The 57671-nt window shown below is 61.2% G+C and carries 51 protein-coding genes and 2 pseudogenes (1 of these 53 running past the window's edge); 32 read left to right on the top strand and 21 right to left on the bottom strand.

Going from position 1 to position 57671, the window contains the following annotated elements; genetic code table 11:
* Positions 1 to 192 precede the first annotated feature (192 nt).
* The 13 genes and pseudogenes from DUPY_RS07470 to DUPY_RS27815 all read left to right on the top strand — a co-directional run bounded on the left by DUPY_RS07470 (position 193) and on the right by DUPY_RS27815 (position 15731).
* Entirely contained in the window at positions 193 to 4791 is a 4599-nt protein-coding gene (locus DUPY_RS07470) for a hemagglutinin repeat-containing protein (RefSeq protein ID WP_070247200.1), read from the top strand.
* Positions 4792 to 4793: 2 nt separating this feature from the next.
* Positions 4794 to 5267 carry a hypothetical protein gene (locus DUPY_RS27145; RefSeq protein ID WP_071651597.1) on the top strand — a complete coding sequence of 158 codons (474 nt, stop codon included), beginning with the start codon at positions 4794 to 4796 and terminating at the stop codon, positions 5265 to 5267.
* Between the two features lie 26 nt (positions 5268 to 5293).
* Entirely contained in the window at positions 5294 to 5701 is a 408-nt protein-coding gene (locus DUPY_RS27795) for a restriction endonuclease fold toxin-2 domain-containing protein (protein ID WP_141749451.1), read from the top strand.
* Positions 5698 to 6054 (top strand): hypothetical protein, encoded by a 357-nt coding sequence (locus tag DUPY_RS07475; protein ID WP_070247201.1) that lies wholly within the window; start codon positions 5698 to 5700, stop codon positions 6052 to 6054. Before DUPY_RS27795 ends, DUPY_RS07475 begins: the two co-directional genes overlap by 4 nt.
* Before the next feature lie 119 nt (positions 6055 to 6173).
* A complete protein-coding gene (locus DUPY_RS07480) occupies positions 6174 to 9038 on the top strand; it encodes a hemagglutinin repeat-containing protein (RefSeq protein ID WP_141749452.1) in 2865 nt (954 codons plus the stop codon).
* A gap of 340 nt (positions 9039 to 9378) precedes the next feature.
* The gene (locus tag DUPY_RS27800) at positions 9379 to 9786 is read left to right on the top strand and encodes a hypothetical protein (protein ID WP_141749453.1); all 408 of its coding nucleotides are present in this window, start codon (positions 9379 to 9381) and stop codon (positions 9784 to 9786) included.
* A 174-nt stretch (positions 9787 to 9960) separates the two neighbouring features.
* Positions 9961 to 10292 (top strand): annotated as a pseudogene (locus tag DUPY_RS27805) (hemagglutinin repeat-containing protein); the annotation flags it as partial.
* 1635 nt (positions 10293 to 11927) lie between these two features.
* A complete protein-coding gene (locus DUPY_RS29355) occupies positions 11928 to 12584 on the top strand; it encodes a scabin-related ADP-ribosyltransferase (RefSeq protein WP_229255285.1) in 657 nt (218 codons plus the stop codon).
* Between the two features lie 9 nt (positions 12585 to 12593).
* A complete protein-coding gene (locus DUPY_RS27495) occupies positions 12594 to 12995 on the top strand; it encodes a hypothetical protein (RefSeq protein WP_084640588.1) in 402 nt (133 codons plus the stop codon).
* Entirely contained in the window at positions 12992 to 13219 is a 228-nt protein-coding gene (locus tag DUPY_RS27150; RefSeq protein WP_071651598.1) for a hypothetical protein, read from the top strand. Before DUPY_RS27495 ends, DUPY_RS27150 begins: the two co-directional genes overlap by 4 nt.
* Positions 13220 to 13462: 243 nt before the next feature.
* Complete coding sequence (locus tag DUPY_RS07495) at positions 13463 to 14809, top strand: IS4 family transposase (protein ID WP_443093055.1); 1347 nt, start codon at positions 13463 to 13465, stop codon at positions 14807 to 14809.
* A 212-nt stretch (positions 14810 to 15021) separates the two neighbouring features.
* Positions 15022 to 15297, top strand: coding sequence for a CdiA C-terminal domain-containing protein (locus tag DUPY_RS27810; protein WP_141749455.1), 276 nt, complete (start codon positions 15022 to 15024; stop codon positions 15295 to 15297).
* An 11-nt stretch (positions 15298 to 15308) separates the two neighbouring features.
* Entirely contained in the window at positions 15309 to 15731 is a 423-nt protein-coding gene (locus tag DUPY_RS27815; RefSeq protein ID WP_141749456.1) for a hypothetical protein, read from the top strand.
* Between the two features lie 32 nt (positions 15732 to 15763).
* Here DUPY_RS27815 and DUPY_RS27155 read toward each other — a convergent pair.
* A pseudogene (locus DUPY_RS27155) lies at positions 15764 to 15964 on the bottom strand (transposase); the annotation flags it as partial.
* Positions 15965 to 15996: 32 nt separating this feature from the next.
* On the opposite strand from DUPY_RS27155, the gene DUPY_RS07500 reads away from it, so the two are divergent.
* On the top strand, positions 15997 to 16278 hold the full coding sequence (locus tag DUPY_RS07500) for a hypothetical protein (protein ID WP_229255274.1): 282 nt from the start codon (positions 15997 to 15999) through the stop codon (positions 16276 to 16278).
* Between the two features lie 66 nt (positions 16279 to 16344).
* Here the strand turns inward: DUPY_RS07500 and DUPY_RS27820 are convergent, their stop codons facing one another.
* Entirely contained in the window at positions 16345 to 17040 is a 696-nt protein-coding gene (locus tag DUPY_RS27820; RefSeq protein ID WP_141749457.1) for a hypothetical protein, read from the bottom strand.
* 266 nt (positions 17041 to 17306) lie between these two features.
* On the opposite strand from DUPY_RS27820, the gene DUPY_RS07510 reads away from it, so the two are divergent.
* From DUPY_RS07510 to DUPY_RS07520, 4 genes are all read left to right on the top strand, one after another.
* Positions 17307 to 18224 carry a glutaminase gene (locus tag DUPY_RS07510; RefSeq protein WP_070247207.1) on the top strand — a complete coding sequence of 306 codons (918 nt, stop codon included), beginning with the start codon at positions 17307 to 17309 and terminating at the stop codon, positions 18222 to 18224.
* Between the two features lie 221 nt (positions 18225 to 18445).
* The gene (locus DUPY_RS27825; RefSeq protein ID WP_141749458.1) at positions 18446 to 19135 is read left to right on the top strand and encodes a hypothetical protein; all 690 of its coding nucleotides are present in this window, start codon (positions 18446 to 18448) and stop codon (positions 19133 to 19135) included.
* Positions 19136 to 19317: 182 nt separating this feature from the next.
* Entirely contained in the window at positions 19318 to 19560 is a 243-nt protein-coding gene (locus DUPY_RS07515; RefSeq protein WP_070247208.1) for a hypothetical protein, read from the top strand.
* A 136-nt stretch (positions 19561 to 19696) separates the two neighbouring features.
* Positions 19697 to 19954: a hypothetical protein gene (locus DUPY_RS07520; protein ID WP_070247209.1), complete on the top strand. Its 258-nt coding sequence runs from the start codon at positions 19697 to 19699 to the stop codon at positions 19952 to 19954.
* On the opposite strand, the gene DUPY_RS07525 is transcribed toward DUPY_RS07520, so the two are convergent.
* Together DUPY_RS07525 and glf are read right to left on the bottom strand one after the other, a co-directional pair.
* On the bottom strand, positions 19941 to 22181 hold the full coding sequence (locus tag DUPY_RS07525; protein ID WP_070247210.1) for a sugar nucleotide-binding protein: 2241 nt from the start codon (positions 22179 to 22181) through the stop codon (positions 19941 to 19943). The two genes, DUPY_RS07520 and DUPY_RS07525, sit on opposite strands and share 14 nt — an antisense overlap.
* Positions 22182 to 22195: 14 nt before the next feature.
* The gene (gene glf / locus DUPY_RS07530) at positions 22196 to 23350 is read right to left on the bottom strand and encodes a UDP-galactopyranose mutase (protein WP_070247211.1); all 1155 of its coding nucleotides are present in this window, start codon (positions 23348 to 23350) and stop codon (positions 22196 to 22198) included.
* A 252-nt stretch (positions 23351 to 23602) separates the two neighbouring features.
* Between glf and DUPY_RS07535 the strand changes: the two genes are divergently transcribed.
* The 3 genes from DUPY_RS07535 (at position 23603) to DUPY_RS07545 (ending at position 28505) form a co-directional block, all read left to right on the top strand.
* Complete coding sequence (locus DUPY_RS07535) at positions 23603 to 25363, top strand: glycoside hydrolase family 2 protein (RefSeq protein ID WP_070247212.1); 1761 nt, start codon at positions 23603 to 23605, stop codon at positions 25361 to 25363.
* Positions 25364 to 25372: 9 nt separating this feature from the next.
* Positions 25373 to 27853 (top strand): glycosyltransferase, encoded by a 2481-nt coding sequence (locus DUPY_RS28830; protein ID WP_070247213.1) that lies wholly within the window; start codon positions 25373 to 25375, stop codon positions 27851 to 27853.
* Positions 27854 to 27974: 121 nt separating this feature from the next.
* On the top strand, positions 27975 to 28505 hold the full coding sequence (locus DUPY_RS07545) for a DUF4142 domain-containing protein (RefSeq protein WP_070247214.1): 531 nt from the start codon (positions 27975 to 27977) through the stop codon (positions 28503 to 28505).
* A gap of 94 nt (positions 28506 to 28599) precedes the next feature.
* On the opposite strand, the gene DUPY_RS28350 is transcribed toward DUPY_RS07545, so the two are convergent.
* A complete protein-coding gene (locus tag DUPY_RS28350; protein ID WP_167359046.1) occupies positions 28600 to 28770 on the bottom strand; it encodes a hypothetical protein in 171 nt (56 codons plus the stop codon).
* A gap of 284 nt (positions 28771 to 29054) precedes the next feature.
* Between DUPY_RS28350 and DUPY_RS07550 the strand changes: the two genes are divergently transcribed.
* On the top strand, positions 29055 to 30140 hold the full coding sequence (locus tag DUPY_RS07550) for a GGDEF domain-containing protein (protein WP_084640604.1): 1086 nt from the start codon (positions 29055 to 29057) through the stop codon (positions 30138 to 30140).
* A gap of 106 nt (positions 30141 to 30246) precedes the next feature.
* Here DUPY_RS07550 and DUPY_RS07555 read toward each other — a convergent pair whose 3' ends face one another.
* Positions 30247 to 30792 (bottom strand): TetR/AcrR family transcriptional regulator, encoded by a 546-nt coding sequence (locus DUPY_RS07555; RefSeq protein WP_070247216.1) that lies wholly within the window; start codon positions 30790 to 30792, stop codon positions 30247 to 30249.
* 121 nt (positions 30793 to 30913) lie between these two features.
* Between DUPY_RS07555 and DUPY_RS07560 the strand changes: the two genes are divergently transcribed.
* From DUPY_RS07560 to DUPY_RS07570, 3 genes are all read left to right on the top strand, one after another.
* Complete coding sequence (locus DUPY_RS07560; protein WP_070247217.1) at positions 30914 to 31252, top strand: DMT family transporter; 339 nt, start codon at positions 30914 to 30916, stop codon at positions 31250 to 31252.
* A 97-nt stretch (positions 31253 to 31349) separates the two neighbouring features.
* Entirely contained in the window at positions 31350 to 32423 is a 1074-nt protein-coding gene (locus DUPY_RS07565) for a catalase family peroxidase (protein ID WP_070247218.1), read from the top strand.
* A 17-nt stretch (positions 32424 to 32440) separates the two neighbouring features.
* A complete protein-coding gene (locus DUPY_RS07570) occupies positions 32441 to 33034 on the top strand; it encodes a cytochrome b (protein ID WP_070247279.1) in 594 nt (197 codons plus the stop codon).
* On the opposite strand, the gene DUPY_RS07575 is transcribed toward DUPY_RS07570, so the two are convergent.
* Positions 33031 to 33732, bottom strand: a complete 702-nt coding sequence (locus DUPY_RS07575) for a MarC family protein (protein ID WP_070247219.1) — start codon at positions 33730 to 33732, stop codon at positions 33031 to 33033. The genes DUPY_RS07570 and DUPY_RS07575 overlap by 4 nt on opposite strands.
* A 26-nt stretch (positions 33733 to 33758) precedes the next feature.
* A complete protein-coding gene (locus tag DUPY_RS07580) occupies positions 33759 to 35747 on the bottom strand; it encodes a BCCT family transporter (RefSeq protein ID WP_070247220.1) in 1989 nt (662 codons plus the stop codon).
* A 277-nt stretch (positions 35748 to 36024) separates the two neighbouring features.
* On the opposite strand from DUPY_RS07580, the gene DUPY_RS07585 reads away from it, so the two are divergent.
* Both DUPY_RS07585 and DUPY_RS07590 read left to right on the top strand, forming a co-directional pair.
* Complete coding sequence (locus DUPY_RS07585) at positions 36025 to 36729, top strand: response regulator (protein WP_070247221.1); 705 nt, start codon at positions 36025 to 36027, stop codon at positions 36727 to 36729.
* An 11-nt stretch (positions 36730 to 36740) separates the two neighbouring features.
* On the top strand, positions 36741 to 37916 hold the full coding sequence (locus DUPY_RS07590; protein WP_070247222.1) for a sensor histidine kinase: 1176 nt from the start codon (positions 36741 to 36743) through the stop codon (positions 37914 to 37916).
* Here the strand turns inward: DUPY_RS07590 and DUPY_RS07595 are convergent.
* The 4 genes from DUPY_RS07595 to DUPY_RS07610 are packed head-to-tail and all read right to left on the bottom strand — an operon-like array spanning position 37900 to position 44429.
* On the bottom strand, positions 37900 to 40944 hold the full coding sequence (locus DUPY_RS07595) for an efflux RND transporter permease subunit (protein WP_070247223.1): 3045 nt from the start codon (positions 40942 to 40944) through the stop codon (positions 37900 to 37902). The two genes, DUPY_RS07590 and DUPY_RS07595, sit on opposite strands and share 17 nt — an antisense overlap.
* A complete protein-coding gene (locus DUPY_RS07600) occupies positions 40941 to 42107 on the bottom strand; it encodes an efflux RND transporter periplasmic adaptor subunit (RefSeq protein WP_070247224.1) in 1167 nt (388 codons plus the stop codon). Before DUPY_RS07600 ends, DUPY_RS07595 begins: the two co-directional genes overlap by 4 nt.
* A gap of 20 nt (positions 42108 to 42127) precedes the next feature.
* Positions 42128 to 42946 (bottom strand): MipA/OmpV family protein, encoded by an 819-nt coding sequence (locus DUPY_RS07605; RefSeq protein WP_167359047.1) that lies wholly within the window; start codon positions 42944 to 42946, stop codon positions 42128 to 42130.
* A complete protein-coding gene (locus DUPY_RS07610) occupies positions 42939 to 44429 on the bottom strand; it encodes an efflux transporter outer membrane subunit (protein ID WP_070247281.1) in 1491 nt (496 codons plus the stop codon). The genes DUPY_RS07605 and DUPY_RS07610 overlap by 8 nt, the downstream gene beginning before the upstream one ends.
* Before the next feature lie 203 nt (positions 44430 to 44632).
* Here DUPY_RS07610 and DUPY_RS07615 point away from each other — a divergent pair, with 203 nt between their 5' ends.
* Entirely contained in the window at positions 44633 to 45541 is a 909-nt protein-coding gene (locus DUPY_RS07615) for a DUF535 family protein (protein ID WP_084640593.1), read from the top strand.
* A gap of 22 nt (positions 45542 to 45563) precedes the next feature.
* Here DUPY_RS07615 and DUPY_RS07620 read toward each other — a convergent pair whose 3' ends face one another.
* Positions 45564 to 46616, bottom strand: a complete 1053-nt coding sequence (locus DUPY_RS07620) for a GntR family transcriptional regulator (protein ID WP_307188191.1) — start codon at positions 46614 to 46616, stop codon at positions 45564 to 45566.
* Here DUPY_RS07620 and DUPY_RS07625 point away from each other — a divergent pair.
* Genes DUPY_RS07625 through DUPY_RS07635 form a run of 3 tightly spaced genes read left to right on the top strand, consistent with a single transcriptional unit; the run spans position 46560 to position 49510 of the window.
* Positions 46560 to 47930 carry an NAD-dependent succinate-semialdehyde dehydrogenase gene (locus tag DUPY_RS07625; RefSeq protein ID WP_070247227.1) on the top strand — a complete coding sequence of 457 codons (1371 nt, stop codon included), beginning with the start codon at positions 46560 to 46562 and terminating at the stop codon, positions 47928 to 47930. The two genes, DUPY_RS07620 and DUPY_RS07625, sit on opposite strands and share 57 nt — an antisense overlap.
* Positions 47931 to 47970: 40 nt before the next feature.
* Entirely contained in the window at positions 47971 to 48393 is a 423-nt protein-coding gene (locus tag DUPY_RS07630) for a cupin domain-containing protein (protein ID WP_070247228.1), read from the top strand.
* Positions 48394 to 48418: 25 nt separating this feature from the next.
* Positions 48419 to 49510, top strand: a complete 1092-nt coding sequence (locus DUPY_RS07635; protein ID WP_070247229.1) for an isocitrate/isopropylmalate dehydrogenase family protein — start codon at positions 48419 to 48421, stop codon at positions 49508 to 49510.
* Positions 49511 to 49534: 24 nt separating this feature from the next.
* Here the strand turns inward: DUPY_RS07635 and DUPY_RS07640 are convergent, their stop codons facing one another.
* The 6 genes from DUPY_RS07640 to DUPY_RS27830 all read right to left on the bottom strand — a co-directional run bounded on the left by DUPY_RS07640 (position 49535) and on the right by DUPY_RS27830 (position 53355).
* Positions 49535 to 50038, bottom strand: coding sequence for an arsinothricin resistance N-acetyltransferase ArsN1 family B (locus DUPY_RS07640; protein ID WP_070247230.1), 504 nt, complete (start codon positions 50036 to 50038; stop codon positions 49535 to 49537).
* A gap of 18 nt (positions 50039 to 50056) precedes the next feature.
* Complete coding sequence (gene arsH, locus DUPY_RS07645; protein WP_070247231.1) at positions 50057 to 50788, bottom strand: arsenical resistance protein ArsH; 732 nt, start codon at positions 50786 to 50788, stop codon at positions 50057 to 50059.
* Positions 50789 to 50801: 13 nt separating this feature from the next.
* Positions 50802 to 52082 (bottom strand): arsenic transporter, encoded by a 1281-nt coding sequence (locus DUPY_RS07650; RefSeq protein WP_070247232.1) that lies wholly within the window; start codon positions 52080 to 52082, stop codon positions 50802 to 50804.
* A gap of 77 nt (positions 52083 to 52159) precedes the next feature.
* Positions 52160 to 52654 carry an arsenate reductase ArsC gene (locus DUPY_RS07655; RefSeq protein WP_070247233.1) on the bottom strand — a complete coding sequence of 165 codons (495 nt, stop codon included), beginning with the start codon at positions 52652 to 52654 and terminating at the stop codon, positions 52160 to 52162.
* Positions 52655 to 52668: 14 nt separating this feature from the next.
* The gene (locus DUPY_RS07660; RefSeq protein WP_070247234.1) at positions 52669 to 52995 is read right to left on the bottom strand and encodes an ArsR/SmtB family transcription factor; all 327 of its coding nucleotides are present in this window, start codon (positions 52993 to 52995) and stop codon (positions 52669 to 52671) included.
* A gap of 60 nt (positions 52996 to 53055) precedes the next feature.
* Positions 53056 to 53355: a hypothetical protein gene (locus DUPY_RS27830; RefSeq protein WP_141749460.1), complete on the bottom strand. Its 300-nt coding sequence runs from the start codon at positions 53353 to 53355 to the stop codon at positions 53056 to 53058.
* Positions 53356 to 53451: 96 nt separating this feature from the next.
* Here DUPY_RS27830 and DUPY_RS07665 point away from each other — a divergent pair, with 96 nt between their 5' ends.
* Positions 53452 to 54933, top strand: a complete 1482-nt coding sequence (locus DUPY_RS07665) for a SulP family inorganic anion transporter (RefSeq protein ID WP_070247235.1) — start codon at positions 53452 to 53454, stop codon at positions 54931 to 54933.
* Between the two features lie 51 nt (positions 54934 to 54984).
* Here the strand turns inward: DUPY_RS07665 and DUPY_RS07670 are convergent, their stop codons facing one another.
* Positions 54985 to 56706 carry an ABC transporter ATP-binding protein/permease gene (locus DUPY_RS07670; protein WP_141749461.1) on the bottom strand — a complete coding sequence of 574 codons (1722 nt, stop codon included), beginning with the start codon at positions 56704 to 56706 and terminating at the stop codon, positions 54985 to 54987.
* A 106-nt stretch (positions 56707 to 56812) separates the two neighbouring features.
* Positions 56813 to 57671 carry the 3' end of a TonB-dependent siderophore receptor gene (locus DUPY_RS07675; RefSeq protein WP_070247237.1) on the bottom strand. 1583 nt of this gene lie beyond the right edge of the window, so 859 of the gene's 2442 nt are visible here — the last part of the coding sequence; its start codon lies beyond the right edge, outside the window; the stop codon is at positions 56813 to 56815.

Here is a 57671-nt window from a genome sequence, read left to right on the forward strand (position 1 = left end):
GGCCCTCGCCGCATAGCCTCTACTTCTGGTGCGCATCATTAAGGGGGGGATTACCCCAGATTACCGGCCTCGGAAAACGAACTAAAAGTGATTTCTGCGAGGGGCCAAGGGTAAGGTACGCCTTTTGAAGCTGAAATGGATGTATTCCAGAGATATTTCAGCAGCGTGCTGAGTCAGTCTGGCTAACGTCGCTTGCTGAGCTTCTTCATCAGCTTTGCCCAGCAATACAATCTGCGTCCCGGCGTCGCCCTCAGCGCCGAGCAGATCAGCCATCTGACCAGCGACATCGTCTGGATGGAAACCCAGACCGTCAGCCTGCCCGATGGGCGGGTGGAGCAGGTGCTGGTGCCCAAGGTGTATCTGACCCATGCCGGCGGGGTTACCGTGCAGGCCAGCGGCGCGCTGGTGACTGGCGATGGCGTGCAGATCAACGTTACCGAGAACCTCGTCAACAGCGGCGGCGTGATCGATGGCGGCAATGGCCGCACGGTGCTGGTGGCCGGGGCCGATATTGTCAACAAGGGCGGCATGATCGGCGGCGGCGCGGTGGGCCTGCTGGCCGGCGGCGACGTGCGCAACGAGTCGTTGACGGTCAGGCAGGACTACGCCAGCGGCAATGCCGTCGGCAGTTACACGGTGCTGTCGAACCAGGCCGGCATCGTCGCCAGGGAAGGCCTGACGGTGGTGGCCGGGCGCGACATCGTCGATACGGGCGGCACCATCGGTGGCGCCAGCGTGGGCCTGCAGGCCGGGCGCGACATCACTTTTGCCGCCCTGCAAACCGGCAGCACCTACCGGGCGCAGTCGGCCGACTATACCGACAACAGCAGCACGGTCGGCCACAAGATCGGGCAGGTGGCCAGCACTGGCGACCTGACCATGATCGCCGGCCAGAACCTCGCCCTGCAAGGCACGCAGGTGGCGGTCGGCGCCAGCGGCAACGCCGTGCTTGCCGCTGGCGGCAACGTCACCATCGCTGCCGTAGTCGATGAACTGAACGTCAGCCAGGACAGTTCGCGCGGTAAAAACTACGACAAGAACGTCCAGCAGCACCAGTCCGTGACGGGTGCGGTTATCACCGCCGGCAACGACGTGGTGATTCAGGCGGGCACCGCCAGCGTGGGCAACCTGGCCATCGCCGGCAGCAGCGTGAGCGCCGGCGGCGCCGTGCAACTGGCGGCAACGGGCGACGTGCGCATCACCAACGTGATGGCAGAGCAGGTGTCCGACACCGCCAGCCACAGCGAGCACAAGAGCACGTTCAAGAAGCGCAGCGAGACCCAGACCGACTACATCGCCAGTTCCAGCGTGGTGGGCAGCGCCATTGCGGGCGAAGCGATTTCGATCAGGGCCGGCCAGGATGTCGTGGTGGCGGGTAGCCAGGTCGCTGCCGACAACGCGCTGACGCTGGCCGCCGGGCGCGATGTGCTCGTGTCCAGTGCCGGGCAGACCAACGTCGAGCAGCACACGTCCGAGAAGAAAAAAAGCGGCTTCTCGCTGGACGCCAGGCAGGGCATCGGCTACAGCAAGGGGCAGGACAATACCGCCGGCAACAGCGAGACGGTGACGCAAGTGGGCAGCGTGCTCAGCGGCGGCAGCGTGAGCGCGGTCGCCGGTCGCGACATCACGCTCACCGCCAGCACTGCAGTGGCCGACCACGACATCGCCATCACGGCGGGCCGTAACCTGGCCGTCCTGAGCGGTCAGGACACCAGCGCTGGCGCTTCGTCGAGCAGCAGCAAGAAGTCGGGCTCGATCGGCTCCGGCTTCCAGCCGGCGATCGGCTCGGTCAGGAATGCGCAGGATGGCACGTACGACACGGTGAAGCAGGTGGGCAGCCAGATTGCCAGCTTGGGTGGCGATGTGGCGCTCAGGGCCGGTGAGAAGTACACGCAGAGCTCGAGCGAAGTGAAGTCGCCTGCGGGGGACATCAGCATCGTGGCAAAAGACGTGTTGATCACGGCTGCCACCAACCTCAGCAACAACACCGACCATACGAGCTACAGCAAGACAGCCATCGGCGGCACCATCAGCTCGCCGATGCTCGATGCTGCCAGGAGCGTGGGCAGCATGGTCAGCAATGCCGGCAAGACCAGCGATCCGCGCATGCAGGCATTGGCGGCGCTCAACGTGGCGGGTTCGCTGAGCAGCATGCCGACTTCGGTCGCTGCGGTGACCGGTGCCGGCCTGCGCGTGAGCGTCAGCCTTGGCAACTCCAAAAGCGAGAGCAACGTCAAGAGTGTCAGCGAGACCGTCGCCGGCTCAACTATCTCCGCTGGCGGCGACATCAGCATCGTTGCCACCGGCGCCGGTGCGAACAGCAACCTGACCGCGCTTGGCAGTGCGATTTCTGCCGGGGGCAATGTATTGCTTGCCGCCGACAACGACGTCAGCCTGCTGGCTGGCAGGAATACCGTCAGCCAGCACAGCACCAACAAATCGAGCGGCACGAGCATCGGCATCGGCTTTGGCATCGGCGGCACGTCGAACGGCTTTACCGTCGACCTGGCGGTCAGCCAGGCACGGGGCAAGTCCGACGGCGATGACATCGGTTACACCAACACCCAGGTCGGTGCGACCGACAAGGTGACCGTGATCAGCGGGCGCGACACCACGCTCAAGGGCGGCGTGATTGCCGGCGCAAGCGTGGTCGCGAACATCGGTGGCGACGTCAACATCGAGAGCCTGCAGGACAGCAGCAAGTTCGACAGCAAGCAAAGCAGCTCGGGCGTAAACGCCAGCATGTGTATCCCGCCATTCTGCTATGGGGCCAGCACCGTCGGTGGCAGCGTCAGCAAATCGAAGGTCAATGGCGATTTCCTGTCGGTGCTCGAGCAGAGCGGCATCAAGGCCGGCGACGGCGGCTTCCAGGTCACGGTCGGCGGCAACACCGGCTTGATCGGCGGTTTGCTCAGCAGCAGCCAGGGAGCCGTGGATGGCGGCCGCAACGCACTGACGACGGGCAGTCTGACGGCCAGCGAACTGCAGAACCGCGACAATTTCAGTGCTACCGGATATGCATTCTCGGGATCGGTGAGCGGCAAAGGCAGCAAAGAGTCGGATATTCCGGACGACAAAAAGAAGGGCATGACGGATGAGCAAATCAAGGCTGCCGGTGTGGATGGCAAGCCGGGCGCGAGTGCGGGATTCGGGTCGGTTAGCGGTAGCCAGAGTAGTACGACGTATAGCGGGATCAGTGGCGGTGCTGTGGTGGTCACCGATACCGCAAAACAGCTCGCAACCGGTAACGATGTTATCTCCTTATTGGCGTCGGTCGACCGCACTGTGACCACAGAAAGCGCGGCAGCTAGTGGCAACGCGCTGACGAAAGACTGGGATGGGAAGGCGCTGCAGAAAGAGGTTGATGCGCGGGTTGCTATTACGCAGGAGTTCAGCAAGCAGGCGCCGAAGATGATTGGCGATTATGCTGATAAGCAGATGAAAAATCTGATCGATGCGGGTGCCAGTCAGGAAGAAATTGAAAAATGGAATGAAGGAGGTATTTACCGGGTAGCCTTACATGCAGCCAGCGGCGGTTTGTCAGGAGGGCTTGGCGGCGCGATTAGTTCTGGCGCGGTTTCCGGGTCGGCTGACTACCTGCAAAAGCTTCAAATTGCGTCGTACAACTCTTTAGTAGAAAAAGGTTTAAGTGAGGACTCAGCGCAGGTAGCATCACAGGGATTTTTAGAAGGTGTATCGTTTGCAATCGGCACATTAGTCTCCGGTACGAACGGGGCCGGCACTGCACTGGCATCAGATACGAATAACCGGCAATTCCACTGGCAGAAATATTTGACCGAGTTGGACGCCTGCCACAAAAATCCCGGCGGTTCAGGTTGCAGTACGATACTGAAAATGGGAGGCGTGCAGAATCAGCTTATGCCATCCATGGCGACTTCTACTGCCAATGTGGTGGTCAACAAGGGTAGTGAGGGGCAGATCACCAGCTTTACTTTACTCGGCAAGGAGTCTAATCAACCTTTGGCGATTATGGAGCAGAAGGAATTTGATGCCTTCAGAAATGCACCCGCAGGATGGCAATCATTGACGCTTTATATGTCACCGCAGTACTCACTGGACATGGCTTCGGCGATGTTGAACATTGTTGACGGTAATCTTGGTCAAACGATTGATTCCGGCAAAGCAGTGGTGTCATCTCCGCAGTACTGGCTAGATGTCGCGCTGGGTGTCGTAGGAAACGGTATTTCCAGGAGCGTAAGCAGATCTTCTGGCGTCGTAAAACCGTCCAGCGTTGCTGCTGGCGTCGGTGTGGGTGATAATCTGGTTGCTGAGGCAAAGCTTGGCGGGAGCGCTAATGGAATTGTTGGGGCAAATAGCACAGCTGTAGATGCTGCTGCAAATACAGTAAGAGCGGGCAGTAGTAGGCCCGCATGGCTTGCGCGACTTGATGCCGGAAACGACTTTAATGCCGCACGTTCGTCGGCCTATCCATACAACGAAGTCTATATCGACAGCCCCAAGGGCTCGGGGTATACTCGTCTCGACTCTTACGACCCAGTCGCGGGCGAAATTGTTTCGCGGAAATTTACGCAGTTATCCAGTGTGCAGGAACAGACTGCGTTCAATTACATCAACGAACTTCCGGCTAAATATCCTGTCAATGGAAAAATTGCGAATGTGCCGACAAGTGGTTCATTGGCCGGGCAACCCCTATTAGGGCAGCACATTCTTGAAGTGCCAGTCCAAACCAATCCAATTCCACAATCAGTTCTCGATGCCGCTAATCGTGCAGGCGTATTGATTCGAGACTTTAACGGACATGTCCATTAAAAATGAAACGATCAATTTTCTATTGTAAGTCGTGGTTCAGGGCAAAAAAGCGACCAACCGAAGTTTGGACGGAAGAACAAGCCAAGTCTGCTCATGCAAAAAAGCAACCCTATGCGGTTCTTGTAGACTCTATTGAGCGACCTTTTTGCTTTCTTGATGTTGCGGACAAGGTGGTTGGTGTTGGCTTTCTTGATGAGCATTTGCGGGAATCTTTGACTTATGCCTTTCAGGAAGTCGAGCCTGGAAAGCTATTTCTAACGATGGCAACGCATCGTGAATTTGACGGTGAAACGGATAAGGTTACCAATGGTATTTCTTATATCTTTAAACAAGATGGAACGGTCCACCTGAGACGTGAGTTCTTCAATCCTCACCGGCTGGAGACCTCTTTTACATCATCTGACGTCACCACGAATTACTCTACGGTGCCAGAGTTCGGTGAGTATGATGACCTCATTCGAATAGAGAGAAGTTAGACTCCTATGTACCTGGATTGTATAAATTGGAAACACAGACCGGCAAAGCTAGCGGTAGGTTTGAGGTCGAGCAGACAGGGCCTTACAACTATCGCGTACCCGCAGGTAATACAACGATCGACATAGATGGCTATAAGGGCACAACAATGCTCGATGCAAAATTCGTTGAAAAGCCAGCCAACAGTCCTTACATTGAAAATCCAAACGTTCCATCATTCTTACGCGATAAAATTTTGAACGAGCAACGATGGGAATTTGAGCGGTATAAAGCGGCGATAGATGATCCGGCCGTTCCGTTCAATCGACTTGACGTGCTTACTAACGAACCCAGAGCCGTTCCTTATTTCCAATCGTTGATGGACCAATTTAAGGTGCCAGGAACGGTTAAGGTTGTACCAACGCAGATACCACAGAAAGTCCCGGGATCAAGATGAGCAAATTATCAATCTACATTGGTGAGGGGCAATGTTTCGACATGAGTCGTACTGCGGCAGCTATTGCAGCAATCGACGGTGTCTCCAACGTTCGCCAAGGCAATTTTATCGGTGCAGTATTTGAATGCCATTACTCATACGCTGGTAGGGCAACAGTTGTGCGACTCAGCAAAGACCTTGAGACAGTTACTGTCGAAGGGCTTGGTGAGGAGGCGACGGACTTTGCCATTAAACTGCAACGGTCTCAGCCAGAGCTACCGTTGCACGTTATTGATATGGATTACAGCTTTAATTTGGAACTGTCCAGATTCCAGTCCGGGGACGAATTAAGAGCCGCTATTGAGCAGGAATGATGGCGGCTGATTGCCAACGGACGAGGCTGCCCTGACGAACACACACGAACGGATCTGCACAACAAGTCGACCGCATCAGTGCGAATGCGCAGGATGGCACGTACGACACGGTGACGCAGGTGGGCAGCCAGATTGCCAGCTTGGGTGGCGATGTGGCGCTCAGGGCCGGTGAGAAGTACACGCAGAGCTCGAGCGAAGTCCTGGCGCCGGCAGGCGACATCAGCATTGTGGCCAAGTCGGTTTCCATCAATACGCTATCGAACATCAATAACGCCACGGATCGTTCCACTTACAGCAAGACTGCCATTGGCGGCTCGATTAATGTGCCAATCGTCGACGCGGTCAAGGGACTGGCCGGTGCCGCTGAATCTGCCGGCAAGACGAACGACCCGCGCATGCAGGCATTGGCCGCCGTTACGTTGGCCTCAAAGGCCCAAGACGTGGCAGCTGTCGCTACGCAGGGACTCAATGCCACCGGCATCAAGGTCAGTATCAGCCTGGGCAACAACAAAAGCGAAAGCGAGACCAGACAAACGAGCAGCCTGGCGGCCGGCAGCACAATCAAAGCCGGCGGGGATGTCAAAATCGTTGCCACGGGTGCCGGCGATGCAAGTGATCTGACCATGACCGGAACCAAGGTTGACGCTGGCGGCAACCTGACCTTGTTTGCCGATGACAAGATCAGCGTGCTTGCGGCACAAAACACGCAAACCCAGAACAGCAAAAACAGCAGCAGTGGCACCAGTGTTGGTATCGGCATCAATCTGGGTGGTTCGCAAAGCGGATTCAGCTTTGAGTTTGCCGCCAACAAGGCGCGCGGCAAGGCTGACGGCACGGATACCTTCTTCACTAACTCCTCCCTGTCTGCGGGCAGTACGGCAACCATCCTGAGCGGGGGCGACACGACGCTTCAAGGCGCCGTGGTCTCGGCGAACACCATCAAGGCGGCAATCGGGGGAGACTTGAATGTTGTCAGTCTTCAGGATTCCAGTGTCTACGCGAGCAAGAGCAGCAGTACCGGAGTCAACGCCAGTGTCTGCATTCCTCCATTTTGCTATGGCGTGAGCACTGTCGGAGGCAGTGCATCGAAGAACAAGGCCAATGGCGACTTTGTCAGCGTGGTTGAGCAAAGTGGTTTCAAGGCTGGAGACGGCGGTTTCCAGATTGAAGTGGCGGGTAACACCGGCCTGCAGGCGGGCTTGATCGCAAGCAGCGATAAGGCGGTCGAACTCGGCAAGAACTCACTTGTCACAAACACGCTGACCACCAGTGATCTTCAAAACAAGGATGAGCATTCCGCCAGCGGATTTAGCGTCAGTGCATCCGCAGGCACCAAGGCCAGCGGACAGAGCAAGGCAGACACGGCAGAAAAAGTCGCCGCAGCCAATACCAAAACCGGCAGCAGCGGTTCCATGGGATTTGGCAGCAGCTCTGGAAGTGATGCGAGTATCTCCAGTGCCGGCGTCAGCGGTGGAACCCTGGTGATCGGTGATGCGCTGAAGCAGGAGGCACTAACCGGCAAAACCTCGGCAGACATGATTGCCGGTCTTAACCGTGACGTCAGCAGCGACCAGGACAACAGTGGCGCGCTGAAGAAGGGGTGGGATGCGCGCAAGATGGAGCAGGACGTTGCGCATCAGGTCGCAATCACGCAAGCATTCAGCGTTGCCGCCGCCGCTGAAATCAGCAGGTACGCCGATGGAAAATTGGCACAATCAGAAAGTCTGCGTGAACGCGCGGACAAAGAGCGCGACCCGGAACAACGCGATGCATTGTTACTTCAAGCGGCGGCAATCGATCGCGACTGGAGCGAAGGCGGTAAGGCGCGCATGCTGGCTAACACTGCTGCGGGGGCGCTTGGCGGCGGCTTGATGGGCCTGGCAGGGGGCGCTGCGGGCAGCGCAGTTTCTGGCGCGCTCTATCACGCCGATGTCCCTTCTTCGATGGCTTCGCTTCCCCTGGAGCAGCAGGCACGCATCCAGAAAATGGCGAATGACGCGGGATTTAATGGACTCACTTCCGCTGCCGACTGGGAGGCCTTGAAGCTGGTTTCCGACCTGCGCTTCGATCCAGCGTCGCAAAACCTGCCGCAGGCAGAGGTGGACGGCAGGATTCGAAACTATCTGACCCGTCTCGGTGCCTCACCCCAGCAGGTCGACGAGGTTATCAAAACGTTTGCCGACGCCGGACTCGCTGCGGTGGGCACTCCTCGCACTGCCATTGTGGAGCAGATCCTGGTCGGTCCAACGTCGGCGCCAACGGACATCGGAGCAGTTGATTACACTACAACTGATAAGCAGGGCGTCTTCCTGGGCACCAAGGTTATCGATAAAGGTACTCAAGGGGTTGGAAAGGTTCTGACCGAAGTCGGTAAAGCGGTCGACAGCAGCCCAGTGGCAAAATTTACGCTTGAAGCGCTGGATTTTGCTTCGGGGCCGGTGATTTACGGCGTCAACCAGATACCTGTGGTGGAGGATCTGAAGAATCGTGCGACTGGCGCACTCACGGGATTCTTCGCGGACGGGTTCAAGGAAGCAGGATATGATCAGCCGGCTTCCAATGATGGTGGTGTAGGCGGCGGGGCCATTACGATGGTGGGGCTGGGTGGCTTTGCTGGGCTGATAAGAAATGCTGGTAAAAAACTTGAGCTCTTCGGTGGCGCCACGAACAGCCCGAAGGGCAGCAACGTTTTCATTTCGGAGGAGCCTAAGCATATAATTGTTGGGGACGAGCCATTTGCTGGAGTCTCTGGCCTTGAAAATGGAACGATTTCTCATCCTGTAAAGGATAGTCTTGCGGGGCGCGCTGAAGGGATTAGTGGGGCAAATAACGTAATAGCCACCGCTCGTTCCGGTCAGTTGGCAGAATTACTGCCGACTTCGTCGCTTTCGGCGCGGCAGGTCGCAATCCATGAACAATTGTCCAGCCAAGGCACCGTAGGCACGTTCGCGAAGAAGAATGTATCCATGGCAGACCTGAGGTAAATCGGTCAAGTCACGGGCGATGAATATAGTATGTTTACGTTGGGTGCTCAACGGACGGTCATTAGGGGATATGGAAATGAAATTTCAGTATCCCAAAATATGCTTGATGACCTCGTGGCGGGGAATTACGGGAAGTGGTCTGGACATACCCACCCACCAGGGTACTCGATTAATCCGGGGCCTGCGGATAGACCATTCCTTCAGCAGATGGGACAGCAGCGCAGCGCAATTTGGGGTAATGATGGCCAACATGTTTATGGCCGACTTCCGTCGGATGATGCAATGATTCAGTCTGAAATAATGCGCGCCCAATGGGCAAGGATTTATGGTGGAGATTAAGGTGGAAAAGAAAAATGTAGGTCGTGATTTTGAAGATGCCCTTCGATTATTCTTGGATGGTTTTATTGAGGCTCACCCAAAGAAAACATGGCCGAGTTGGTTTAAGACGTGCACGACGTATGGTGGGCATAAGGAAGCCGATCATCATTGGAGGTTTTCCTTTACCGCTATCCCAACCTCTGTCCTTGGACCAGGGGATTCATGGGAGGCGGCTAAAAATGGTGGTTACGTCCTTGTGCGAACCGATATGGAGACCGGGGAGAAACGGTACGTTATTTCGAATGCCCCAAGTGACGTTATAACTATTTTCGAAGCAATTGTTGATATTGCGATGAAAACTGTTCTGATCGTTTCTGATCGGGATCTAGGCACCATCAATGGAGACGACTTGCTACCTTTGCAGCGATAGGCGGCGTCTCGTATCCTGTTCGTAGCATGGCCGTATGCTATTCGTATCCCATCCGGGCTGCGAAAAAATCCGCTCTGGTACGAAAACCTCAGCAAGAAACGGTAATGGACAGGTGCGGGTTCTGTCGCATTGGAGGAGCCGCGGGCGGGCTCAGGCGATGCAAGTGATCTGACCATGACCGGAACCAAGGTTAACGCTGGCGGCAACCTGACCTTGTTTGCCGATGACAAGATCAGGGTGCTTGCGGCACAAAACACGCAGACCCGACCAGCAAAAACAGCAGCAGTGGCACCAGTGTTGGTATCGGCATCAATCTGGGTGGTTCGCAAAGCGGATTCAGCTTTGAGTTTGCCGCCAACAAGGCGCGCGGCAAGGCTGACGGTACGGATACCTTCTTCACTAATTCCTCCCTGTCTGCGGGCAGCACGGCAACCATCCTGAGCGGGGGCGACACGACGCTTCAAGGCGCCGTGGTCTCGGCGAACACCATCAAGGCGGCAATCGGGGGAGACTTGAATGTTGTCAGTCTTCAGGATTCCAGTGTCTACGCGAGCAAGAGCAGCAGTACCGGAGTCAACGCCAGTGTCTGCATTCCTCCATTTTGCTATGGCGTGAGCACTGTCGGAGGCAGTGCATCGAAGAACAAGGCCAATGGCGACTTTGTCAGCGTGGTTGAGCAAAGTGGTTTCAAGGCTGGAGACGGCGGTTTCCAGATTGAAGTGGCGGGTAACACCGGCCTGCAGGCGGGCTTGATCGCAAGCAGCGATAAGGCGGTCGAACTCGGCAAGAACTCACTTGTCACAAACACGCTGACCGCCAATGATCTTCAAAACAAGGATGAGCATTCCGCCAGCGGATTTAGCGTCAGTGCATCCGCAGGCACCAAGGCCAGCGGACAGAGCAAGGCAGACACGGCAGAAAAAGTCGCCCCAGCCAATACCAAAACCGGCAGCAGCGGTTCCATGGGATTTGGCAGCAGCTCTGGAAGTGATGCGAGTATCTCCAGCGCCGGCGTCAGCGGTGGAACCCTGGTGATCGGTGATGCGCTGAAGCAGGAGGCATTGACCGGCAAACCCTCGGCAGACATGATTGCCGGTCTTAACCGTGACGTCAGCAGCGACCAGGACAACAGTGGCGCGCTGAAGAAGGGGTGGGATGCGCGCAAGATGGAGCAGGACGTTGCGCATCAGGTCGCAATCACGCAAGCATTCAGCGTTGCCGCCGCCGCTGAAATCAGCAGGTACGCCGATGGAAAATTGGCACAATCAGAAAGTCTGCGTGAACGCGCGGACAAAGAGCGCGACCCGGAACAACGCGATGCATTGTTACTTCAAGCGGCGGCAATCGATCGCGACTGGAGCGAAGGCGGTAAGGCGCGCATGCTGGCTAACACTGCTGCGGGGGCGCTTGGCGGCGGCTTGATGGGCCTGGCAGGGGGCGCTGCGGGCAGCGCAGTTTCTGGCGCGCTCTATCACGCCGATGTCCCTTCTTCGATGGCTTCGCTTCCCCTGGAGCAGCAGGCACGCATCCAGAAAATGGCGAATGACGCGGGATTTAATGGACTCACTTCCGCTGCCGACTGGGAGGCCTTGAAGCTGGTTTCCGACCTGCGCTTCGATCCAGCGTCGCAAAACCTGCCGCAGGCAGAGGTGGACGGCAGGATTCGAAACTATCTGACCCGTCTCGGTGCCTCACCCCAGCAGGTCGACGAGGTTATCAAAACGTTTGCCGACGCCGGACTCGCTGCGGTGGGCACTCCTCGCACTGCCATTGCGGAGCAGATCCTGGTCGGTCCAACGTCGGCGCCAACGGACATCGGAGCAGTTGATTACACTACAACTGATAAGCAGGGCGTCTTCCTGGGCACCAAGGTTATCGATAAAGGTACTCAAGGGGTTGGAAAGGTTCTGACCGAAGTCGGTAAAGCGGTCGACAGCAGCCCAGTGGCAAAATTTACGCTTGAAGCGCTGGATTTTGCTTCGGGACCTGTGATTTACGGCGTCAACCAGATACCCGTCGTGGAGGATCTGAAGAATCATGCGACTGGCGCGTTTACGGGATTCTTCGCGGAGGGGTTCAAGGAAGCAGGATATGATCAGCCGGCTTCCAATGCTGGTGGCGTAGGCGGCGGGGCCATTACGATGGTGGGGCTGGGTGGCTTTGCTGCAATAATAGAAAATGCCGGTAAGAAACTTGAGCTCTTCGGTGGCGCCACGAACAGCCCGAAGGGCAGCAACGTTTTCATTTCGGAGGAGCCTAAGCATATAATTGTTGGGGACGAGCCATTTGCTGGAGTCTCTGGCCTTGAAAATGGAACGATTTCTCATCCTGTAAAGGATAGTCTTGCGGGGCGCGCTGAAGGGATTAGTGGGGCAAATAGCACTGCGGCAGTCAACAATGCGGCTGCAACCAGAAAATCAGGATTTATTTTCCGTGGTGATGATCGTGATCCTGCCGTGATTTTTAAGGAAGGATTCCAACCGCAGGGCACTAACCTGGATCTCTACAACCATGCCGCCTCCAACCGGAACAGCGCATATGTTTCAACTTCAAAGTCGCCGAATGTGGTACGTGCTGCTCCGGGGGTTGAAGAAGGTGGGTTCGTTTATACTATGAGAGGTCAGCCTAATGGGGTAGATGTAAATGCGACGTTGGGAACCCGTAGTCCATTCCGTAGCGAGCTTGAAATTGCTGTTCCAGGGGGTATCAACTCATCGGATATCATGGGAGCGCGGGCGATAAGTCCGAATGGAAAATTTATTGGGCCATTTATAAAGAATCCAGAATACCTGCCTTAAGAGGATTCGATGAATATCTATTACATAACAATTGCATCGCCGGGAGTGGCCGAGGAACGCTGCGAAATTGAGTTTACGCGAGATGTGTCAACTACCCTTACGGTTAAGAGCCAGCGGTTCGGGGTAATGTCGTTTGTAGATGATAATTGGTTTGGCGCTTTATTAAAATTTCGCCTGCGAATTGAGCCGGATGGTTATCTTTTGCTTTGCAACGCCGCTCGAAAGGACGCGTACCCATCCCGGATGATGCTGCAAATGGGCGGCGGTCGGAAGATCTACATATTAAGCTATGGACTTCAAGCCAGCGACGAAGATCTGGTAGATGTTCTTGGTATGGCAACTATTGATCAAGTAGGCACTGTGGAAGAGCAGCGGATTGGTTACGAGAATTGGCTTAGGAGTTTGAAATGAACAATAGCGAACTAGAGCATGAAATTACAGAGGACGTAGTGAAGGCCGCGCGTGAAATTCCTAACGGCTGGGTCTACAAGATTGGAGGCACATTTGGGCCGACGGAATATGTTCCTCCGGAAGCCGTTGTCGGGGCGTGGAAAGTTGATGAGGGTGGGAATTTGACAGGAGAATTTGTACCTAACCACGATTGCAAACCAAGTCTGTCCAAGTCAGAAAAATAAGTTTCCGTCCAGCGCTAAATTCAAAAGCGGTTTGGCATGGCGCGAATCTAGCCAGCGGCGGGCTGGCAGCACGACCGCGTAATGCGCCAACGGCGGGCTAGCGTGGTGGTCTACATGGGGGCTAAAGCCATGCCCTTATACACAAGTCCAGCCTCCGCATCGCCGAGCCTAAAATCAACTTAGCTGGTCAATTTTCATTGCCGCCCTTGTAAACTGCCGATTTTTCGCGTTTACTCTCGTATTTTGGGTGACGCGTTGACAATGGCATCGACGAACTGGGCGGCAACAGAATTTGCACAGCTAGACCTTGGCGACGCGCGCCTCAACAGGCGAGCGAGGACATTGATGGAGCGGTTTGCAGCGGATCCGGCGGCGAGTATTCCCGAGGCCTGCGATGGTTGGGGTGAGACCATTGCGGCGTATCGCTTCCTGGGCAACGAGTCGGTCGACTGGCGCGACATCATGGCACCCCATTGGCAGCGCACGCAGTTGCGGATGCAGACCGAGGCTGTGGTGCTGTGCTTGCAGGATACGACTGAATTCAATTTCAACGGGCAGGAGATCGCGGGGCTCGGGCCGTTGAGCTATGACAGCCAACGAGGCATGTATTTGCATCCGACCTACGCCGTGACGCCGGCACGCGTCGCGCTGGGCGTGGTTGACGCCTGGATGTGGGCGCGTGAAAAGAGAAATGAAGACGGCCAGCGAAGTGGGCCGAAGGAAAGCGCGCGCTGGGTGGAGGGCTACGATCGCATCGCCGAGATGGCGCTCGAGATGCCGGGAACGCGCTTGGTGTATGTGGCTGACTGCGAGGCCGATTTGATGCCCCTGATGCAGCGGGCAAAACACTTGGACCATCGAGCCGATTTGTTGGTTCGTGCCGCGCACAATCGCTGTCTGCCCGATCACGGCAAGCTGTTCGACGTCACGACCGGGGAAGCGCCCATGGGCGAGATCAGCTTTACGATGGCCTCACGCCATGGCGTCAAAGAGCGGGTGGTACGACAGCAGTTATGGGCACGGCGCGTGGAACTGGGCGCTGGCAAAGGTGGTGTGGTCACCGTCACTTGCATCGTGGCGCGGGAGGTGGACGCGCCGGCCGGAACCAAGCCAGTTGAATGGCGCTTGCTGACCAATCGCCATGCCGGCTCGCTAGAGGAAGTCAATGAACTGATTGATTGGTACAGGGCGCGCTGGGAAATCGAGATGCTGTTCGATATTCTGAAAAATGCCTGTCGAGTCGAAGCCTTGCAACTGTCCGGCATTGACCGTTTGGAACGTGCCCTGGCCATGTTTATGGTCGTGGCCTGGCGCGTTGCATATCTGATGCGCCAGGGTCGAACCCACCCGGATCTGGACGCCGGGCATTACTTCGACTGGGCCGAAATTAAGGCCGCCTACGTGCTGGCCAAGAAGCCCCAACCGGCCAGGCCAGGCGTGAACGAAGTGCTCAGGCTCATTGCCCAGCGAGGCGGCTTCTTGGCAAGGAAAGGCGATGGTGAGCCGGGGGTGAAAGCGATCTGGAAGGGGCTGACCAAGATACCACTGGTCGCTGAAGCGCTACGAGAAATGAACACGGCCTACGACTAGCACCGAGTTGTGTATAAGGGCATGGGCTTGGAGGGGGCGCACATTCGGTTGATGACTCAATTTTCCTCCTAAGTGAAAGACAGTTAACTCCATCCGCAGGACGACTAACTGGCAAACCGGAAATACCGACAAAAAATTCGGATGCAGAAAAAATCCGTGCCGTTCAACGTCAAAATGAATCGGGGCAAGTTTTGGCTGAACATGGTATGGACGTGGAATACCTTCCCAACATCAGTAAAAAAGGGGCAAACCCTGACTTGAGAATTGATGGGGCACTAGCGGATGTTTATTCCCCTAGTGGTAGTAATGTACTTACCATAAGAGACACAATTGATGATAAAGTTAAAAGGCAAGCGCCAAATATTGTAATAAATCTCGAAGATTCATCATTGTCAATTTCTGACGTGGCACAATTTATTCAAAGAAACCCCGTAGATAAATTGGAGTCTCTCATAATTATCAAGGATGGAAATGTTGTTTTATTATAAGGAATATAGAGATGAGTATCGAGTTAATGTTAGAGATCGACGATTCTATAAATAAAAATAAACTTGTTGATTCATTAATATTTGCGGGAGCTTCTGATTTTTCGGATGATTCTACTGGATTTGACTGTTTTTTTGAGCAAACAAAAATTTCAGTTTATGTTGACGAAAAATCTAATCCATCTTGGAAGGAGAGGCGGGCTAGGGATGAGTTTATAACTGAAAATGTAAATTTTCCAGCTAATTTGAAAGTGGGCTTTCGAGTTATTTTTAGATTCCCTCGAAACGAACACGCGGAAAGTAATGGACAAATTAAAAATGTTCTTCTTTTTTTAGACGATAACACAAAGGCTAATTTTGTACTTTCATTTCAGTATGAAAAAATCATAGCTATAAGAAGTAACTCGAGTCTCCAGTTTATCACGGTCTTTGAATAGAATTATGGTTAATAAACTTTCCGTAAGTAAAGTCACATTGCAATATACAGGCATTCAGGCTGCCTGAAGAAGCTCTTCACCATGTTGGGCAACTTTTGGATGCTGCGCAGGGCGCCTAATGCCAAGCTCTTCATGTTGGGCTTGTCGGTGACGAGCTTGCGCGACACTTTGCGTTTGACATGCGCCCAAACCTGTTCGTCTGGATTCAAGTGAGGGGAGTACGGCGGGCGATACGATTGCCATCAGGGCCGGCCAGGATGTCGTGGTGGCGGGTAGCCAGGTCTTTGCCGACAAAGCGGTCAGCATCGCCGCCGGCAACGACCTGACGATTGTTGCGACCATCAATACCAGCAAGGAATTGCATCACACCGAGGTCAAGCAAAGCGGCTTCATGAGCGGTGGCAGCTTCGGCATTAGCTACGGTACCCGCACCAATGCCGTGGACCAGGAGCGCGATGCGCAAACCCAGAGCGGGCTGGTCCGCAGCACGGTCGCGGCAATCGGCGGTGACGACACAAACAATAATCGAGTGGGAATGATTTCCTAATAGGCAGAGGCCGGCACTGACCGGCAAGCTGAACCAACCAAGCCCCTGATTTCAGGGGCTTTTTTCTTATTTTGACACAGCACTATCTGGCAGACGCTTGCGGGATTTTGCGCGAGCGGCTATACCGAGCGCGAAAAGGCCGAGGCCGAACAAGGCTGCAGGTGGAAGTTCGGGAACAGGGCTCGCGGCGAGTGGGAGCGCAACCGTCTCGGCGGTGAACGTCATTGACTGGAATTGAATATACCCGGACCAGGCCGGCAGACTCGCTACCACGATGTTATAAACGAGAACACGGCTGTACATACCCGACGCTGCCGACTCGTTCGCTACGAATTGCATGCCGCCGTCCGTTCGGGTGAGCAAGCCATCGCGGCCAGTGCTCACCAGGTCGGAAGCGAACGGTCCGCAGAAATCGCAATGTGGCAGGAGAACATCGAAGGTGATGTCCATGTAGGCATCACCTTCTGTCGCATCGCCCAAGCTGTACAAAGCGTTAATCGTCGCGCCCATCTTGCCCGTTAGGGCATAGTTTGGTGGCGCCTGGACTTCGAACAGATTTTTGCTGATAAACAGTCCAATTCCTCCCGCAGTCGGGTCGTAGGTTGGCTCGTAAGGAATGTCCAGTGTAACGAAGCTCGATCGGACTGCGGCTGGCTTTGACGACTCGGCCGCTGGTGTGGGCGTTCCGACGCTCGCGCTGGACAGTCCGGTGTGCGCAACGAGTAGTGCGGAAAGAAATAATTTTTGAAGCGAGCTGCCCATGGTGTCCCCGTAACGTTGATTATGTAACCATCTTAAGTATACATATGAATATGGAAATATAAAATTGATATTTTATTTTTTGATATTTGTGTGCCATTCCTTGTTGCAGTTTGGTCCTGAGGTTATGCAAGTCTCGCTCGCCTGCGCGCGCCTGCGTTGCGTGAACGTCGCGACGACATCATGCGGCTTCGGCTGGCCCGGAAATATTCGGGAACGCGAATATCTTGCGTGCGAGGCCCCCCGCCGACGCTGGTTTAGAATGCCGCATGACCGATTATGCCGCCATTCTTGAAACCATTTATGCCGATGTCCAGCCGCTGCTGGTCCAGGGCAAGGTAGCGTCTTACATTCCGCAATTGTCCGAGGTCGATGCTGCACAATTCGGCATGGCTGTCTATTGCCTGGATGGACGCACGTATTCCGTCGGCGCGGCGGGGCAAAAGTTTTCGCTGCAAAGCGTCACCAAGCTGTTCTCGCTGGCGCTGGCTTTTTCGCTCGAGGGTGACGCGATCTGGTCGCGCGTCGGACGCGAACCGTCCGGTAGTGCCTTCAATTCGCTGGTGCAGCTCGAGTACGAGCAGGGCAAGCCCCGCAACCCGTTCATCAACGCCGGCGCGCTGGTGATGACCGACATCCTGTCGTCGCGCTCTACCGCTTCCGATACCGCCATCCTGCAGTTTGCTCGGGAGATTTGTGATCGCCAGGACATCGAGTTCGATCTGGCGGTAGCGCAGTCCGAGCATGGCACCGCGCACCGCAACTACGCCATCGCGCACCTGATGAAAGACTTCGGCAACCTGCACAATTCGGTCGAGACCGTGATCGACAGCTACTGCCGCCAGTGCTCGATCACCATGACTTGTACCGAGCTGGCCAAGGCAGGCAGTTTCCTGGCCAACCATGGCACCATCCCGTGGAGCGAACGGCAGGTACTCGACGCCAGTTCGTCCAAGCGCCTGAACGCGCTGATGCTCACCTGCGGCACTTATGACGCCGCCGGCGAGTTCGCCTACCGGGTGGGCCTGCCGGCCAAGAGCGGCGTGGGTGGCGGTATCCTGGCATTGGTGCCAGGAGAGATGGCCATCGCGGTCTGGTCGCCGGGGCTTGACGAAACCGGCAACTCGCTGGCCGGTACCTACGCGCTGGAGCGCTTCACCAGCCTCACTGTGCGGTCGATTTTTTAGGCGGTAGGGGCGCGTCGAGCAACGACAGTCGCTGGAGTGAAGCGCATGTGGTCTGGCCGACAGATGCTCGCGCAGGAAGGCGCGCCTGGCCGGCTCTCAACGCGCAAACTATTTCCTTTTCCGACGGCGTTGTAAATGTGTCTCACAATGAGATGAACTTTACATAGTTATTTATTGAGCACGGTCATAAAAGTTGGTACGATTTCTGCATCGACTATTGATTGTTCATCGTGATCATTTCTTCTTTATTTTCCCCGGAAGATAGCCCGTCAGGCGATGTTCCACCTTCTCTCGACGCGCTTGAAGAGTCCGTGCTGGCCTGGATGAAAACGTCCGCCGCATGGGACCAGCGCAAGCACCCGACAATTTTTCAGTTCCTTCGCGATATCCGACTGCACACAACTGCGATCTGCGGCCCGGGCAACGTCTCTACGACGATACTCAACTTGGAGCTTGACCGTCTCGGTAACAAAGTCTGCTGCAGTGATGTCGACGCGAGGATTGGTGACTTGCGGCGGGATCTATCGAACAGGCATATTGTTGCTGAGTTCAAAGGAGCGAACGCGGACGATGGTTCCGGCAGCGAAAAATTAGCTGCTCCAGTTGATAGCACGACAACAATCGTGGGTCCCGTTGTAACGAGGCAAGTCATGTCGCAGCTGTCCGCAGGAGACTTGGTCAAACTCGAGGATGATCATTGCGAAATGCTGGTGGTTGGATGTGCAGATGAACCAGCACAGGCGCCCTGCGGTCCGCCGACCTGGTTCTGCGTTTGGGAATGCGACCACCGCATGTTTGAGGAAGTGTTTGCAGAGGATATGTTGCGTCTACTGCGCAAGGAGCGTCGACGCATTCCGCGAGCTTCGGGTTTCGTCTTTCCCAGCCGCTGCGCAGGTGGGGGCAGCCGATGAGGGGCCGGGACGCCGGCAGCACGGGCCGCGCGATGGACTGCGAGTAAAAGCACGGCGAATTCAAATAGATTATAATGCATAAAAATTACAAACGTATCTACAGGGAAACATTATGATCTTCCTCAAGCCGGCTTGAAGTTTCCACATATTTAAAGAATTCGATGCGAAGAATTAATCACCTGATGGCGCAGCGCGTCGATGTTGCCATTGTTTTCCGGGACATGCTCGGTACGCACGACGCGCTGCTGTACATGGAGGAGTGCAACATTCCCGAGGCTGTCGCAACCCGGGTATTGGCAGGGATGGCGGTGACCAGAATAGTCCGCCGGACTGGCACGCAGGCTGCAGCCAACGACGAGCAACATCAGCGCGAGGATCACTGGTCCACGATGAGTCACGCGGTCGCGCATCACCGCATTCCATGAGCTGACAGGTCGGCGGAACTCGATGTAATCTCCTTCTTACACAACCTCAAGCAATTGCGCCACAGCCAGATTCAGGCAGATTGGTAGCATCGTCGTCAGCGATTCCGTGCGGTGCGGTGCGGTGAGGGGAGTGACGATGCTCGATTATCTGGTCCAAATTTCGGTGGAAGAAACCGGCAAGCAGTTCGTTGGCACGTTCTCCGATGCCGACCTGGTTCACCTGCTGTCGCCCCGCACCGGACGGGCCTTCGACCTGGAAAACTACAAGGCCTATCTGACGCCGGACGGGAAAATCTCGCTGGCCCGAAAACCCTCGTATGAAGAATACACCACGCTCACACTTGCCGAGCTGGTGCGCGCATTGCGCTCGGCCGTGAGCATCAAGATGTGGTGAGGTCGGCGCATGCTGCCCTCTGGCGTGCGCGTTCCGCCAGGAAGCGGGACAGCGCATCGTCCAGCGTGGGCAGCAGACGGGCGCGGCTGCTGTCCAGTGTACTGTTGACCGGCCGCGCAGCGAGGTACTGGCAATCGGACGCCCGCACTTCGTGCAGCCGCGACGGGTCCAGCCCGGCCCCCACGGCGGCCCGGCGCGCCAGCTCGAACCAGGATAATGCGCCGGTGTTGGCCAGGTGCCAGATCCCGCGTTCGCCATCGATGACCAGGTCGAGACAGTTCTCCACCAGGTCCGGCACATGGGTCGGCGTGATGAGGAGGTCGCCGGGGGCGGCAAACGTGCCGCCTGCCTCCAGCGCGGCCAGCGCGTGATGAACGAAATTGTGTTGATCCCATGGCCCGAAAAAACTGCTGGTGCGTATCACCAGCGTTGCCGCGTTGTGCGTGAACACGGCGCGCTCGCCTTCGGCCTTGCTGCGACCATACACATTGAGCGGCGCTACCTCGTCGGTTTCCACGTAGGCTCTACCGGCGCGGCCGTCGAAGACCATGTCGCTCGAGAACGTGGTGAAGTGGACGCCATGCCGGGCGCACGCCGCCGCCAGCACGCCGGGGCCAAGCGCGTTTTCACGGAAGCAGCGCGCTGCATCGTGCTCGGCCTGGTCCACGCGCACGTAACCGCTGGCGTTGATCAGCGCCCACGGCCGGTACTTGTCCAGTGCGCGTTCGACCGAACCGGGTTCGGCGATATCCATCTCGGCGCGGCCCACCAGCCGACAAGCCAGGTTGCGTTGCGCGCACACGCGGGCCAAGGCGCGGCCGAGCGTGCCGCTGGCGCCGGAGATCAATATCGGCGCACGATCGGACGTGTCGGGCAACCGTGCCAGTTTTTCCGGGTCCGGCGGTGGACGGGTGGTCGTGGCGTGATAGCGTGTATCGCGGCGCCACCAGCCGTGCCCCGGCGCGGCCGGATGGGCCGGTTGCTGCCCGGCGGCCAGCTGGCGCAGCAAGGTTGCCACGGCCGTGGCACGCGGCTGTCCGCCACGCAGGTCGAACGCCCCCGATTCGTAGTGACCTGCCTGGCGCGTGACGAGGCTGTTCCAGTCGAACGACCCCAACAACGCCCATGCGGTGACAGCGCGCACGTCGGCGCCTTGCGTGCGGGCGGCCTGGGCTGCCTGCCAGATTTCGATAAGCCAGCGCAACTGGTCTTCGCGGCCGGCGTGGAGGTGGGCTTCGGTGACGGCAATCGGCAGCCGGTAGCGTTGCCACGCCTCCAGCAGCAATGGCGTGAGACCGGTGTCGGGCGCTTCGGCAACGCGTGCAGACTCGGTGTCGATGCAGGCCTGGCCGTCGATCATGCCCGGCGTGATGAATGGATACCGTTCGACCCGGTCGTCAAGCCAGCGCTCGCTGGTGACGTAGTAGTTGACGCCTATGATGTCGGGCGGGCAGGGGTTGGCGCGGAACCACAGCACGTCGCCGGGCGCAGCGCCGTGCTTGAGCAGATAGGTCCAGAGAGGGTGGCGCCGATCGACCTTGCCGCATAACAGGTCCCACGCCAGCCAGCGGCGATGGTTGTAGAACGCGGTCACGGCAGCCATGGCGGGCGTACCCCAGCTCTTGCCCAGGTCGTCCGTCTGCACCAGCTTGGCTGCCGGGTTCACGGCGCGTATGGCCTGCATGGCCAGCACGGTGGCGCGGCACTGGTTGAGCACGGCGGTGACGAAATCGCGGTCGCTGCAGCTGTGCGGATACCACACGCCGTACAAGGTGGAAAAGCGCGCTGTGGTCAATGGTTCGTTGACCGGCGTGTAATACTCGATCCACGGATAACGGCTGGCCACCGCGCGCGCATAGTCGGCCAGCCCGGGTGCAAAACCGGCATCGATCAGGCTGGTGTGGCGCGGTCCGCTGCCGTGGTGCACGAGGCCGGCGATCACGGTGAGTTCGCGTGCCCGGCATGCCGCCAGCTGCGCATCGGAGACGCTCCAGTCCGCCTGATCGAGCCCGTCAGGGGCGACGCGCTCCCACAGTACCGGATAGCGCATGACCGATATCCCCAGCGACTGCACCAGGACGAGGTCATCGGGACGCGTGTCATGTCCGCTATGGACGGCCTGGTCGAAAAACTCGTCGCCCACGCGGTTCACCGTGCATTCGATGCCGCCCCATAACGCCAGCCGCTGTCCGCCCGCGTCTGAATGTGGATGTGGATGTGGATGCATGCGTGGTGCCCGCATCAGGCCAGGGGATCGATCACGAAGGCCGGCATGGCAGTGTTGTCGCGCGCACTGGCCAGGAACTTGTCGGCCGTGATCAGCGCCTCGTTGATGGTGACATCCATGTCGAGGTAGCGGTAGGTGCCGAGACGCCCCACGAAGGTCACGTTCGCTTCCTGGCGGGCGATGTTGACATAGCGTTCCAGTTGCTGCTTGTCCCGCGCCAGCCGGATCGGATAGTAGGGAATATCCTGGTCTTCGCACTGCCGGCTGTATTCCTTGTACAGGATGGTGTCTTCGTGCTGCTCCCATGGCGAAAAGTGCTTGTGCTCGGTGATGCGGGTGTACGGTTCGGCGTCGTCGCAGTAGTTGACCACGGCATTGCCCTGGTAGTCGCCGGTGTCGCGGAACACTTCGAAGTCGAGCGTGCGGTACGGCAGCCGGCCTTCTTCATGGCCAAACCACGCGTCGATGGGGCCGGCATAGAAAACATGCTGGTAGTCGGTTTTCGACGCCGGATCGAACGGTGTGCTCAGGTGCACCGCGATGCCGGGCACGTCGAACATCCTCTCGACCAGGGCGGTATAGCCGTCGGCCGGCATGCCCTGGTACTTGTGGCTGAAATAGTTGTCATCGTAGTTGAAGCGCACGGGCAGACGCTTGAGTATGCTCGCCGGCAGTTCGCTGGGCGACAGGCCCCATTGTTTGATGGTATAGGTCTTGAAAAACGCTTCATACAGGTCGCGGCCGACGAAGCGCAAGGCCTGGTCTTCGAACGTGGTGGGCGTGGTGATGGTCTTGTCGCCCAGCGAGGTCAAAAACTCCGCAGCCTGCGCCGGCCGCAAGGTCTTGCCGAAGAACTGGTTGATGGTCAACAGGTTGATGGGCAAGGTGTACACGCGGCCATTGGTGATGGCCTTGACGCGATTCACATACGGTTTGAACTCGCCGAAGCGGTTGACGAATTCCCAGGCCCGCTCATTGTCGGTATGAAAAATGTGCGGCCCGTACACGTGCAGCATGACGCCGGTCTCGTCGTCGCGCCGCGAGTGACAGTTGCCGCCCACGTGGGGCCGGGTTTCGAATACATCGACCGCGTAGCCGGCATGGGCGAGCTGATTGGCGATGACTGCACCGGAAAACCCGGCGCCCACGATGGCGATACTCTTCTTCATCTTGTCTCCCAAATATACAAGCGCTTTGATGTCGCTGATGCGAAAAGTTCAAGTGTCGTAGCGGGTACGCCGTGCGCTCTGTGCGCGTTTTAACCGTGGCGCGCTGTGCCGCCTCTACGTGGTTGAAATGGCACAGCGGCCACCGAATGTAGGCCATCTCTTACACAATCTCAGGTGACGCAAGAAGTGACAGGGCGGCGCCGATTGATACCATGTTTCTAATATTTCCCGCCATCTCAACTGGAGACCTGCGTGCCCCAATTCGACTATCCCCGACCGCAACTGGTCCGCTCCAGCTGGACCTCCCTCAACGGCGTATGGGATTTCGCCTTCGACGACACGCAGGCCCACTCCGCACCGCACGACCCCATCGACTGGCAGCACCGTATCACCGTTCCATTCGCGCCGGAAGCGGCTGCCAGCGGCATTGCCGACCAGCGCTTCCATCCGTGCGTGTGGTATCGCCGCACGCTGGATGACCTCGGCGCGGGCGGGCGTACCCTGCTGCACTTCGGCGCGGTCGACTATGCGGCCCGCGTATGGCTCAATGGCCATCTGGTGGCGCAGCACGAAGGCGGCCATACCCCATTTACTGCGGACATCACCGATGCCATCGTGGCCGACGGCCCGCAAGTGCTGGTGGTGCGGGTGGAAGACGATCCGGCCGACCTGGCCAAGCCGCGCGGCAAGCAGGACTGGCAACTGGACCCGCACTCGATCTGGTACCCGCGCACCACGGGCATCTGGCAAACCGTGTGGCTTGAAACCGTGGGCGATACCTATATCGAACGGCTGCGCTGGACGCCGATCTTCGACGGCTTCGAGATCGGCTGCGAAGTGGTCACCGCCGGGGCCCAGCGCACCGGCCTGTCGGTGGAAGTGCGGCTGTGGCACGGCGACAAACTGCTGGCCGACGACCGCTATTCGATGGTCGGGCAGGACACGATGCGCAAGATCGCGCTGCCCGATCCCGGCATCGACGATTCGCGCAACGAACTGCTGTGGAGTCCCGAACATCCCACGCTGTTCGATGCCGAAGTGGTGCTGCGCTGTGGCGACACCGTGCTCGATACCGTGCGCTCGTACACCGCGCTGCGCTCGGTCTCGATCACACGCGACCGGCTGATGCTCAACGGCCGGCCTTACCAGCTGCGCCTGGTGCTCGACCAGGGCTACTGGCCGGAGTCCTTGATGACGGCGCCGTCCGACGACGCGCTGCGCCGCGACGTCGAGCTGGCCAAGGCGATGGGTTTCAACGGCGTGCGCAAACACCAGAAAATCGAGGATCCGCGCTATTTGTACTGGGCCGACCGCCTGGGCTTGCTGGTGTGGGAAGAAATGCCATCGGCCTATGCCTTCAGCCCGCGCGCGATGTCGCGCCTGGTGCGCGAATGGACCGAGGCGATCGAACGCGACTACAGCCACCCGTGCGTGATCGTCTGGGTGCCGTTCAACGAATCGTGGGGCGTGCCCAACCTCACTGCCATGCAAGCCCACCGTAACGCGGTGGAAGCGCTGTACCACCTCACGCGCATGCTCGACGCCACCCGGCCCGTGATCGGCAACGACGGCTGGGAAGCGTCAGCCACGGACATCCTCGGCATCCACGACTACGATGGCGACCCGCACAAGCTGCGCGCCCGCTACGAGGCCGAGCACCAGTCCAACACCCTGTTCGACCGCCGCCGTCCCGGTGGCCGCATCCTCACGCTCGACGGCTTTCCCCATCGCGGCCAGCCGATCGTGCTCACCGAGTTTGGCGGCGTCGCCTACGATCCGCGCGCGTCCGAACATCATACGTGGGGCTACTCGCGCGCCAACACGGCCGAGGCATTCCACGCGCTGTATCGCGACCTGCTGCAGGTGGTGAACGAAACCGCGATGTTCAGCGGCTTTTGCTACACGCAGTTTGCAGACACCTTCCAGGAAACCAACGGACTGCTCAATGCCGACCGCAGTCCCAAGATTCCCCTTGAGCAGATCAGTGCCGCCACCCGCAACGTTCAATATTGAAAGCGCCCCATGTCGGCACCGCCAACCTCATCGCCAACTGCATCGCCAGCATCGCAGCCCACGCCGTTTGCCTCGTTCTGGCAGGGCGGCTATGAAGGCGCCGACCACGTCAACCACGGCGGCCGGGCGCTCGACATGAACGCCGCCAACGGCCACGTCGAGCGTGCGCGCGAAGACTACCTGCTGTTGCGGCAGTTCGGCATCGCCACCGTGCGCGAGTCGATTGGCTGGCGCCTGGTGGAGCGCGACGGCGTCTTCGACTTTTCCAGCCTCGATGCGCGCCTGCTGGCTGCGCACGAACTGGGCATCCAGATCTGCTGGACCTTTTGCCACTACGGCTGGCCCGACGAGATCGATGTCTATGCCCCCGACTTCGTCACCCGTTTCGCGCGCTTTTGCCGCGCCGCCGCCCAATACCTGGCGCCTTACGCCGGCCCGGCGCCCGTGTACTCGCCGATCAACGAGATCTCGTTTACCAGCTGGGGCCTGTCGGTCCACATGTTCAGGTGCACCAACATGTTCGATCCGCGCGCAGCGACCGAAGGCAAGCGCCAACTGGTGCGCGCCGCACTGGCCGGCTGCGATGCGATCTGGGACGTGACGCCGGGCGCCCGCATCCTCCACTGCGATCCGCTGATCCACGTGATCGCGCCCACCGGCCGTCCGGAGTGGCAGCAGGAAGCGGACGGCGCCAGCGCCGCCCAGTACGACGCCTGGGACATGTTGTGCGGCAAGCGTGAACCCGAGCTGGGCGGCGCACCGCGCTATCTCGACCTCATCGGCGCCAACTACTACGACACCAACCAGTGGGAAAGCGGCACCGGCGCGCGCCTGTGGTGGCACCTGGGCGACCCCCGCCGCAAGCCGCTTCATCTGAGCCTGCTGGAACTGCACCGCCGTTATCAGCGTCCGGTGCTGCTGGCCGAAACCAGCCACGTGGGCAGCGGCCGCGGCGCCTGGATTGCCGAGATGGCCAGTCAAACCGCGCTGGCCCTGCAACATGGCGTGGCCATGCAGGGCATCTGTCTTTATCCCATCGTCGACCGCAACGACTGGGAGCACGAACACCACTGGCACCGCAGCGGCCTGTGGGACCTGGACCGCGACGGTCCGGACCCGCTGGCGCGGCAGCTGGTGGCGCCATACGGCGTCGCCCTGCAACAGGGGCAGCGCCTGCTTACCCGTCTTACACGTCTGTTCCCGGGGCCGGGAACAGGTTTATACCCGCAAGGGCACATCAGGGAGAGAGTCATGAATACTGTTATCGTTTTTTGCCATCTGCGCTGGGACTTCGTTTATCAGCGCCCACAACATCTCCTGACCCGCCTGGCCCAGCATTACAAGGTGCTGTTCGTCGAAGAGCCGGTGTTCGACGAGGCCGAACCCCATCTGCGCACCTACCATCCGGCGCCCAACGTCACCGTGTGCCAGCCGCATACGCCGGTGCACGCAGCGGGCTTCCATGACGACCAGATCCCGGTGCTGCAGTCGCTGCTGAACAAGCTGGTGCCCCCCGGGGAAGATCCGGTCGTGTGGTTCTACACGCCGATGGCGCTGCCGCTGCTGGCCGACCTGCATCCGGCGCTGGTGGTGTACGACTGCATGGATGAACTGTCGGCCTTCAAGAATCCGCCGCGCCAGCTGTTGCAACGCGAGAGCGCCTTGCTTGGCGTTGCCGACCTGGTGTTTACCGGCGGCCCGAGCCTGTATCAAGCCAAGCGCCCGCGGCACGCCAACGTCCATTGCTTCGCCAGCAGCGTCGATACCGTGCACTTCGAGCAGGCGCTTGACCGCAGCAACGCCCATCCGCTGCACGCCGACATCCCGCATCCGCAGCTGGGCTTTTACGGCGTGATCGACGAACGGTTCGACACCGCACTGATCGCCGCCATGGCCGACGCCCATCCCGAGTGGCACATCGTGCTGGTGGGGCCGGTGGTCAAGATCGAACCGTCGGCGCTGCCGCAGCGGCCCAACATCCATTACCTGGGCCAGCAGGCCTACCAGGCGCTGCCGCAATTCCTGGCCGGCTGGGACGTGTGCCTGCTGCCGTTTGCGCTCAATGAATCGACCAAATTCATCAGCCCCACCAAGGTGCTCGAATACATGGCCGCCGAGCTGCCGATCGTCAGCACCGCGATCACCGATGTCGAAGTGCCATACGGCGATATCGTCGCCATCGGCCACGGTCACGCCGAATTCATCGCCCATTGCGAGGCGGCGCTGGCGCTGACCCCCACCGCGCGCGCTGCGATGGCGACGCAGATGCGGGCAGTCGTCGCCCGCACCTCGTGGGACGGCACTGCCGACCAGATGCACGCGCTGATCGAGGACATGCGCGCCGATACCCCGGCGCGGCTGCCCGGGCATGTGGCCGCGCTTGCAGTGGAGCAGAGCGCAGCGATTGTAGTTGGTGTGCCGAACTACGGCGAACCCGACAAGATCAACCCGCTGCGCCCGGCGACTTCGCCAATGAGACCGGCTGCCTGAGCTTTGGGCGCGATGCCGCTGTGCTGGTCTTGGTGGTCTGCCGTACAGAAACCTTTTCATTCATTCGTCAGACTCGGCTTTACGAGAAAAATCTCATTCATAACACTTTGAAAGCCCCACCATGAAACCAGCTAAACTGTTTATTGCGTTATCGATAGCAGCGTCGCTCGCCACCGGCGTGCATGCCCAGACCAGCACCAATGCAGCAGCTACCATCAGCAAGGACGACGCCGCGCGACTCGTCGGCATCGCGCAAGCCAATATCGCTGAAATCGAGGCGGGAAAGATGGCGTTGCAAAAGAGTAGCAATCCGGACGTGAAGGCCTTTGCCAAGATGATGATCGACGATCATACCAAGGGTCTGGAGGAGACGAAGAAAGTTGCCGCAGCGAAGAACGTGACGCTGCCGTCCGAGCCCGATATGGCGCATCAAAAGCTTGCGGCCGAACTCAAAGCCGTGCCCGCAGACAAATTTGATCTGGCTTATGCCAAGCGGGCCGGCGTGGCCGATCACCTTAACGTTCACGCATCGCTGAAAAAAGATATCTCGATGTTGAAAGATGCGGATGTCAAGGCCTTGGCCACCAAGCTCGAACCGACCGTCGCCCATCACGTGGAAATGGCGAAGAAGCTCGCCACTGCCGTCAAGTGATGCTGCTGAGCACTGCGGTGTAGGGAGTGACCTGTTCCTTGCGCGGCGAAGGGGCGGCAACCATAGCCTGGCTGCCGCCCCTTCGTTATAGGCGTTAGTGCTTCCGGGTTTGCTTGGCGCCGCCACCGGCGGTCTTGGTGCCGGCCGCTTTGGTGTGGCTTGCTGCATCCTTGCCGGATTTGGATTTCTCTGGCGTGGCCGATTGCTTCGATCCGCTCTCGGTCGACGACTGCTTGTTGGAACCGCCTGACTTTTGCTTGGTCATGATGAACTCCGTGGGTTGAGGAGCTTCCATCTTGCGCGGCCGGTGTTCGGACCGACGTGTGGTATCGAACATTCGTATGGATTTGATGTCAATTTCGCACGCGGCGCAGTCGCCAGGGAAGTGCCGCAGTCGCCAGGGAGGTGCAGGCAAATTGCGTCGCGAGCCGTGCCGGCGGTACTTGGTTGCTGGTATCCTTGCAGATCCACGACATCTGCCCACTTTTCCCTGTGACATTGCTCGATCCTGCAACCATCGTTCTGACGTCGACCCTGATGGCGGCGGCGATGACCATCGTATTGTTTTCCGCCTACCGCAGCTTCCCTGCCGACGTGCAAGGGTTGGGCCATCAGTCGCTCGGCATGTTGTCGCTGACGGCGAGCGGCTTGCTATTCTGCGCTGGCCCGCTGATACCGGAAGCGGTGTTACTGTTTGCGGCCAATAGCACCATGCTCGGCGCCGCCGGGCTGATGCTGATCGGCACCCAGTTATTCTTCGGTCGCAAGCCGAGCTGGTGGTGGCTGGCGCTGGCGTGGGTGATCGGCATGGTCTGCCTGGTCGGCTGGTATGTGATCACCCAGGACTACGCGTTGCGGGTGGCGGTGTTTTCATTGTTGACGCTGTCGTTCTACGTGGCGCAACTGGTGCTGCTGGTGCGCCATGGCGAACGCCACTTCTCCAGCTGGTTCTTCGGCACGCTGTTGCTGGTGCAGTCACTGGTGCTGCTGTTGCGGTTGTTCGCGGCGCTCAGCGGCGCGGTCGGCACCAGCAACGCCAGCAACGGTGCGGTACAGGGCATTTTCCTGTTGACGGCCAATTTCATGACGCTGATGATGGCGGTCGGCTTCATGACCATCGCTACCCGGCGTCTGCAGGTTGTGATGGAGCACCGCTCCAACTCGGACCCACTGACCGGGGTGCTGAACCGGCGCGGTTTCGCCGCTGCCTACCACCGCGAAGTGGCGCTGATGAAACGCCATGGCAAGCCGATGACCCTGCTCAGCATCGACCTCGACTACTTCAAGGCCATTAACGACCAGTACGGCCACGCAGTCGGCGACCGGGTTTTGGTGCATGCGGCGCATACCACTGTCTCGGCCCTGCGCGAGATCGACCACGTGGCGCGCTTCGGCGGCGAGGAATTTATCGTACTGCTATCGGGCACCACGGCCGAGCAGGCGAAAGCGACTGCGCAGCGCATCCGGGCGTCGCTGTTCGAGGCACGTGGCGGCGACGTGCCGGACTACACGGTCAGCATCGGCATCGCCAGCCAGCAGGCGCCAGACGAGAGCCTGGAAGCGCTGATGGCCCGCGCTGACGCCGGCCTCTACCGCGCCAAGGCCGCCGGCCGCGACCGCAGCGAGGCGGCGTAAGCGCGCACACCCGGCGCCATCCGGCACTGTTCGGCTGATCGACAAAGCGGCCGGTCAGGTGGGCCATAATCTGCGGGTTCCCTCAATTTCATTGACGCGCTGGCGGTCAAGGATTCCTGAGCAGTCCTTGCATCAACACATCGAGTTCCTCGCGCTGTTTCTTGTCGACCTTGTAGGTAGACAGCAAATCCGATAGCCATAACCCGTCTGCCGCCAGACGTACGAGCAGGGCATTCGCAGCCGGTGGCTGGTCGAGCGCACGCTCACTTTCCGCCCGTTCGCTCCACCGGGCCGCCAATCCGCGGTCGATCACAGTGGCCACGACCATAGCGCGCCACCCTTCGGTGTCCTCGTACGAGGTGGCATTGAGCGACATGCGCGCATAGCGCAAGGCTGGTGGCGCCGAGGTATCTTCCAACGCCAATGCTTCGTTGAATTCGTCCATGTAGAGATCGAAAAGCGCAGCGAGCAGCTGTTCTTTCGTGCCGAAGTGATGCTGCACGGCGCCTTTGCTGACCCCGGCTGCACCGGCAATTGCCCCGATAGAAACGGGCTGCCCGGTACTCAATAAAGTTGTCGCCGAGCGGAAAAGTCTCTTTTTAACCTGGTCTGGTTGTTTCGGAGGACGGGGAGTGTTGGCTTTGGAAGTCATGGCTGGATTCTACAACAAAAAATAACGTACAATACGATCGTATTGTAAAAATCGCCGCGATCGATGAGGGTCTCGGCAGCTGATTCACATTCAAAAATTGACCATGGAGTAAGAGACCGACATGTTTCCAGCACACTATATTTGGCTAGGTGCGGCCATCGTATCGGAGGTTGCCGGTAGCGCCTTCCTGGCCAAGTCCGAACAGTTTTCCCGGTTGGTGCCAACCGCGCTGGTGGTGGTTTTTTACGGATTCGCATTCTATGGACTCGGCCAGGCACTGAAAGGCTTACCGCTGGCGGTCGCCTACGCCATCTGGGGCGGGTTAGGCATCGTCCTGACAGCGCTGCTTGGCGTGTTCGCTTTCAAGCAAAGGCTGGACCTTCCGGCCATTATCGGCATCGTTCTCATAGTCACGGGAGTGATCGTGATGAACCTGTTTTCCAAGACAGCCACGCATTGAGTTGCGAGATGTATCTATCCCGAGGAGTCATCATGAGCGACACCCCCCGCACCGCATTCGCGTTGTCCGTCAATGAGCCTCGATACGGAGGCTGTCCATGAAGATCGGCGACATGGACTTGAAGCGCAGCTGGCCGGCCCTGGCCGGCATTGCCGCAGTCGTTGCCGTGCTGGCCACGGGCTTCGCCTGGACTTCCGGTTTGCTCGGCCAGCGCGTAACCAGTACCACCTTCCTGGAAGACATTCCGCATGATTTTCCTGCTGGCTACCGTCGCGCACACGGCAAGGGCGTGTGTTTCGAAGGCGTATTCCGCTCCAGTGGCGCGGCCGCAAAGTACTCCGATGCCAGAGTGTTCACGCAGCCGGCGACCCGGGCCATCGGACGCTTCTCGATTGGCAACATGAGCCCCTATGCCGCCGACAATTCCACCAGCACCGTCAGCATGGCCATGATGCTCACTGCCGACAACGGCCAGCAGTGGCGCATGAAAATGAACAACGAGCCGTATTTCGTCACCCGCGATGCCCCCGGTTTCCTGGCGATGGTCAAGGCAACGGCCCCCGATCCGGCCACCGGTAAACCCGACCCGCAACAGCTGGGGGCTTTCCTCAAGGCGTATCCGGAAGCGCGCAAATACCTGGAAGCAGATGCCGTCAAACCGTGGGCCAGCAGCTTTGCCGGCGCGACGTTCTACGCCATTCACGCCTACTACCTGGTCGCCGGCGATGGCCAGCGGCAAGCCATGCGCTGGTCCCTGCGCCCGCACGCGCCATTTGCCGCCTGGAGTGTTGATGAGCGTGCGCGGGCCAGTCACGACGCCTTGTTCGACGAGGTGGCGCAACGCCTGAAGAAGTCGCCGCTGTATTGGGACATGATGATGCAACTCGCTGCGCCCGGCGATCCGGTCAATGATCCATCGCAGCCCTGGCCGCAAACCCGCCTCCAGATCGTCGCCGGAACGCTGGAAGTGCAGCGGGTCTTCGACCAGACTGATGGCATGTGCCGCGACATCAATTTCGATCCCACCTTGATACCGGCCGGCATGGCGCTGTCGAACGACCCGGTATTGGCTACGCGGGCAGGTATCTATGCCCATTCGTACAACGCACGGCTGCACGAAATCGGCTACGGCAATGCCACCGATGCGGTTGGAAAGAAGGCCCCACAATGACTACCGACACCCGCTCCATGACCGCGACTCGCCAAGGTAATCAAGCCGGCCTGCCAGAACGCTTCAATCTGCTGGCGCAACTGCTGCACTGGACAATGGCGGCAGCAATCCTGGCGATGCTGTTCATCGGCGTAGCCATGATGACGTCGCTGACCTGGCGACCCCGGATGCTCGACCTGCACCAGCCGCTGGGCATTGCCATCTTGCTGTTGGTGATCGTGCGCCTGGTCAACCGGCTGCGTCACGGTGCACCAGCGTTGCCCGCCGATTTGCCACGCTGGCAAGTGATGGCAGCCACGGCATCGCACTGGTTGCTGTATGGGCTGATGTTCTCGTTGCCGCTGCTCGGCTGGGGCGTGCGCTCGGCGGGCGGGTGGCCGGTGACGATGTTGGCGGGCGTCACGCTGCCGCCCATCGCGCCTGTCGATCCGGTGTGGTACGCGGTGCTGCGCGACGCCCACGGCCTGCTGGCCTGGCTGCTGTTCGCCGTCGTGCTGATGCATCTTTCTGCCGCACTCATGCATGCGTGGGTACGCCGTGACGGGGTGTTCTCGAGCATGACGCCAGCAGGGCTTCATCGCCGGTACCGGGGCAACCCCGGTTCTGATTAAAGCATGGCGACCTTGCCGAAATACAGAGCGATATCGAGTACCAGTTCCCGCACCCCGTCCCAGACGATCTGTACACCGAGGCAAAGCAGGATGAACGCTGTCAGCCGCAAGAACACTGCCGTACCGGCGTCGCCGATCAGGCGCAGGAAATGCTCGCCATAGCGAAAGGCAAAATACAGCAATACGCCGATCACCCCCAAGGCAAGCAGGGCGCCCCCCATGCGGGCCAGTGAAATGATGATTTCGGTGTCATGCAACGATACGCCGACGGTGATGGCGACCGAAATCGACGCCGGGCCACAGCTGATCGGGAATGTCAGCGGATAAAAAGCCTGTTTATGCGCATGGTCAGGCGTGAATGCTTCGGCCAGCGCCGCGCGGCTATCGGGCGTGTCCGGGGAGGCGCCCAGCAGCCGCCACGCGACCGATGCAAGGATCAGTCCGCCTCCAATACGGACAATGGGCAACGAGATGCCGAAGAAATCGAGCACGTACGACCCCACCAGCATCGACCCCGTCATGAGCCAGAACATATTGACTGCGATACGACGCGCGAGCAGCGCCCGGGTTGCGCCGGAGGCGCCCTTGGTCATGCTCAAAAATATCGGTGCGGTGGCAGCGGGGTTCAGAATGGGCAGCATCGTCACGAAGACGAACAGGAAGCTCTTTGCCGCGGCCAGGATCAGCGCAATTGTCATATCGCAGAATTTTCCCTGTTTTCCGGTTAGCTGACGCGCCGTATATGGCGGAACCGCGCGTACTGACTCAACAGGTCGTTGATCAATTGCTCGTTGGTATAGCCCGTCACGTCGCGCTGTCGGTCCTCCTCGTTGCTGGAGGCGATCGCTCGGAAGTGCCTGCTGTCCGGGGCAGCGTTCGCGGATTCGGCCCAGGCAAAGCTCGGAGACCGGTAACTGCGCGCCCGGATCATGTAGCGGAAGATGCCGCGGTCGCCATGCGGGACAGTGAGTTCGACATACTCCTCGCGTTGCTCAATGTTCGGAACCAGTCCGCTCTCGCTCAACTGGGCAGCGACTGCCTCCACCGCAGGAAGCGCTGTTGCGCTGAGAAACGCCAGGATGTCCGGTTTTTTATAGAACCCGGTAATGCTCTCCAGGCGCTGCTGCCAGCTCAGGTCTTTCACCTCGCGCTCACCGTCAAGGTCGAGCGACAGGTCCATGGAAACATCTTTGGATTCTGTCTGCAATGCGCGCAATAACCCGTAACAGATGAATAGCATGACCACTGCGAAAGGAAGCGCACTGACCAGCGCAGCAGTCTGCAGTCCCTTCAGCCCTCCTGCCACCAGCAATACCGCGGCGACAACGCCAGCGCTGACGGCCCAGAAAATGCGCTGCCACACCGGTGGATTGGGAGCGGCGCCGGACGTGATCATGTCGATGACGAGCGCGCCGGAGTCTGCAGACGTCACGAAGAAGGTGATGATCAGCAGGGTGGCGATACCCGACGAGACGAGAGGGAAGGGCAACTGCTCGAGCATCTTGAACAATGCGACGGGCATATTTTCTGCGACCGCCTTGACGATGGGAGCCGTGCCACTGAGGTCGAGCGCAATGGCGGTGTTGCCAAAGACGGTCATCCACAGGAACGTAAACAGCACCGGCACCAGCAGCACTCCTGTCGTAAATTCTCGAATAGTGCGGCCACGCGAGATACGGGCGATGAACATGCCGACGAACGGCGACCAGGAAATCCACCAGCCCCAGTAGAACAGTGTCCAGTCCCCCAGCCACGTGTTGGGTTCGTACGCGTACATTCGGAACGTTCTCTGGACAACTGCACCCAGGTATGCGCCGATGTTCTGAACATATGCCTGCAAAAGGAAGACGGTGGATCCTGCTGCCAGCACAAAGATCAGCAGCGCAACCGCCAAGATGATATTGAGTTCGGACAGGCGGCGCACGCCCTTGTCGAGCCCAGTTCCAGCAGATAACGTTGCCAGTCCGGTGATGGCGGCAATCAGCCCGACCTGGACGGCAGCATTGACCGGTATGCCAAACAGGTACGAGAAGCCGGCGTTGACCTGCAACACGCCGAACCCCAACGACGTCGCGACGCCGAACATCGTGCCCAACACTGCAAAGATATCGATGGCGTGACCAATGGGGCCATTAATCCGCCGGCCGATCAGCGGGTACAGGCCGGAACGCAAGGTCAGTGGCAAACCGCGGCGAAACGCAAAATATGCCAGCGCCAGGCCGATCACGATATAAATCGCCCATGCATGCATGCCCCAGTGGAAGAACGTCAGGATCATCGCCTCGCGCGCAGAATCCACCGTGCTGCCTGGACCTACCGGCGGTTTTGAATAATGCTGGATTGGTTCAGCCACGCCGAAAAACAGCAAACCGATGCCCATGCCCGCGCTAAACAGCATGGAGAACCAGGAAAGATAGCTGTAGTCCGGTTCGCTATCATCGGGGCCGAGCTTGACGTCCCCGTAGCGGCTCACCATGAGGAAGATGACAAATATCAGGAAGATCGCCACGGACAGGATATAAAACCAGCCGAAGTCGCGCACGATTCGGGTCTGCACCCGATCGAACATGGCGCCGGCCAGTTCCGGGAAGATGGCGCCGAACAGTACAAAGACCAGGATCAGGGCGGCTGAAATAAAAAAGACGGGTGGATTGACCTGGATTTTTGGCCGAGGTACAGCGCTGGCGGCTTGCTCGGTATTGGAATTGGACATGTGTTTAGCACCAGATTAAGAATTAGCACAAGGTTATCACCTCGACGAACGTATTGATGTCCTTTAGAAATTTAGCTTCCCGCCGCGCGACAGCCCAGGTTGGAAGCCGCCGTACCGCTTTGAGGTCGGACCTGCATTGCGCCAGGGCGCCAACCGGATCGACGGCAAGGTCACCAACACCTGGGCCGACCCGATACCTGGGCCAACCGGGGACAGAGAAGATCGCCTATAATTTCACACGAAAAAAAGTTCCGTTGCCCCCCACAATCCCATACAAATGAGTACCAACCCCCCAACCGGCAAGCGCATCCTGATCGTGGAAGACGATGCCGACAGCGCCAGTATTCTCGAGGCCTACCTGCGCCGCGACGATTTCCAGGTGGAGATCGCCCGTGACGGCGTGCAGGCGGTGGACCTGTATGCCAGCTGGCAGCCGGACCTGGTGCTGCTCGACCTGATGCTGCCGCGCCTGTCGGGTACCGACGTGCTTTCCCACATCCGCCGTTGCGGCGACACGCCGGTGATCATGGTGTCGGCCATCGGCGACGAGCCGGAAAAGCTGGGGGCGCTGCGCTACGGCGCCGACGACTACGTGGTCAAGCCTTACAGCCCCAAGGAAGTGGTGGCGCGCACCCATGCCGTGCTGCGCCGGTGGCAGCCGCGCGTGGGTGCCGGCAGCGTGCTGCGCCATGGTCCGCTCACGGTCGATACGGACTCGGTGCGGGCGGTGATCGTGGATCCTGCCGCGCGCGAACACACGCTCGACCTCACGCCCACCGAATTCCAGCTGCTGGCGCTGATGCTGCGCGCACCGTTCAAGGCATTTACCCGCAGCGAGCTGCTGGCCGCCTGCCTGCCCGACAGCGACGCCCTCGAGCGGGTGGTCGATACCCACATTTCCAACCTGCGCCGCAAACTGGGCGCCCATGGCCTCGACAACGTGCTGCTGACGGTACGTTCGATCGGCTACCGGTTCCAGTGACCAGGCTCGGTATGCTCGCAAGGTGGCGGCGCCAGGGCGTGCCGCTGTGGGTGTGGATGGGTCTGCGCATGAGCATGCTGGCGATCATCGCGGTGATCGTGATCGCCCTGACCATGTGGTGCTACCTGAACGCCAAGGAGCAGCGCTATCTGCGGCAGGTGCCGGCAGACGTGAGCGCGCAGCTCGAGGTGCTGATCCGGGAACCGCAAAAGAACGCCGACCAGATCTGGAGCCTGCTGCGCGAGCATTACAACATCGCCCTGTACCTGCCCGCCATGCCCGATGACGACTGGTGGATGCTGGTGCTGATGGTGGTGGTGGTCACGCCGTTCATCATCATCAGCGGGCTGCTGGTGTCGCGCTCGATGTCGCGCCAGTTCACTGTGCTGGGCGCGGGCGTGCGCAAGGTGCGCGACGGCGATTTTTCGATCCGGCTGGCGTCGTCGCCGCGCGCGCCGCAGGAGCTGGCGGAGTTGACCGATAACTTCAACGACATGGGCCGCCGCCTGGCCCAGTACGAGCGCGAACTGGAAGAGTCGAGCGCCATGCTGGCGCACGAGCTGCGCACGCCGCTCAACGCGGCCATGGGCCGCCTGCAGGCGATTCTCGACGACGTCTTTCCGCTCGAGCCGGACCAGCTGCGCAAGGTGCACGGCCAGCTCGAACAGATCAACCGCCTGGTGGGCGACCTGCACCTGATGTCGCTGGCGCGCGCCGGCCAGCTGGGCCTGGAGAAAGACCATTTCGGCGTGCGCGACCTGCTGCTCGAGCGGCTCGAATGGGCCACGCTGCGCATCGCGGCGGCGGGGCTGGTGGTGACCACCCGGTGCGACCCGGGCCTGGCGCTGCGGGCCGACCGCGACCGCATCGGCCAGACCGTCTCGATCCTGATCGAAAACGTGCTGCGCTACGCCGCCGACGGCAAGGTGCTCGACGTGACCGCGTACGCGGAAGGCGCCATGGTGACCATCGTGGTGGCCGACCGTGGACCCGGCATGGACGCAGAGCACCTGTCGCGCGCAGTGGACCGCTTCTGGCGCGCCGAAGACTCGCGCTCGCGGCACCTGGGCGGCAGCGGCCTGGGACTGGCGATTGGCGCCGCCATCTGCGAGAGCCATGGCGGCACGCTGACGTGCCGCAACCGCAGTGGCGGCGGGCTGGAGGTCGTGCTCAAGCTGCCGGTTTAGCACGCAACGAAAACAGCAAGTCATACGCCACCGGTATCAGCCCCAGCGTGACCAGCGTACCGAGTGCCAGCCCGCCGATCATGGTGATCGCCATGCCGGTCCACAGCGGGCCGGCAAACAGCATCAGCGGCACCAGCCCGACGATGCAGGTCAGCTTGGTCATCAGGATCGGGCGGAAGCGCTTGATGGCGGCGGCCACCACGGCCTCGCGCCGGGTACAGCCGGTTTCCAGTTCGGCGTCGATCCGTTCGAGCAGCAGCACCGCGTTGTTGACGATGATGCCGGCCAGCGCGAGCAGGCCGAAGGTGGCCATGAAGCCGAACGGGTAGCCGGTGATCAGCAGCGCGGTGGCCGCGCCGATCAGCACGAACGGCACGCTCGACGCCACGATCACCACCTTGCGCAGCGAATTGAACTGCCACACGAACAGCAGCATGATTGCGCACAGCGCATGCGGCATGAAGCCCAGCAGCGCCTGGTTCACCTCGGCCGAATCTTCCAGTTCGCCGCCCAGCCTGATCTTGTAGCCGGAATCCAGCTTGATGCCGGCGATGTCGTCGGCCAGCGTGTCGGCGATTTCGCTGGCGGTCATGCCGGGGTTGCGGCCGGTGATGGTCACGGCTGGCGCCAGGTCGCGGCGGATGATCACCGACGGCTCGCTGCCGGTCGTCACCCGCGCCACGGCGCCGAGCGGTACCGCTGCGCCGTCCGCCGGATACACCATGGTGTCTTCCGGCGCGCCGCGCTCTCTGGCGTCGCCGCGCAGCACCACCGGCACCGTCACGCCGTCGTCGTGGATGCCGGTGATGGTGGCGCCGCCGTAGCGCAATTGCAGCGCCTTGGCGATGTCGGTGCTGGCGACGCCGGCGCGGCGGGCCTTGAGCTGGTCCACGTCGATCACGTAGCGCGGCACGCGCGCCTCCCAGTCGTCGTGGATGTCCATGGTACCCGGCAGGTTGCGCAGGCGATCGGCGATGCGTGCGGCAATGCGCTGCAATACGGCCTGGTCCGGCCCCGTCACGCGGTAGGCCACCACGCCCGACTCGGTCGAGCCGAGCGAGAAGCGCTTGGGTTCGGCGCGCACGTCGGGCATGCTGGCCAGCGTGTGGCGGCGCACCCGGTCGATCACCGCGTCGACGTCCGTGCCCGGTTTGACGCTCACCGTAAAATACGCGATATTGGGTGCGGGCAGGGTGGGCGCCAGGCCCAGCACGATGCGCGGGCCGCCATCGGCCACGTAGCCGATGCTGTCGACCACTTCGGGATTGGCTTGCCGGTCGCCCAGCCAGGTGCTCAGGGTGCGCACCCGCTGCAACGTCACGCGCGAGTCCACGCCCGGCTGCAAGGTCACCGGGATCTGGAACTGCAGCCGGTCCGAGCGCGGCAGAAAATCGTAGGGGATCGACACCAATACGGTCACCGCACCGGCCAGCGCCACGGTCATGGTGGCGATGAACAGCAGCTTGTGCTCGAGCAGCGTGGTGATCACGCTGCGGTAGGCGCGGTAGAAGCGGGTGTCGTAATGTTCGGCGCCCGCGTGCAGCGGCTCCACCTTGGCGAAGTGGAGGCACAGCAGCGGCGTGACCGTGATGCTGAGCAGCCAGGAGCCGAGCAAGGTCACGGCCAGCACGATGGCCAGCGATTTCAGGTACTCGTTGGTGGACGTCTGGCCGAAGAAGAACGGCGAGAACGCCAGGATGATCGCCAGCGAGGAGGTGAGCAAGGGAATCGCCAGCGTGCGGCCGGCTTCTTCGCAGGCGTGGGCGCGGTCTTCGCCGGCCATCAGGCGCCGCTCGATGTCTTCCGCAATCACGATGCCGTTGTCCACCAGGAGGCCCAGCGCCAGGATGATGGCGGCGATCGACACGGTCTGCAATTCCACCCCGAGGGCGCGCATGGCGATCAGCGCGGCCAGGATGGTGAGCGGCACGATGGCGCCCACGATCAGGCCCGTGCGCCAGCCCAGGAACAGCATCACGACGGCCATCACGATGACGACGGTCTCGCCCATCACGTGGTGCATCTTGCTCATCTCGCGCGCGACCACGTCGGGCTGGAAGGTGACGATGTGCAGTTGGAAGCCCACCGGCAGCTGCGCCTTGGCGCGGTCCAGGCCCACCCGCAGGGCCTTGCCGAAGTCCTCCATGCTGCGCCCGGCAGCCATCGACACCGCCATCACCACGGCCGGCTGGCCCTGGTAGATGGCAGCGCTGTCGGGCGGATCGGCGGGCGTCAGGCGCACGTCGGCCAGGTCGGCCAGGCGTACGGCGCGCGCGCCGTTTTCACCCTTGACGCGGATCGGCACCTGGCGCAGCGACGCCACGCTGGTGAGCATGCCGGTGGTGCCCAGCGACATGGACAGGCCAGCCACCGCCGTCAGGCCGCCCGGTTCGACGATGTTCTGCGTTTGCAGCTGCTCGATCACCGCTTGCGGCGCCACGCCCGCCTCGGCCAGGCGTGCGCGGTTGAAGGAGAGGTACACGCGGTCTTCCTGCAAGCCGTGCATGGTGACGCGCTCCACGCCATCGACGGTGTAGAGTTGCGCGCGCATGGCGCGCAGCGGTCCGCGCATCTCGCTTATGCCGAAGCCCGGCGCGGTAATGGCGATCGACGCGGCGGCCACCCGGCCGAAATCATCGTCCACGAAAGGTCCGACCGTGCCTTGCGGCAGGGCGCCGCTGGCGTCGGCGGCCTTGGCGCGCACGCGCAGCCACAGCGCGGGCAGGTCGCGCACGTTGTTATACGCGGTCAGCTGGATGATGGCGTTGCCGGTGCGGGCGCTGGAGACGATGCGCTTGATGCCGGCGATCTCGCGCAACTGCTCTTCGAGCGGCTTGACCAGCAGGTCGGCCACCTGGGTGGCCGGCATGCCGGGAAATGACACCGAGACGGTCGCTTCACGCACGGTGACGGACGGTTCTTCCTGGGACGGAAAATCGAGGAACGTGAACACGCCGACGACCAGCAGCAGCAACGCCACCACGATGGTCAGCCGGCTCGATGAGAGTGCGGCGCGGGTGATGTTCATGGCTGCTCCCCGGCGGCCAGCGTGGACGCTGACTGGTACGGCACCACGCGCTGGTGGTCGATCAGGAACGCGGTGCCGGCGCCGGCGACTTGCTCGCCGGGCTGCAGGCCCTCGGTGACCTCGATGCTGTCGCCGCGCTGGCAGCCCAGCACGACGGAACGGCGTTCGAGCACGTTGCCGGTGTGGTGGAACACGAACACGTGGCCGGTGCCGGACTTGGCGCCCTGCGCCACGGCCGTCAGCGGCAGGGTTGCCACTTGCTTCGCGCCGGAGTCGATCGCGATCGACAGCGCTGCGCCGCTGCGCAGGGACGCATGCCCTGGGCCCGGCTCCGGTTGCAGGTCGAAGATGGCCTGCACTGTGCCGCCGGCGTCGATATGGTCGGCCAGGCCGCGCAGGGTGAGGCGGATGATGTTGGTGGGGTTGATGGTGTTGGTGGCGTCGTTGGCGTCGGCCGGCTCGGCGCTGCGCGCGGTCACCACGGCGCCCGGCTTGAGCGATGCGGGCAGCAGCGCGGCCGGCAGGTCGGCCACCACCTGCGGGTGGCTGTCGCCTTCGATTTGCAGCACGACCTGGCCGGCGGCGGCCAGTGCACCCGGTTGCGCCAGGCGCGCCTTGATGCGCCCGGCGTACGGCGCGCGCAGCACGCTAACACGCTGGGCGCGCGCCGCCAATTCCAGCGCGGCGGTGGCCGAGCTGTGGGCGGCGTCGGCCATCGTCACGGCCAGTTGCGCCGCATCGAGGGTGAGTTTCGAGGTGGCGCCATCGGCGTGCATGGCCTGCTGCTGGCGCAGCTGGTCGCGCCGTTCCTGCAACTGGCCGGCGGTGGAGCGCACCTGGGCCTCTGCCTGCAGTATTTGCAGGTGGGCCGGTTCCGGGTCGAGCGTGGCCAGCACCTGGCCACGGCGGACGGTATCGCCCACGTCGACCATCACGCCGGCCACCCGGCCGCCGTTTTCGAACGACAGGTCGGCGCGCTGCGCCTGCCGTACCTGCGCCACGAAGCGGTAATCGCCGGCGGCGGTCGTGGATGGCGTGATCAGCTTGACCATGCGCAGCGGCGCTTCAGCGCGGACTGGCTGGCGGTCGCAGGCCGCCAGCTGCGTGGTGAGAACCACCAGCGCCGCTGTGCCAAGCAAGAAGGGAAAGGAACGTCGTGTCATGAATTCTCCTGGGCCACCGGTCAGTACACGTACCGGATGGTCATCATCGCTTCGACCGGCGTCTTGCGGGCCATGAGCGGGCTGTCCTTGGCGCGTTCGACAAACGGCATGGCAGTCAGTTGCACCGAGCTGTACCAGTGGTCGGCCAGCTTGTGTTCCCACTGGGCGCTGACCGAGTACGCATACAGGCCGCCCGGTGCGCGGTACGCGCTGAAACGGGTGTTGGCCGCCTGGGCATCGGTCACGCCGAAGTACGCCTGGTTGTAGCGGGCGTTGCCGACATGGACGTTGGCGCCCAGCGCGACGCGCTCGTCGCCGGCATCGATCACGTTCCACTCGGCGCCCACGCGCAGGTTCTGCCGGTCCACGTGGGACTTGAGCGTGACATCGGCCTCGGCGCTGATCGACAGCGCAGGTGTGACCTGCTGCGCGAGCAGGGTGTGCCAGGTGGCCGATCCGGGCACCTCGCCCATGCCGGCCAGGTCGCGCCCGCCGGGGCGAAACAGGTCTGATTTGACCCCGCGCCCCTGGTCGTAATGGATCGACTGCGACACGTAGAAGCCGGAGTCGGTGAGCACTTGCAGGCCGGCGCCACGGCTGCTGTCGATGAAGAAGATGCCGCGCTGGGCGTACACCACGGGCACGAACGTGGTGGTGGTGTCGCGCGAAACCATGTAGCGCGGCGCCACCCGCACGCCGGCGCCGATGGCCGCTTCGAGCTTGTCGCCCAGCAGGTAATTGACGGTCAGTTCGGCGCTGTGCGCGGCGGGTGTGGTGATGGCGATGGCGAGCAGGGCGGCGGAGGCGGCCAGCAGCGATGGGCGGAGCGTATCAGTCATGGTGTGGGTTATCCTGGGTGATGGGGAGGTTGAGAGAGAACGTGGTGCCATAAAAGGCGTGCAGCAAGGCAATCCGGTTGAGAGCGAGGTCGCGCGCGGCGTCGATGCGGGCCAGCGCTGCATCTTCCGTGCGCAGGTGCTCGGCCGGCAGGTCGGTGCTGTCCTGCAGGCCTTGCGCCACCCGCAGCGCCATGGCGCCGGTGCGCCGGGTGAGCGTGTCGTGGCGCTGGCGGCGGGCCGCTGCCTCGGCTTCCAGTGCGCGCTGCTGGTCGAGCGCGCCGGCCACTTCCTGGAACGCCGCCTCGATGGTTTGCGCATAGCTGGCCACAGCGGCGTCCTTGCGCAGTTCGGCCGCGTCGAGCTGCGCCTGGTTGCGGCCGCCGTCGAAGATCGGCAGGCTTATCGTGGGATTGAAAGTCCAGGCGCGGCTGCCCGACTTGAACAGGCCACCGAGATCCTCGCTGACCGATCCCACGCCGGTGGTGAGCCGTATCGACGGGAAGAACGCCGCGCGCGCCGCGCCTATGTCGGCATGGCGCGCCTTCAGTTCGGCTTCGGCCTGGCGGATGTCGGGGCGATCGAGCAGGATGCGGGCGTCGAGGTCGCGCAGCGTAGCGAGCGGCAAGGGGCTGGCGGCCAGCGATTCCACGCCGCCGGTGGCGCCCACCGACGCGGCAGCAGCGTAGCCGGTGAGGACGTCGAGCGCACGCTGCGCCGTCGCGTACCGGCCCGCCGCAGCGATGGTGGCGGCATGATGGGCGGCGGTGGCGGCGCGCTGCGCCTCGAGCTGGTCGCGCGAGATCAGGCCCACGTCGAACTGGCGCTGCGTATAGGCGTCGAGCTGGCGCTGATAACCATCGGTGATCTGCAGCACGCGCAGGGCGGCGCTGCCGGCCACGAGCTGGGTGTGGGCGCGCAGCACTTCGGCGATCAGCCCGGCGCGCACGGCAGCGGCGCCTTGTTCCGAACCGGCGTAGCGGTCCTGCGCCGCCTGCGCCATCGAGCGTAATCTGCCGAAGATGTCGAGGTCATAGTCCAAGCCGATGCCGGCGGCGCTGTAGTGTTCGCGCTCGGTCGCCTCCAGGTCGGGATTGTCGAAGCTGGTGCGCTTGCCTTCCGCCTGCAGTGACACGGTCGGCAGGCGCGCCGCGCCTTCCAGGCGGGCCAGTGCGCGCGCTTCGTCCACGCGGCGCATGGCCACCCGGTATTGGGCATTGTGGGCCAGCGCCTGTTCGACCAGCGTGGTCAGCATGGACAATTGCGCGGCGCCGTGTTGCGGGGCGAAGTTGGCCAGCAAGCGTGCTTCGGCCGGGTTCAACGGGGCGGTGCCGACCGATGCTGTGGCGACACCAGCGACACCGGCGATACCGGTGGCGCCCAGCGTGGCAGGCAGCACCGGCATGGGCGGGCGTTGATACACGGGGGCCAGCGAGCAGCCGCCGAGCAGCAGCGTGCAGAGAAAAACGGGAAGTCGAGCGGGCATGGTGGCGTTGGTGTTGTCGGAATGCCGCCAGCTTCCCACTCAATGGTGCAGGTACTTTGTGGAAAGTATCAAGAAATGGTGTGGACCGGGTATCGAGGAGCGTGAAGAACCTGCGCCTCCACCATTTCTCCATCAATCCATCATCGAAACTGCACGGACGAATCGTAACCTGCCTGGCATCATAGCCAACCCAGGTAAAGAATATGTCGCACTTTTCTTCGCAAGTCACGATCCGCTCGGGAGCGCAGGGCAACAGTCGGTTGAGCAGGGCGCGAGAATTGATCAAGCTGCTGGCACGAAGCATTACCCAGCCGCATGCCAGCCATGGCTGGCTCGGACTACTCAATTCGGACCCCATCTTCAGCGACCTGGTCGCGGCCCGTCCGCGCCTGGTGGGCAAGGTATTCCGCCCGTATCTGTCCAATACGTTCGACAGCGGCCAGCGGACGTCGCTGCTGATCGGCCACTATCATTCGGTCTTGCGCGAGGGATGGGGGCCGCTGGTGGTGCAGGCCGCGCGCACGGGCGTGGAGCTGGGCAGCATTCGCGGCAAATCGGGCCACACGCTCAGCATCGTGTTACGTGCGATCGAGCCGATGGACCGCGAGGGCGAGCTGACCTTGCAGCTGATGCATGACGATGTCCATGTTTATTGCTGCGCATTTTCCCTGATCCAATCGGCCAGTGGCATCTACCTGGGTATCGGCTGCCTGCAGGGACCACGCGGCGATACCAGCCTCGACATCGTGCGCGAGGCCACTCGTCAACTTCACGGACTGCGACCGAAAAACCTGCTGCTGAAGGTGATCTCGGCGATCGGCCACCAATACGGCTGCGCCGGCATGCGCCTGGTGGGCAACCGCAACCGCGCCGTGCGCCGCGCCTTAAAGGACGGCAAGGTGCACGCCGACTACGATGCCTTCTGGCTCGAGTGCGGCGCCCAGCGGCGCGCCGATGGCGACTACGACATGCCGTGCGCGCCACTGGCGCCGCCCGATTTCGCCAGTATCGCGTCGAGCAAGCGGTCGGTGGCCAGGCAGCGGTATGAACTGCTGCGCCAATTCACGTCATCCATCAGCGCTACGCTGCAGCATGCGCGCCAGTATGCGTGAGCTGCCACTCCAGCGGGACCGGTCAGCCCGGCGCCTCGGACCGTGCGGATTTCTCATTGGCAGCGTCACGTAAATGCCGGCTTATGAAGTCGGCGGCGGCTTCCTGCTGACCGTCGAGCAGCAGGTCGATCAACACCAGGTGTTCGCGGCAACGCCGCGCTGCAGCTGCACGGTCGAACGACTTTCTGTACTCCATCAGCCGGCGCAAGCTGTTCAAGCGCGTCAGTGCATCGATGATGAAGACATTGCCCGAGCATTCGGCGATGGTTTCATGCAGCTGGGTATTGGCATTGAAGATATCCGCCGCCGACGCATCGTTGATGTGATCGAGCAGTTCGCGTTGTTGCAGTTCGCAGCGCCTGAGCGCGGCCAGGTTGGCGCGGAACGTCGGCTCGAGGATGCCCGCCGACTCGATCAGGATGCGAAAGCGGTAACCCTGGTCATAGGTGTCGGCCGACGTCAGTACTGGCCGGAACTGCCAACCGTGTCCCGGCAGCCGTTCGATCCAGCCCTCCTGCACCATGCGCCGCAGCACGGCCGCCAGTTGCGCGCGCGTGAGGTCGTAGCGGCGCGCAAATTCGTTTTCGGTGACGCGCTCCGGCAGTTTGCCTTCGAGCCGGTCTTCGGCAATCGCGAAGTACGCCTGTTCCAGCGGATCCGGCGCGGTCAGCAGCGCCTCCGGCGTCTGGTGCAGGGCCGCGCCGTGCTCCGAGACGGCGTGGCCGCCATCGTCCTGTTCAGTCAGGATGCCTTCATCGGCCAGGCGTCTTAACGCCTCCCGCACCGGCGAACGCGACACCTTGAAGCGCTCGGCCAGCGCGCGCTCGGTCAGCCGTGCCCCTGTCGGCATGGCGTGTAAAGCGAGGTATTGCTTGATCTGTAAAACCAGATTGTCGGATATGCGGCGCGGCATTGGTATTTTTTTGGCGGCTTGACATGAATAAAAAAACCATTTTACATGGTTTTTTAAGTGCGTAAAATACCAAATAGAGCCGACCCCTTCCCCAGGAAGGAAAACATGATTACATCCACCAATCCCGCAACCGGCGCCGTCCTCGCCCATTATGACGAGCATACCGACGCCGAGGTCGACTGCGCGCTGGCCGCTGCTGTCGCTGCCCAGCGCGCGTGGGCGCAGCAGCCGATTGCGGCGCGAGCGGCGGTGCTGCCGGCTATCGCGCGCGTGCTGCGTGAACGGCGCGGCGCGTATGCCCACATGATCAGCACGGAAATGGGCAAACCGCTGGGCGAAGCGCGCGCCGAGATCGAAAAATGCGCATCAACCTGTGAGCATTATGCGCAGCACGGTCCGGCCTACCTGGCCGATACCGACGTGGCCAGCAACGCCGGGCACAGCTACGTCGCCTACGATCCGCTGGGCGTGGTACTGGCGATCATGCCGTGGAATTACCCGTTCTGGCAGTTCATCCGCTTTGCTGCTCCGGTCCTGGTGGCTGGCAACGGCGCGATCCTGAAACACGCCAACAACGTGCCGCAATGCGCGCTGGCGCTGCAACAGGCCCTGCTGGACGGCGGTGTGCCGGCCGGGCTGGTGACCACGGTGCTGGTCGATGCCAGTCGCGTCAAAGCGCTGATCGACGATCCGCGCATCGCGGCCGTGACACTGACCGGCTCGACCGCCGTGGGCAAGCTGGTCGCTGCGCAGGCAGGCAATGTATTGAAGAAGCAGGTGCTCGAACTGGGCGGCTCCGACGCGTTCATCGTGCTGGCCGATGCCGACATCGGCGCTGCCGCGAAAACCGCCGTCAAGGCGCGCTTCGGCAATACCGGCCAGAGCTGTATTTCGTCCAAGCGCTTCATCGTCGAAGATGCGGTGGCGGACGCCTTCGTGGCGGCGTTTGCCGAGCACACGCGCGCGCTGGTGGTCGGCGACCCGCTCGACGCCGCCACCAACATCGGCCCGCTGGCGCGCGCCAGCCTGGTGGCTGAGCTCGACAGCCAGGTGCAGCGCTCGATCGCCGCCGGCGCCATATTGGTCACCGGCGGCGCCCGCCGCGAGGGCCCCGGCTGCTATTACCTGCCGACCATTCTCGACCACGTTACACCGGCCATGGCGGTGGCGGTGGAGGAGACCTTCGGCCCTGCTGCCGCAGTCCTGCGGGTGAAGAATGCCGATGCGGCGGTGGCGCTGGCCAACGCCACCGAATTCGGCCTGGGCGCCGCCATCTGGAGCGGCGACGTGGTGCGCGCCCGACAACTGGCGCGCCGGGTGGAGGCCGGGGCCGTGTTCATCAATGGGATGGTGGCGTCCGACGCCCGCCTGCCGTTCGGCGGCATCAAGCAATCGGGCTATGGCCGCGAGCCGGGGGAGGCCGGCGCCCGCGAATTTACCAACACCAAGACCATCTGGATAGGCCCGGCACGCTAACCCTTTGCCTCGCCGTTGCTACACACCGTCAGGAGATTTCATGTATCCGATCAGCACCCCATCACACGCCAAACTGCTGCGCCCATCGGCACTGCCGCTGCACGACCGTGGCGGGGGCGCCCGCACCGTCGCGCTGGTATCGCCGGCGCTGGGCGCCACCACCTTTATTTCCGGCATCACCGAGTTCGACCCCGGTACCGAGATTCCTTTTCACAGCCATAACTGCGAAGAAAGCGTAGTGCTGTTCGAAGGCGACGCGGTGATGGACATCGACGGTCGCGAATATGCACTGCAGCCGCTCGACACCACCTTCATTCCGGCCAACGTGGTGCACCGCTTTCGCAACGTCTCGCACAGCAAGCCGATGAAAATCCTGTGGACCTACGCGTCGCCCCAGGCCACGCGCACGCTGCGCGACAACGGTGAAATCCGCGCGGTCGCGCTGGAACACGGCAAACAATAATCTCATTACTTCCCTGGAAAATATTATGCGCATACTCGTACTCCCCGGCGACGGCATCGGTCCTGAAATCACCAGCGGCGCGCTCGAGGTGTTGGCCGCCGCCAACCAGGCGTTCGGGCTTGGCCTCGCATTCGACTTCGACGACATCGGCTTCGTCAGCCTGGCACAGCACGGCACCACCTTGCGCGACGAGGTGCTCGAGCGCGCCCGTGGCTACGACGGTATCGTGCTGGGCACCATCTCGCACGCCGACTATCCGAAACCGAATGCGGGGGGCGTCAACGTCTCGGCGGCGTTTCGCGGCAAGCTCGATTTGTATGCCAACGTGCGTCCGGCCCGGACCCGCAACTTCCTCGAATCGAACCTGCGGGCCGGCAAGACCATGGACCTGGTCATCATGCGCGAAGCCACCGAAGGCTTTTACCCGGATCGCAATATGCACCAGGGCTGGGGCGAAGTGATGCCCACCCCGGACCTGGCGCTGTCCACGCGCAAGATCAGCCGCCATTGCAGTACGCGGATCGCGCGCCGCGCCTTCGAACTGGCCATGAAGCGCAACAAGAAGGTCACCGCCATCCACAAGGCCAACAGCTTCCACATGAGCGACGGCCTGTTTCTCGAAGCGGTGCGCGCGGTGGCGCAGGAGTTCCCGCAAGTGGCGCTCGACGACCTGCTGGTCGATGCGGCCACAGCCCACCTGGTGCGCAACCCGCAGCGTTTCGACGTGCTGGTCACCACCAATTTTTATGGCGACATCCTCAGTGACCTGGCCTCCGAACTGTCGGGCAGCCTGGGCCTGGCCGGTTCGATCATGGCCGGTGACCGTCAGTGCTGCGCGCAGGCCCAGCACGGCTCGGCGCCCGACATCCAGGGCCAGGACCAAGCCAACCCCACCTCGATGATACTGTCCGCCGGCATGTTGCTGCGCTGGCTAGGCGAGCATCACGGTGTCGCAACCCTGGCGCAGGCCGGCGACGCCATTGAAGCGGCCGCCGATACCGTGCTACGCAACCCGTTCAGCCGCACCGCCGACCTGGGTGGGAGTGCCGGTACGCGCGCTTTCAGCCAGGCGGTCGCGCGAGAGCTTGCCCAAGGCGCGCCCTGCGGCGGCAGCTGAGCAACAGCTGATTAGCATCTGATTTCAAGCGGGAAGCGAGGCAAGTGTCTTCTGCCAGTACCCAACGTCGATCCAGCGATCGAGCTTGAAGCCGACTTGCTTGAACTCGCCCACCTTCTCGAAGCCCAGTTTTTCGTGCAGGGCCACGCTGCCGGGATTGGGTAGCGCAATGCCACCGATGACCAGGTGGTAACCATCGTCGATGAGCCGTTGTAACAGCGACGAGTACAACGCCGTGCCCACGCCTTGGCCAGCAAACTCAGGCGCCAGGTAGACGGTGCTTTCCACCGAAAACCGGTAAGCGGGGCGCACGCGCCACTTGGTGGCATAGGCGTAACCGACCACCACGCCGTCGTGCTCGGCCACCAGCCAGGGCAGGCCGGCAGCCTGCAAACCGGCGATGCGGCCTGCCATGTCGGCGTGGGTGACGGCCAATTCTTCAAAGGTGATGGTGGTGCCGAGGATGTAGTGATTGTAGATGTCGGCGACGCTTTGGGCATCGGCGGCTACGGCATCGCGCAGGTGCATGTCGGTTCCTTTATAAAGTCAGATTCTCTTGATGGCGTGGTCGATGGCTTTCATCGAGCGCTCGTTGCGTTCGCTGTAGCGGTCGGTCAGATAATCGGTGCGGCCGCGTAGCAGCAAGGTCATCTTGAACAGTTCTTCCATCACGTCCACCACGCGCTCATAGTAGGCAGACGGCCGCATCCGTCCGTCCTCGTCGAACTCCTTGTACGCCATCGGCACCGACGACTGGTTCGGGATGGTGAACATGCGCATCCAGCGGCCCAGCAGCCGCAGCGTGTTGACCACGTTGAACGACTGCGAGCCGCCGCATACCTGCATCACCGCCAGGGTGCGGCCCTGGCTGGGACGGATGGCGCCCATTTCCAGCGGGATCCAGTCGATCTGGTTTTTCATCACGGCCGTCACGGTGCCATGCCGTTCGGGGCTGCACCATACCTGGCCTTCGGACCACAGGCACAGTTCACGCAGCTCGACCACCTTCGGATGATCTTCCGCCACGCTGCCTGCCATGGGCAGTTCCATCGGATTGAAGATTTTAACGTCGGCGCCGAAGTGCACGAGGATGCGCGCCGCTTCCTCGGTCAGCAGGCGGCTGAACGAGCGCTCCCGCAAAGAGCCGTACAGCATCAGGATGCGTGGCGGGTGGTCCAGGTCGCCGACCGGGGCCAGCTTGTCCATGGTCGGCAGGTCCAGCAGCGCCGGATCGATATTGGGCAGGTCGGCGTCGGGCGCCGTGCGGTTGTCAGTCATGATCGGAACTCCATTAAGCCAGGCGCACTGCCAGTGCGGCCAGGGTGATGAGCAGTACCGGCAGCGTCAATACGATGCCGACACGGAAGTAATAGCCCCAGGAAATCTGGATGCCCTTGCTCGACAGCACGTGCAGCCACAACAGCGTGGCCAGGCTGCCGATCGGCGTGATCTTCGGCCCCAGGTCGCTGCCGATGATGTTGGCGTAAATCATCGCTTCGCGCACCACGCCGGTGGATGTCGTCGCGTCGATTGAGAGCGCGCCGATGAGCACGGTCGGCATATTGTTCATGATCGATGAGAGGATAGCGGTGATCACGCCGGTGCCGAGTGCTGCACCCCAGACGCCGTAGTTGGCGCACTCGTTGAGCACGGCGGTCAGGTAATCGGTGAGGCCGGCGTTGCGCAACCCGTAGACCACCAAATACATGCCGAGGGAGAAGACCACGACCTGCCAGGGGGCGCTGACCAGTACTTCGCGGGTCGAAACCTTGTGTCCACGGGCGGCCATGACCAACAGCAGCAGCGCACCAGCTGCCGCCACCGCGCTGATTGGCACCCCGAGCGACTCGAGCCAGAAGAACCCGGCCAGCAGCAACGCCAGCACCCACCAGCCGGCGACGAAGGTGGCGCGGTCGTGGATGGCCTCGGCAGGCGCCTTCAGTTGTGACAGGTCGTAGTTGGCCGGAATATCCGCGCGGAAGAACCACAGCAGGGCGCCCAGCGTGGCGGCCACGGCCACCAGGTTGACTGGCGCCATCACGGCAGCGTAGCGCGCAAAGCCGATATCGAAGTAATCGGCAGAAACGATGTTGACCAGGTTCGACACCACCAGCGGCAGGCTGGCGGTGTCGGCAATGAAGCCTGCGGCCATCACGAACGCCAGCGTGGCCCTGGCGGAAAACTTCAGGGCGCGCAGCATGGCGATCACGATCGGCGTGAGGATCAGCGCTGCGCCGTCGTTGGCGAACACCGACGCCACGGCCGCGCCCAGCAACACCAGCAGCACGAACAGGCGCTGGCCGCTGCCCCGGCCCCAGCGCGCCACGTGCAAGGCTGCCCATTCGAAGAAGCCGGCCTTGTCCAGTAACAGGCTGATGATGATCACGGCCACGAAGGTGCCGGTGGCGTTCCAGACGATGTGCCACACCACAGGGATGTCGCTAGCGTGGATCACGCCGGCGAGCAGAGCAACAGTGGCGCCAGCGGCAGCGCTCCAGCCGATGCCAAGGCCGCGCGGCTGCCAGATCACCAGGACCAGGGTGGCAAGGAAAATCAAAAAGGCGGGAAGCACGAGCGCTCCTTGTAAATTGTTTCAGACGAGGGGGCGCCGGTCGGCCCTGGGGCCGGCCGTGAATGCGCGGCTGCGGTTCAGGCCAGGATGGTGCCGATCTTGTCGAGTTCGGCCTTGAACTGCGCCCTGTCGTTGGCCAGCTGGTCCAGCGGCAATGCCAGGAACGCCTCGATGCGGGCGCGGATGATGCGGTAGGTTTGCTCGAAGGCGATGTTGATTTCTTCCTCGGTACCGACCACGTGGCCGGGATCGTCAACGCCCCAATGCGTGCGCAGCACCGGGCCGAGGTAGGCCGGGCAGGTTTCACCGGCTGCGCTGCCGCACACGGTGACCACGATGTCTGGTGTCACCGGCAGGTCGTCCCACGATTTGCTGTAGTAGCCCTCGGTCGAGATGCCCTTGCTATGCAACAGCGCAACTGCGCGCGGATGCAGCTTGCCGGCGGGCTGGCTGCCGGCGCTGATCGCCTTCAGGCCGCTTGGGGCGAGATGGTTGAAAGTGGCTTCAGACAGCACGGAACGGCACGAGTTGCCGGTACAGAGGAACAGTACGGTGCAAACATGTTCTTGCATGGGGAGTTCTCCGGTCAGGTGGATGCAGTGGTTTGGCAGGCCGACGGTCCGCAAGGCACGCCGCCGCAACAGTTTTCGGTGAGATAGCCGATCAAGCCGTTCATCACACCGATATCGGCCGAGTAGATGACGAAGCGGCCTTCGCTGCGCGAGGTGATCAACCTGGCGTGCGTCAGTTCCTTGAGGTGAAAGGACAGCGACGACGGCGCGATCTCGAGCTGCTCGGCAATCTTGGTGGCCGCCATGCCGCCGGGGCCAACCTGCACCAGCAACCTGAAAATGGCCAGCCGGCTTTCCTGCGCAATAGCCGCCAGCGCGGCCAGAACCTCTTTGGTATCCATCGTAACTGCTTTCATTATTCAATAATTATGGAAGCATAATAAACTCGATACTTCGACAATTCAATCATTATCGAATATTTTGGGAATCGCGCAGCATATCTCTTTCCCTTGACGAAGACGGTTGCTGAGCTTCAAAATGATGCCCATGACCGCCCAGAACCCTCCATTTGCCCCCGCAGTTTGCGATCCGCGCGCGCCACGCGCCACGCAATGTGCGGCAACAAAGCCCGGGGTTCCCGTGTTCGCCGGCTCGGGTATGCCGCTCGGGTACTTCTGCTCAGTTACTCCGCCGTAACATCTTTTCCTGCCTGATCCAATTTGCACCAGCTCGCTCATGCGGGCATGGTCGCTTTGCGTCATCGTTCTTGCCGTAGTCCGCCTGCGCCTGTCTCCTGGCGCGCGATCGGCTGCATCTTTCAAGTTAACGCCAGCCACACCGGCTGGGAAGGAAAAACCATGTCCCCATCAACCATCCGCCGTGATTGGTTCTCCAATATTCCACATGATCTGCTGGCCGGCGTTGTCGTTGCGCTCGCGTTGATTCCCGAGGCAATCGCCTTCTCCATCATTGCCGGAGTCGATCCCAAGGTCGGCTTGTATGCTTCGTTCTCGATGGCGGTGGTCATCGCTTTTTCCGGGGGACGTCCCGCCATGATTTCAGCCGCTACCGGCGCAATGGCTTTGTTGATGGTCACGCTGGTGAAGGAGCATGGCTTGCAGTACTTGCTGGCCACAACCATTCTGACCGGCGTACTGCAGGTTCTGGCCGGCGCGCTGCGCCTCGGTGTGCTGATGCGCTTTGTCTCGCGCTCGGTGATCACGGGCTTCGTCAATGCACTGGCTATCCTCATTTTCATGGCCCAGTTGCCCGAGCTCACCCATGCCGGTTGGCAAGTGTATGCGTTGACCGGTGCCGGCCTGGCCATCATTTACCTGTTCCCGTACATCACGAAGGCGGTTCCGTCGCCGCTGGTGACGATCGTCGTGCTGACCGCCGTGTCGATGTTCCTCGGTCTCGACGTGCGCACGGTCGGGGACATGGGCAAACTGCCCGACAGCCTGCCTGTTTTCCTCCTGCCCGATATCCCATTGACCTGGCAGACCTTGACCATTATTTTTCCGGTGGCCGCGACACTGGCGGTCGTCGGGTTGCTCGAATCGATGATGACCGCATCAATTGTCGATGACTTGACCGGCACCAACAGCAACAAGAACCGCGAGTGCGTGGGACAGGGCATTGCCAACATCACGACCGGCTTCCTGGGCGGGATGGCCGGCTGCGCGATGATTGGCCAGTCCGTCATCAACGTCAAGTCGGGTGGGCGCGGCCGGTTGTCCGCCTTCGCTGCCGGCGTTTTCCTGTTGCTGATGGTGGTATTCATTGGCGATTGGGTGGCGCGCATCCCGATGGCCGCGCTGGTCGCGGTCATGATCATGGTTGCGATCGGTACCTTCAGTTGGTCCTCGCTGCGCAATCTGCGCGAGCACCCCATCAGTTCAAGTGCCGTGATGCTGGCCACCGTGATCGTCGTCGTCGCGACCCACGACCTGGCCAAGGGCGTGCTGGTGGGGGTGATTCTTTCGGGATTTTTCTTCGCGCACAAGATCGGGGGCATCCTGCACATCAGCTCACGCAGGCAAGACGCGGACCGCGTTCGCACCTACGTGGTGACTGGCCAGGTGTTTTTTGCCTCAGCGGACAACTTCATCAAATCCTTCGATTTCAAGGAAGTCCTCGACACTGTCCGAATAGACCTGGCAGGCGCGCATTTCTGGGACATCACGGCAGTCAGCGCGCTCGACAAGGTTGTGCTCAAGTTCCGCCGCGAGGCTGTTGCTGTCGAGATCATCGGCCTGAATGAAGCAAGCTCTACGTTGGTTGACAGGTTTGCGGTTCACGACAAGCAAGGTGCCGAAGCGATGCTGTCGGCGCATTGAGGAGAAATGGATAGCCCGGGCAATCGAACGGCCGGGACTGTTGGCTACGTGTCACGCCGCCTGCGCCGCACTCGGCACCAGCTCGATGATGTCGTCGTGGTACTTGGCCACCGCAGTGCGGTGCGCCACGCTGATGATGGCGGTGTCGGGCAGTTCGTTGATCAAGGCCTCGTACAGCCTGGCCTCGGTGGCCGGGTCGAGTGCGCTGGTCGCTTCGTCGAGGAAGACGAAGTCGGGCCGTTGCAGCAGCACCCTGGCGAAGGCCACGCGCTGCTGTTCGCCGCCGGACAGCAATTGCTGCCAGTTGTCGCGCGTATGGAGCGACGTGATGCGGCCGCCAAGGCCGCAGGCATCCAGCACGCGGCGGCAGGTGGCGTCGTCGAACTGGTCGGGCATCATCGGGTAGCACATGGCAGCCTTGAAGGTGCCGCTCGGCAGGTAGCTACGCTGCGGCAAAAACATGATGCGGGCCGCGGCCGGCAGCGTGACGGTGCCGGCGCCGTGCTGCCACAGGCCGGCCAGCGTGCGCAGCAGCGTGCTCTTGCCGGTGCCGGACGGGCCGCGCACCAGCGTGCGGCTGCCTGCCGCCAGTTGCAGCGGGGCCACGTCGGCCAGCGCGTCGCCGTCCGGGGTGCGCAGGGTCAGCACGCTGCTGTGTATGCCGTCCTGGCTGGCGCGCGCCACGGTAAAACCGTTCGGCCGCGCCTGCGCCTTGTTGATGGCCCAGGAAAAATCGCGCAGCCGGTTGGCCAGCGCCAGCCACATCGCGAAACTCTTGTACGACTCCTGGAAGTAACCGAGCGACGCGCTCAACTGGCCAAAGGCGCCCACGGCCTGGGTCACGCCGCCCATGGTGATTTCGCCGGCGAAATAGCGCGGCAGGGCGGTCAGCGTGGGCAGTACGGCGAACAGGTGGCCGTAGACAGTCCGGGTCATCTCTAATTTGGCGTTGCGCGCGACCGTGGCCAGCACGTTGTCGCGGATTTTTGCGAAGCGGCGGCGCAAGCGCTGCAATTCGTTGTCGGCGCCGCCGTACAGGGCGATCTGCACGGCGTTTTCGCGCACCTGCATGGCGCTGTAACGGTAGTTCGCTTCCACCGTTTGGCGTTTCATGCCCAGCACGATCAGGCGCTTGCCCACCCAGTGCACCAGCATCAGGTACGCCAGGTTGTAGAGCAGCGCGACATACACCATGTAGCCGGGGATGCGCAGGCTGCCATCGCCGATGGGGATGGTGAGGGTGCCCGACAGCCCCCACAGGACCGCAGTGAAGGCCACGATGTTGACGATCACGTTGATCATGTTGGAGATGTTGACCACGCTGCTGTTGGCAAACAGCCTGACATCTTCGGCGATGTGCTGGTCGGCGTTCGAGAGCGCACCGTCTGGATCGATGTCGTAGTAGGCATTCGAGCTGAACCACTGTTCAAGGTAGTGGTTGCTCAGCCAGGTGCGCCAGTCGAGGTCGATCAGGTCGATGATGGCGGTGCGCACCACGCCCAGTGCACCGACCATCAAGCCGACGCCGATGGTCATCCAGATGACTTTTTTCAGTACATCCCAGCGACGGGCCAGCAGGGCGTCGGTCAGTTCGCCGGTGAGCTCGTTGGCGCGGACGTACAGCCATGACGAGCCGAGCGTGATGGCCAGCCACAACAGCACCAGCAGCCAGGCACGCCAGCGCTTGCGCGCGCCCCAGTAGGGCGCGAACAGGTGCAGCATGCCGGGACGGTCGGTCGCGGCGAGAGAGGATTGATCAGGCGAGGCGCTCACGGTGGATGCAAAAGAATGTGCTGTTGCAGCGCATCATAGCGTCAATAATGAAATGTTTGCAAAGAAACATTACAACAGTGCGCGACCACCGGCGCCGCCACCCTGGCTAGAGCAGTCCGCGCAAGGTGAGCACCAATTCGCGCGGGTTGCCATACACGGCGCCGAAGTTGGTGCGGTCGATGGTGGCGTAATACCGTTTATCGAACAGGTTGTTGACGTTCAGTGCCAGCGTCCAGCGGCGATCGAGGCGGTAGGCTGCGCGTGCGTTCCACAGCGTGTAACCGCCCTGGGTCACGGTTTCGGCCCGCCCCTGGATGCCACTTTGCACATTCATGCCCATCCCCACGCTCAGCGGTCCGCTCAGCTGCTGGTCGCCCCAGACGCGCAGCAAGTGCCTTGGCACTTGCGGGTTGAAGATCTTGCCCTCGTTGGTGTTGTCCTGCAGGTACTTGGTCGTGTTGTAGGTATAACCTGCCGACAGGTTGAGATCGGCGGTGATTTTGCCGCCCACCTCCGCCTCGACCCCCTGGCTTCGTACCTTGCCGGCGGCGCGCGAGCAGTAGTCGCCGTCGCACAGCAGTCCGCCATCGGTGTCGGGCACGGCGCGGTTTTCCTGCAGGTAGCGGAACAGGGCCAGCGAGGCGTTCACGCGTTGCGCGAACAACTGGCCCTTGACGCCAAGTTCGTCATTGGTGCCGACGATGGGGGCCAGCGTGGTTTGCACGGCCGTCCTGCCGGCTTGCGGCACGAACACTTCGGCATAACTGGCGTAACCAGTCCAGTTCGGCGTGAAGGCATACGTCAGGCCGGCATACGGGGTGAACTCGCCCCTGCTCCTGGTGAGGCTGGTATCGGCTCCCCAGCGAGTGACCGACGCGTATTTGTTGCTGTACCAGCTGGTGCGCCCGCCCACGGTCAAGTGCAGGCGGTCGTTCAGCGCGAAACGCGCCGTGCCGTAGAGGCCC

Source organism: Duganella phyllosphaerae, assembly GCF_001758785.1.
Classification (GTDB): domain Bacteria; phylum Pseudomonadota; class Gammaproteobacteria; order Burkholderiales; family Burkholderiaceae_D; genus Rugamonas; species Rugamonas phyllosphaerae.

Excerpts from the sequence above, each read along its gene's own strand:
- DUPY_RS27145 (WP_071651597.1), top strand. The coding sequence starts at position 4,794 with ATGAAACGATCAATTTTCTATTGTAAGTCGTGGTTCAGGGCAAAAAAG.
- DUPY_RS07475 (WP_070247201.1), top strand. The coding sequence starts at position 5,698 with ATGAGCAAATTATCAATCTACATTGGTGAGGGGCAATGTTTCGACATG.
- DUPY_RS29355 (WP_229255285.1), top strand. The coding sequence starts at position 11,928 with ATGGTGGGGCTGGGTGGCTTTGCTGCAATAATAGAAAATGCCGGTAAG.
- DUPY_RS27495 (WP_084640588.1), top strand. The coding sequence starts at position 12,594 with ATGAATATCTATTACATAACAATTGCATCGCCGGGAGTGGCCGAGGAA.
- DUPY_RS27150 (WP_071651598.1), top strand. The coding sequence starts at position 12,992 with ATGAACAATAGCGAACTAGAGCATGAAATTACAGAGGACGTAGTGAAG.
- DUPY_RS27815 (WP_141749456.1), top strand. The coding sequence starts at position 15,309 with ATGAGTATCGAGTTAATGTTAGAGATCGACGATTCTATAAATAAAAAT.
- DUPY_RS27820 (WP_141749457.1), bottom strand. The coding sequence starts at position 17,040 with ATGGGCAGCTCGCTTCAAAAATTATTTCTTTCCGCACTACTCGTTGCG.
- DUPY_RS07510 (WP_070247207.1), top strand. The coding sequence starts at position 17,307 with ATGACCGATTATGCCGCCATTCTTGAAACCATTTATGCCGATGTCCAG.
- DUPY_RS07515 (WP_070247208.1), top strand. The coding sequence starts at position 19,318 with ATGGCGCAGCGCGTCGATGTTGCCATTGTTTTCCGGGACATGCTCGGT.
- DUPY_RS07520 (WP_070247209.1), top strand. The coding sequence starts at position 19,697 with ATGCTCGATTATCTGGTCCAAATTTCGGTGGAAGAAACCGGCAAGCAG.
- DUPY_RS07525 (WP_070247210.1), bottom strand. The coding sequence starts at position 22,181 with ATGCATCCACATCCACATCCACATTCAGACGCGGGCGGACAGCGGCTG.
- glf (WP_070247211.1), bottom strand. The coding sequence starts at position 23,350 with ATGAAGAAGAGTATCGCCATCGTGGGCGCCGGGTTTTCCGGTGCAGTC.
- DUPY_RS28830 (WP_070247213.1), top strand. The coding sequence starts at position 25,373 with ATGTCGGCACCGCCAACCTCATCGCCAACTGCATCGCCAGCATCGCAG.
- DUPY_RS07545 (WP_070247214.1), top strand. The coding sequence starts at position 27,975 with ATGAAACCAGCTAAACTGTTTATTGCGTTATCGATAGCAGCGTCGCTC.
- DUPY_RS28350 (WP_167359046.1), bottom strand. The coding sequence starts at position 28,770 with ATGACCAAGCAAAAGTCAGGCGGTTCCAACAAGCAGTCGTCGACCGAG.
- DUPY_RS07550 (WP_084640604.1), top strand. The coding sequence starts at position 29,055 with ATGACCATCGTATTGTTTTCCGCCTACCGCAGCTTCCCTGCCGACGTG.
- DUPY_RS07555 (WP_070247216.1), bottom strand. The coding sequence starts at position 30,792 with ATGACTTCCAAAGCCAACACTCCCCGTCCTCCGAAACAACCAGACCAG.
- DUPY_RS07560 (WP_070247217.1), top strand. The coding sequence starts at position 30,914 with ATGTTTCCAGCACACTATATTTGGCTAGGTGCGGCCATCGTATCGGAG.
- DUPY_RS07565 (WP_070247218.1), top strand. The coding sequence starts at position 31,350 with ATGAAGATCGGCGACATGGACTTGAAGCGCAGCTGGCCGGCCCTGGCC.
- DUPY_RS07570 (WP_070247279.1), top strand. The coding sequence starts at position 32,441 with ATGACCGCGACTCGCCAAGGTAATCAAGCCGGCCTGCCAGAACGCTTC.
- DUPY_RS07575 (WP_070247219.1), bottom strand. The coding sequence starts at position 33,732 with ATGACAATTGCGCTGATCCTGGCCGCGGCAAAGAGCTTCCTGTTCGTC.
- DUPY_RS07580 (WP_070247220.1), bottom strand. The coding sequence starts at position 35,747 with ATGTCCAATTCCAATACCGAGCAAGCCGCCAGCGCTGTACCTCGGCCA.
- DUPY_RS07585 (WP_070247221.1), top strand. The coding sequence starts at position 36,025 with ATGAGTACCAACCCCCCAACCGGCAAGCGCATCCTGATCGTGGAAGAC.
- DUPY_RS07590 (WP_070247222.1), top strand. The coding sequence starts at position 36,741 with ATGCTCGCAAGGTGGCGGCGCCAGGGCGTGCCGCTGTGGGTGTGGATG.
- DUPY_RS07595 (WP_070247223.1), bottom strand. The coding sequence starts at position 40,944 with ATGAACATCACCCGCGCCGCACTCTCATCGAGCCGGCTGACCATCGTG.
- DUPY_RS07600 (WP_070247224.1), bottom strand. The coding sequence starts at position 42,107 with ATGACACGACGTTCCTTTCCCTTCTTGCTTGGCACAGCGGCGCTGGTG.
- DUPY_RS07605 (WP_167359047.1), bottom strand. The coding sequence starts at position 42,946 with ATGACTGATACGCTCCGCCCATCGCTGCTGGCCGCCTCCGCCGCCCTG.
- DUPY_RS07610 (WP_070247281.1), bottom strand. The coding sequence starts at position 44,429 with ATGCCCGCTCGACTTCCCGTTTTTCTCTGCACGCTGCTGCTCGGCGGC.
- DUPY_RS07615 (WP_084640593.1), top strand. The coding sequence starts at position 44,633 with ATGTCGCACTTTTCTTCGCAAGTCACGATCCGCTCGGGAGCGCAGGGC.
- DUPY_RS07625 (WP_070247227.1), top strand. The coding sequence starts at position 46,560 with ATGATTACATCCACCAATCCCGCAACCGGCGCCGTCCTCGCCCATTAT.
- DUPY_RS07620 (WP_307188191.1), bottom strand. The coding sequence starts at position 46,616 with ATGCTCGTCATAATGGGCGAGGACGGCGCCGGTTGCGGGATTGGTGGA.
- DUPY_RS07630 (WP_070247228.1), top strand. The coding sequence starts at position 47,971 with ATGTATCCGATCAGCACCCCATCACACGCCAAACTGCTGCGCCCATCG.
- DUPY_RS07635 (WP_070247229.1), top strand. The coding sequence starts at position 48,419 with ATGCGCATACTCGTACTCCCCGGCGACGGCATCGGTCCTGAAATCACC.
- DUPY_RS07640 (WP_070247230.1), bottom strand. The coding sequence starts at position 50,038 with ATGCACCTGCGCGATGCCGTAGCCGCCGATGCCCAAAGCGTCGCCGAC.
- arsH (WP_070247231.1), bottom strand. The coding sequence starts at position 50,788 with ATGACTGACAACCGCACGGCGCCCGACGCCGACCTGCCCAATATCGAT.
- DUPY_RS07655 (WP_070247233.1), bottom strand. The coding sequence starts at position 52,654 with ATGCAAGAACATGTTTGCACCGTACTGTTCCTCTGTACCGGCAACTCG.
- DUPY_RS07660 (WP_070247234.1), bottom strand. The coding sequence starts at position 52,995 with ATGGATACCAAAGAGGTTCTGGCCGCGCTGGCGGCTATTGCGCAGGAA.
- DUPY_RS27830 (WP_141749460.1), bottom strand. The coding sequence starts at position 53,355 with ATGACGCAAAGCGACCATGCCCGCATGAGCGAGCTGGTGCAAATTGGA.
- DUPY_RS07665 (WP_070247235.1), top strand. The coding sequence starts at position 53,452 with ATGTCCCCATCAACCATCCGCCGTGATTGGTTCTCCAATATTCCACAT.